The sequence below is a fragment of the Streptomyces sp. NRRL S-31 genome (assembly GCF_000718775.1).
In the GTDB taxonomy this organism is placed as follows: Bacteria; Actinomycetota; Actinomycetes; order Streptomycetales; family Streptomycetaceae; genus Streptomyces.
In genome coordinates this window covers 1-46,996 of record NZ_JOCB01000067.1, presented here as the reverse complement: position 1 = coordinate 46,996, position 46,996 = coordinate 1, and the positions used below count along the sequence as shown (strand labels likewise).

Genomic DNA, 46,996 nt, shown 5'->3' with positions numbered 1-46,996 from the left:
CCGCCGGCACCGTCCCCCGCGCCCCCCGCCGCCCTCGCCGCACCGGCCCGCCGCCTCCTCGTGGGCCTGCTGCTCGCCGCCGTGGCCGCCGGGGCGCTCGGCGTGGGGCACCGGATACGGCCCGCCCCCTACGGGGACCGGCTGCTGCCCGGGATGCCGGGGGAGTGGGCGGTGCGGGTGCGGGACGCGGCCGTGACCGGCTACGACCGCCGTACCGGCGCGCCGCGGTGGCGCTACGCGCGCGCGGGACACCGCCCCGTCGCCGTGCTGCCCGCGCGCGGGGAGGCGATCGCGCTCTGGGACGACGGGCTGCTCACCGACACCGACGGCCGTTCCGTGCGCTGGCACCGCGCGCTGCCCGACGCGGCCGAGTGGCTCCCGGACCACGGCGGCGCCGGCGTCCTGCGCCCCCTCGGCCGCGGCATCCTCGCCGTCGTCAGCCCGCGCCGCGTCACCGCCTACCGCACCGCCGACGGCGATCTGCGCTGGGTGCTGCCCGCCCGGCCGGGCTGCGCGTTCCGGCCCGAGGGCGCGGTACGGCGGGGCACGGCCCTGCTCCTCGCCCAGCCGTGCGCGGACGCCGCCTGGACCGGCCAGCTCGTGGCCCTGGACCACCTGGGCCGGATCGCACCCGGCCGCACCCCGCTGGGCAACGACCCGCCCCGCCCGCGCACCGTCCGCCTGGACGCCGGAAAAGCGCTTGCCCCGCCCCGTTAGACTGGTTCCCATGGCCATTCTCCTCGCGCATTAGACGGCGGGAACGCCCTCAGCCGCCCACCCGCCAATCCCTGTACGCCCTGGAGTCTGTCCGTGATCTCCGCCTCCGGTATCGAGCTGCGCGCCGGTGCGCGCGTCCTCATCGAGAACGCCACCTTCCGTGTCGCCAAGGGCGACCGCATCGGCCTCGTCGGCCGCAACGGCGCCGGCAAGACCACCCTCACCAAGTGCCTGGCCGGCGAAGGCATCCCGGCCTCCGGCACGATCACCCGCTCCGGCGAGGTCGGCTATCTGCCGCAGGACCCCCGCACCGGCGACCTGGACGTGCTCGCCCGCGACCGCGTCCTCTCCGCGCGCGGCCTCGACGTACTGATCCGCAAGATGCGCGAGAACGAGCAGCGCATCGCCAACGGCAAGGGCAGCACCCGCGAGAAGGCGCTGAAGCAGTACGAGCGCCAGGAGACGGAGTTCCTCACCAAGGGCGGGTACGCCGCCGAGGCCGAGGCCGCCACCATCGCCGCCGCCCTGAACCTGCCCGACCGGGTGCTCGGCCAGCCGCTGCACACGCTCTCCGGCGGTCAGCGCCGCCGTATCGAGCTGGCCCGGATCCTCTTCTCGGACGCCGACACCCTGCTGCTCGACGAGCCCACCAACCACCTCGACGCGGACTCGATCACCTGGCTGCGGGACTACCTGAAGTCCTACCGCGGCGGCTTCATCGTGATCTCCCACGACGTCGACCTCGTCGACACCGTGGTCAACAAGGTGTTCTACCTGGACGCCAACCGGTCCGCGATCGACGTCTACAACATGGGCTGGAAGCTGTACCAGCAGCAGCGCGAGGCCGACGAGAAGCGCCGCAAGCACGAGCGCGCCAACGCGGAGAAGAAGGCCGCCGCGCTCAACGCCCAGGCCGACAAGATGCGCGCCAAGGCCACCAAGACGGTCGCCGCGCAGAACATGGCCCGCCGGGCCGAAAAGCTGCTCTCCGGCCTCGACGAGGTCCGGATGTCCGACAAGGTCGCCAAGCTCCGCTTCCCGGAGCCCGCGCCCTGCGGCAAGACCCCGCTGATGGCCGAGGGCCTGTCGAAGTCGTACGGCTCGCTGGAGATCTTCACCGACGTCGACCTCGCCATCGACAAGGGCTCCCGGGTCGTCATCCTCGGCCTCAACGGCGCCGGCAAGACCACCCTGCTCCGTCTCCTCGGGGGCGTGGAGACGCCGGACACCGGCCGGGTCGTCCCCGGTCACGGCCTCAAGCTCGGCTACTACGCGCAGGAGCACGAGACCCTGGACCCGGACCGCACGGTCCTGGAGAACATGCGCTCGGCCGCCCCCGACATGGACCTGGTCGAGGTGCGCAAGGTGCTCGGCTCGTTCCTCTTCTCCGGCGACGACGTCGACAAGCCCGCCCGGGTCCTCTCCGGCGGCGAGAAGACCCGTCTCGCCCTGGCCACGCTCGTCGTCTCCTCGGCGAACGTGCTGCTCCTGGACGAGCCGACGAACAACCTGGACCCGGCCAGCCGCGAGGAGATCCTCGGAGCCCTGCGCACCTACAAGGGCGCGGTCGTCCTCGTCACCCACGACGAGGGCGCCGTCGAGGCGCTCCAGCCGGAGCGGATCATCCTGCTCCCGGACGGCGTCGAGGACCTGTGGGGCTCGGACTACGCGGATCTCGTCGCCCTGGCGTGATCGAATGTCTGATCCACTGAGTATGGATCATTCGGCCCATCGGTGATCCCTCATCTGTGTGAGATCTCCTCGTATCGAGGTGTGTCGTACACGGATTTTCCGGCCGACCCCCCAGTACCGGGGGGTCGGCCGCTTCGCGTTCCTGACCTGGTACTTCGCGAATCCACCCGTACGGACCCCCGTGTCCCACCCGCTGGAATCATCCATTCCGCATGTGGGGAACCACTCCTGTCGTCACAACGATGTCTCACCGACCTTGCCGAATGGGTGGCCATCGCGCCCGGGAGGGGTGATCATGAGGAGACCAGAGCGCACTTCCCATGAGGAGGCACGGGTGGCCGAGACTCTGAAGAAGGGCAGCCGGGTGACCGGCGCCGCGCGCGACAAGCTCGCGGCAGACCTGAAGAAGAAGTACGACTCCGGTGCGAGCATCCGGGCGCTGGCCGAGGAGACCGGCCGCTCGTATGGCTTCGTGCACCGGATGCTCAGCGAGTCGGGCGTCACGCTCCGTGGGCGTGGCGGAGCGACCCGCGGCAAGAAGGCCGCTTCGTCCTGACTCCGGGCGGCCATCGGCTTCGATGGTGGCCACCCGGCCGGCAGCGTGATCGGCCGGGTGGTTACTGTGCAGTCACTTAGCATGTCGTACGGCACTGCGTGATGACCGCACCCATCGGAGGCGCCCCATGGCTTCGCCCGACCAGGACCTCGTTCCCGCACTCGACAAGGACGGCGTACGGCTCACCGTCGACGACACGCTCGCCACGGTGACGCTGACCCACCCGGCCAAGCGCAACGCGCAGAGCCCCGCCATGTGGCGGGCGCTCGCCGAGGCCGGGCGGCTGCTGCCGGGCTCCGTCCGCGTCGTGGTGCTGCGCGGCGAGGGCAAGTCCTTCTCCGCCGGGCTGGACCGCCGGATGTTCACCCCGGAGGGGATCGAGGGCGAGCCGACCTTCATCGATCTCGCGCGCCGTGACGACGCCGGGATCGACGCGATCATCGCCGAATACCAGGAGGCGTTCACCTGGTGGCGGCGGACCGACCTCGTGTCCATCGCCGCAGTCCAGGGGCATGCCATCGGGGCCGGCTTCCAGCTCGCGCTCGGCTGCGACCTGCGGATCGTGGCCGACGACGTCCAGTTCGCCATGCGCGAGACCAGCCTCGGTCTCGTCCCCGACCTGACCGGCACCCATCCGCTGGTCGGCCTCGTCGGGTACGCCCGCGCGCTGGAGATCTGCGCGACCGGGCGGTTCGTCGGGGCGGCGGAGGCGGTGTCGAGCGGGCTGGCCAACCTCGCCGTGCCCGCGGCAGAACTCGACGGCGCGGCGCGGGACCTGGCCGCGGCGCTGCTGGCCGCGCCGCGGGACGCGGTCGTGGAGACCAAGGCGCTGCTGCGCGGTGCCGTGGACCGTACGTTCGAGGAGCAGCGCGCCGCCGAACGCGCCGCCCAGACCCGTCGGCTGCGGGACCTGGCCGGCCTCGGCGAGTGACGCCACGCGCCCGCCGCCCCGGCCGTCCACCGGCCGGGGCGGCGGGACGTCGTCAGAAACCGTGCCGCATCCCGCCGTCGACGGGCACCATGATGCCGGTCAGATAGGACGCGGCCGGGGACAGCAGGAACGCGGCGACCTTCCCGAACTCCTCCGGCGACCCGTACCGGCGCAACGGGATCCGCGACTCGTGCGCGGCACGGGTGGCCTCCGGGTCGGCGGACAGCCCGTCCAGCTCGCGGACCCGGTCGGTGTCGATCCGGGACGGCAGCAGCCCGACCACCCGGATCCCGCGCGGCCCCAGCTCGTCGGCGATCGACTTGGCGAACCCGGCGAGACCCGGCCGCAGCCCGTTGGACACGGTCAGCCCCGGAATCGGCTCGTGCACCGACCCGGACAGCACGAACCCGATGACACCGCCCTCCGCCAGCTCGGCCGCCGCCGCGCGGGCCAGCCGTACCGCGCCGAGGAAGACGGACTCGAAGGCGTCCCGCCACTGCTCGTCGGTGTTGTCGGCGACGAACCCGGGCGCCGGCCCGCCCACGCTCACCAGCACGCCGTGGAAGCCCCCGAAGTTCTCCCGGGCGGCCGCGATCAGCCGCTCGGGAGCCTCCGCGTCGGCGTTGTCCACGGCCACGCCCACCGCGTTCGGGCCCAGCTCGGCGGCGGCGCCGGCGACCCGCTCCGCGTCCCGGCCGGTGAGGACCACCTTCGCGCCGTCGGCGACGAGTTCCCGCGCGGCGGCGTTGCCCAGTCCCCGGGTGGCTCCGGTGACGACGTACACCCGGTCCTTCAGTCCAAGATCCATGGCCCTATCCTGCCCCGTCCCGACCGAACAGTGTCAGCGCGGTGTTCACCAGTCCGATGTGACTGAACGCCTGCGGGAAGTTGCCCAGCTGGCAGCCGTCCACCGGGTCGTACTCCTCGGCCAGCAGGCCCACGTCGTTGCACAGGCCCACCAGCCGCTCGAACAGCTCCCGCGCCTCCTCGCGCCGGCCGGTCAGATGGAGCGCGTCGGCGAGCCAGAACGAGCAGGCCAGGAAGGCGCCCTCACCGCTGGGCAGCCCGTCGATCACCGAGTCCTCGGTGTCGTAGCGGCGCAGGAAGCCGCCGTGCCCCAGCTCGTCGCGGATCGCGTCGACCGTGCCGACCACCCGCGGGTCGTCCGCCGGCAGGAAACCCACGCGCGGGATGAGCAGCAGCGCGGCGTCGAGTTCCCGGGAGCCGTAGTACTGCGTGAACGTGTTGCGCCGGGCGTCGAAGCCCCTCTCGCACACCTCCCGGTGGACCTCGTCGCGCAGCCGCCGCCAGCCCGCCAGGTCCCCGTCCAGGTCCGGGTGGTCCTCAAGGGTCCGCACGGCCCGGTCCGCGGCCACCCACACCATCACCTTGGAGTGCACGAACTGGCGCCGGCCGCCGCGCACCTCCCACAGGCCCTCGTCCGGCTGCCGCCACGCCGACTCCAGGAACGTCATCAGCGAGCGCTGGAGGGCCCACATGTGCGGCCGGGTGGGCAGGCCCGCGGTGCGGGCCAGCGACAGCGAGTCCATCACCTCGCCGTACACGTCCAGCTGGAGCTGCTCGACGGCGCCGTTGCCGACGCGGACGGGGGAGGAGCCGGCGAAGCCGGGCAGCCACGGCAGTTCCGTCTCCGGCAGCCGCCGCTCACCGGCGACGCCGTACATGATCTGGAGGTCGGCCGGGTTGCCGGCGACCGCCCGCAGCAGCCAGTTCCGCCAGGCCTCGGCCTCCTCGTGGAAGCCCGCGGTGAGCAGCACGCCGAGGGTGAGGGTGGAGTCGCGCAGCCAGCAGTACCGGTAGTCCCAGTTGCGCACGCCGCCCGGTTGCTCGGGCAGCGAGGTGGTCGCCGCGGCCACGATCCCGCCGGTCGGGGCGTAGGTGAGGGCCTTGAGGGTGATGAGGGAGCGGACGACCGCGTCCCGATGGGGGCCGTCGTAGCGGCACCGCAGGACCCAGCGCCGCCAGTCCGAGACGCTGCTCTCCAGCGCCTCGTACGGGTCGACCAGCGGCGGGCGTTTCTCGTGCGAGGGGTGCCAGGTGAGCACGAACGCGACCCGCTCGCCCTCGGCGACGGTGAACTCGGCGTGGGTGCCGTAGTCCTCGCCCCAGGTGCGCACGTCCGGCTCGGCGCGCAGCCAGGCGGAGTCCGGCCCGGCGATGGCCACCCGGTGGCCGTCGGCGCGGCGCACCCACGGGGTGATCGAGCCGTAGTCGAAGCGCAGCCGCAGCGTGCTGCGGACGGTGACCCGGCCGCTGACGCCCTCCACGATCCGTACGACGTCGGGGGCGCGGTCGCGCTGGGGCATCAGGTCGGTGACGCGCACCGTGCCGTCGGCGGTCTCCCACTCGGTGTCCAGGACCAGGGTGTCCGGCCGGTAGGCGCGGCGGGCGCAGGTGTCCGCCCCCTCGGGGGCGATGCGCCAGTAGCCGTGGTCCTCGTCGCCCAGCAGCCGGGCGAAGCAGGCGCCGGAGTCGAAGCGGGGCAGGCACAGCCAGTCGATCGAGCCGTCCTTGCCGACCAGGGCCGCGGTCTGCGTGTCCCCGATGACGGCGTAGTCGTCGATGCGCGCGTTCACCCGATGCGGTTTCCCGCCGGGACAGGGGGCCAATCAGACGGCCCGCCGGGGGAGTGAGCCCCGGGCGGGGGAGCGCTCAGACCGCGGCGGGTTCGCCCGCCTCCGGCTGCGGCTGCGCCGCGGCCTCCTCCCGGTCGCGGACCTCCCGCCGGACCAGGAACCACCAGCCGACCGGCACGGCCGCCGCGAACAGCCACCACTGGATCATGTAGGCGTAGTTCAGCGGGGCGTCCTCGCTGCCCGGGTCGGAGATCTGCTCCGGGGACCCGCCCTTGGGCTGGGGCGCGGTCTGCTGGATGTAGCCGCCGAGCACCTGGGCGCCGAGCCGCCGCGCCTCCCGCGCGCTGTCGATCAGCATGATCTGCCGGTCGGGGAGGCCCGCGACGTTCTTGATGCCGCTCGCGGCGGTCGTCTCGTCGGTCATCAGCCGTCCGCTGACGGTGGTCCGGCCGGCCGGCGGCGCGGGGATCTTCGGGAAGGCGGTCTGCGCGCCGTTCGCCGGGATCCAGCCGCGGTTGACCAGCAGCACCTTGCCGTCCGTGAGCACGAAGGGGGTCAGGACGTGGAAGCCGACCTCGCCGTCGGAGCTGGTGCGGCGGCGGACCACGACCTCCTTGGCGGTGTCGAAGGTGCCGGTCGCGGTGACCGTGCGGTACTTCTCGGCGCGGGTCACGGCGTGCCCGGGGGAGGTCAGCCGCTCGACCGGGACCGGGTCGGCGTGCAGCGCGGCGGAGACCAGGTCGTTGCGGGCGGTGCGCTCCTCGTACCGGTGCTGCTGCCAGAAACCCAGCTTGATCATCGTCGGGATCAGCGCGATCGAGACGAGTGTGAGGATCACCCACTGGCGGGACGACAGGAAGCGGTAGCGGTGCACCCCACGACGGTACCTCCGAGCCGTGGGGTGCGTTCGGGCGGGTACCGGGTCATACCCGGTCCACGATGCCGACCCTCCCCTCGGCGCGGGCGCAGTGCGCGCCGCAGAACCAGTGCCCCTCCACCTCCACGCCCTGGCCGATGATCTGCACCCGGCAGTGCTCGCAGATCGGGGCCATGCGGTGGATCGCGCAGGAGAAGCAGTCGAAGACGTGCACCGAGCCCTGCGCGTGCACCTCGAAGGTCATTCCGTAGTCGTTGCCGCAGACTTCGCATGTCGCCATGGGCCACAGGGTGGGCCGTCGCCGATGGCCGGGCGAGCGGGGGACGGGTGAGTCGTGTGGCAACCACCCGTTCGTACGATCACTCGACCGTGGTGTTCCGGATCACCCGTCGTACGCCTGTCCGGCCATCGGCCCGCCTACCCGTCCGCGGGCTCCACGTCCCTGAGCAACTGCCCGAACGCGGCCTCGTCGACGACCGGGGTGCCGTACTGCCGTGCCTTGGCGGTCTTCGACGTCCCCGAGTCCGGATCGTTGGTCACGAGCAGGCTGGTGAGCCGGGAGATGCTGGTGGCGACGTGCAGTCCGGCCTCGACGGCCCGGTCCTCCAGCAGTTCGCGCTCGGTCGAGGTGTCGCCGGAGAAGGCCACCCGCATGCCCTGTTTGAGTCGTTTGCCGTCTTCATAGCGGCCTGGGTTGGGATAGGGGCATGCGGGCCTTTTGCGGGTGGGGCGCCAACCCCCGGACCGGTAGCCGCCGTAACCGCCCGACGACTGCCGGGGCACCGGCCGGTCCGACCACTCCGTCAGCGGCCGGCACTCCAGCAGCGGCAGCCGTACGCCGCCCGCCGCCGCGGCCCGCAGACTGGGCCGGAACGCCTCCGCCAGCACCCGCGCGTCGTCCAGCGCGTGGTGCGCCCGCTGCTGCACGACGCCGAAGTGCGCCGCCAGCGACTCCAGCTTGAAGTTGGGCAGCGGCAGCCCCAGCTCCTTCGACAGCGCGATGGTGCACAGCCGTTGCCGTACCGGCGCCTCGCGCTGGACCCGCGCGTACTCCCGGGCGATCATCTGCCAGTCGAAGACGGCGTTGTGCGCGACGAGCACCCGGCCGTCCAGCCGGGCGGCGAACTCCTCGGCGACGTCCGCGAACAGCGGCGCGCCCTCGAGTACCTCGCTCGTCAGTCCGTGTATCCACACGGGTCCCGGATCGCGCTCGGGGTTGACCAGGGTGTACCAGTGGTCCTCGACCTCGCCGCGCGCGTCCAGCCGGTAGACGGCCGCCGAGATGATCCGGTCGTCCCGGGCCAGGCCGGTGGTCTCCACGTCAACGACCGCGTATCCCTGGGGATACGCGGTCGGCCACCGGGTGGCGGAGGACACTGCGGTCGCACGGTCTTCGAGCATGGTCACTGAGGATACGGGCCGCGACTGACAGCACGGTCCCTCAGGTCCCGCCCGAACGCCGCGGAACCCTCCCGCCGGCCGGCCACCGGGCAGCCGCCCGCATGCACCCACGGGGTCCGCCCACCCGGCGCCACACCGGCGCGGCCACCAAGTCCCCGACCGTCGGCGGAGCCGCCCCGCGACGCGGCCCCGCTGTGCACCGGCGCCGCGAACACCGGTCGTCCTGCCGCTGCTTCGCCTTCACGTACGGTGGCCCGTCGTGCGTCCGCCACGGGCTCGCGCCGGTCCGGCGCCGCAAGGACCTGCGGCCGGAGGGCGACGCGGTGCCCGGCTCCCCCTCCCGCTGCCGGTTTCGCCCCGCTGTGCACCAGTTCCGCCAACATCGGTCGTCCTGTCACCGCTTCGCCTTCACGTACGGTGGCCCGTCATGCGTCCGCCACGGGCTCGCGGCGGTCCGGCGCCGCAAGGACCCGCGGCCGGTGGGCGAACGCGGTAGTCCGGGGCCCCGCTCGTCGGCGGTGCGGCGGCGGACGGTGCCGCGAGCCCGGCGACCCCCGACCCCGGTACCGCCGGGTCGAACCGGGACCTCGTCGGCCGGGCGGCGCAGTGCCTCGGCCGCCGGCGGCGCGCACGCGCGTGTGGTGACCGCTTCCGCCCGCGCCCGCCCGGCGCCGCAGAGCGTCGGTACGGCGGCCGGGACCCCGGGGGTGGGATCCTCCCTGCTGTGATGGAACCCACCCACGACGAGCCCCACGGCGGTGCGCTCGGCACCCGGCTGAACTGGCTCCGGGCGGCCGTGCTGGGCGCGAACGACGGCATCGTCTCCACCGCCGGACTGGTCGTCGGCGTGGCCGGCGCGACCGGGAGCCGGGCCGCCCTGCTCACCGCCGGACTGGCCGGGCTGCTCGCCGGCTCGATGTCCATGGCGGCCGGCGAGTACGTCTCCGTCTCCACCCAGCGCGACTCCGAGATGGCCGCGCTCGCTGTGGAGAAACGGGAACTGCGCGAGCGACCCGAGGCCGAACTGCGGGAGCTGACCGACCTGCTGGCGCGGCGTGGGCTGTCCCGGGAGGTGGCCCGCGAGGCCGCCGAACAGCTGACCGCGCGGGACGCGCTGAAGGCCCACGCGCGCGTGGAGCTGGGCATCGACCCCGACCAGCTGACCAATCCCTGGCACGCGGCCTGGGCGAGCTTCCTGGCCTTCACCGTCGGCGCGCTGCTGCCCCTGCTGGCCATCGTGCTGCCCCCGCCCGGCCTGCGCCTGCCCGTCACCGTCGTCTCGGTCCTGGCCGCCCTCACCCTCACCGGCTGGAGCAGCGCCCGCCTCGGCGCGGCGGCCCCGGCACGGGCGGTGCTGCGCAACGCGGCGGGCGGGGCACTGGCGATGGCGGTGACATACGCGGCGGGGAGCCTGCTGGGGGCGGCGGGGGTGTGAGGGGAGCGGTCAGTTGATGATCAGTCGCTCACGGGAAAAGAGGTCTGTGCCGATGACCTGCTCACAGCTGTAGAGCTCGATCTCTACGTCATCCAGGGAAGCAAGGGGCGTCAGGTCCAGCGGACCGCACTCCGAGAACGTGACGGACCGTAGTTTCGGGCATTCTTCGAGGGCTGCAATGTGCTCCATTTGTGTGATTTTGCGTAGATAGATGCTGTTGAGGTTCTGATGGGGTACGAGGTCTTCGAGGTCGAGGTGGGGGACGTCCAGAATGCTGAGTGACTCCAAGGGAGAGAACACTCCGGCGGAGAGGAAGTCGCGCCACTGCCGCTCCTCGTTCAGCGTGAGCCAGGTCAGTGAACCGAGGGCCTCAAGCTCGGTCAGCCGCATGCCACAGGCACGGTGGAAGAAGGCGACGCTCGTGAGCCGGGGGGCGAAGGGCAGCTCCGCGAGGCTCGACTCGGCGGCGGGGAAGTTGAATGCCAGGTGCCGCAACTCGGGCAGGTCCGCCAGCGGCGCCAGCGAGAAACCGTCGGGGAAGCCGGTCAGATAGATCCTGGTCAGAGGCAGGCCGGACAGCGGACGCAGGTCGCTGACGGACGGGCAGTGGTCGATGGACAGCTCACGCAGTCGTGGCACCCCCCTCAACGGTAAGAGGTCACTGACCACCTCGTTTCGGGAGAGCCCCAGGAAGGTGAGGTTCGCGTGGGAGAGGGCTTCCGGGGGAAGACCGTGGTCTCCGATCAGGTTCAGCCCGTCGAGCAGGGGGAGACGGGGCACCAGCGCCAACTCCTCGGCGGCTCGTACGTTCAGCACGTGCCCCGCACCCGAGGTCTCCTCCAACACCGCTTCGAAGTATGTCTGGGTGTCGAACGCCGCCCAGGCGGCATCCAGTTCGCCCCGCACCGCCCCGCGCCGGTCCGCCCGGAACCGCGAGATGACCCGTAGCGCCGCGTCACCTCTGATCAGGCGAGCGGTGCGCACCACTGCGGCGGCCTCACGCCCTGTCAGCCCCTCGGGCCCCGGCAGCAGCTCGCAGACCAACTCGCCGACCCGGGCCAGCGCCTCCGCCTGTTTGTACGTGGACGGTGGCATCAGCTCGCCGGCCCGTTGCTCCACCTCCCCACGCACCGCCGGGTCCAGTTCGGGCGCGTGTTCCAGGCTGGCCGCCGCCAGCAGGACCAGCCGCTCTCGGTGGCGCGGTACCTTGTCCGCACGCCGGAGCAGCTGCCGCAGCAGCCGGCCGCGTTCCTCCACGCGCGCGTGCCCCACCGCCATCCGCACGACGTCGTCCCATTGGTCGTCATGGGCGTTGCGGACCAGTACTCCGAAGTCACGCGCCTCCACAGCGGCTTTGGCACCCAGGTAGTCCTGGAAGGTGCGGTGGACGAAGTCGACGGAGCCGGGAACCGGCTCACGCAGCAGCCCACTTCGGTTGAGTAGATGAGCGAAGACTTGTTCGGAGTCTCCTTGAGCCCGGACTTGTGGCATCACCGTCAGCCACTCGTCCAACAGCCCGATGACCTCTTGCCGGGTCGCCTCCGCCTGCTCGTTGCGGATGAGCCAGTAGGCGAGCCGCTGGAGCAGCGCACCCTGCTCCTCCCGGGACATCCGCATCCCCTCGACGGAAGTGATCTCCCGCTCCGTGTCCCGCCGTACCAACAGCATGTCGAGTGCGGCGTCGTACAGTTCCTTGCGCGCCCGGGGCAGATGCATACGGCGGTCACGGTTCAGGGCACAGAGCAGGGCACACATCAGCGGGTTAGTCGCCAACCGCGCAAAGTCGCGGCGGGTGCTCACGGCCTCGTCCAGACTCAGCTCGTAACGGTCCAGCAGCTCGCGTTCGCCGTCCGACCGGCACTCGCTGCGAGCCGCCTCGTGCCAGTGCCGGACGAAAGCCCTGATGTCGTCCCTCTCCATCGGCAACAGCGTGCGCGCGGTGAAACCCTGCGCCGCCAGCCAGCCTTCCGGCACCGCTGCGGGCCGGGTGGTCACCACGTACCGTGCCTTCGGGAAGGCGGTGACCAGCGATCGCAGCCAGTTCTCCACACGACTCCGCAGTCGCTGCGACACCTCGTCCACACCGTCCACGAGGACCAGCGCCCGGCCGGCGGAGAGGAGTTCCTCGATCCACCCGTCCGGCGCTCGGAGTGGCACCCCGGCGGCCGACAGGAAGTCCTGCGGCATGGGCAGCCCGTCCGGACCGCTGAACGCCCTCAGCCGCAGGACGAAGGGCACGCAGCGGTTCCAGTCCGCCAGTTCGGGGCCGAAGCTCTGCCGGGCCGCGTTCAGCGCCAGCCATTGCAGGAGGGTCGACTTGCCGGACCCGGCCTGCCCGCGCAGCACCAGCCGGTCCGAGCCAGCCAGCGCCTGTTCGGCCTTTGTGGGGGTGGGGTCCGCGATGCCCTCGGGATGGGGCTCGTACCGGTTCTGTTCCCCGGTGACTGCCAGGGACAGGTACGCGGTCTCCAGCGGCCACTCGGTGCGGTGCCGGTCGCCCAGTGTCACCCCGTACAGTTCCATCCGGGAGTGCGTCGCCGCCACGAAGTCCGCGTAGCGCTGTTCGAAAGCGAGGGCACCGGCCGGGCCGCCCTCAGCTTCCCTCCACAGCAGTGCACCGGACCGCCGTGTCTGTTCCACCGCCGCCCGCGCCAGGAATGACGGGTCTGCCGTGAGCTGATCGACGAGGTGCGCACAGCAGAGCCGCAGCAGCTCGCCGTAGAGAGCGAGGGCACGTTCCGCCAGTCCGGCCGATGGGCTCTGTAGTTCCACCGCCAGCCGCTCGGGATTTAGGTCCGCTGCGAGCAGTCGGCCGGCTTCCAGGCCACCCGCCGCCCTGAAAGTGTCCTGTACGGCGGTCACGGCCGCGAGTCGCTCGTGCTCCGGCAGTGTCTCGTACCGGTCCAGGATCCGCCGCGACAGCACTCGTGCCAGCTTCTCCGCGGAGGCCGGCTTGGGTATCGGGCGAACCGGATCCGGCACCAGGCCGGCACCCGGTTTCGTGTTGAACAGTGACTTTGCGGCCGCTGACGCCACGGTTGTCGCAAGTCGGAGCAGCAGCGTCTCGAGTCCGTGCATCGCCCGGCCCTCCCCGTTCTCCGCCCCGGCATCGTAGAACCGGGGCCCTGTCCCGGGCTACGCCGCCTCGCCGCGCGGTCCGGATCGCGGGCGACGTACGGTGAAGTGCGCTCGCCACCCCCGAGCGCGTCGGCCGACCTCGCACGACCCCAGCACGAGAAGGAACCCGCCATGCGCGCCACCACCATCCACGCCCCGTACGACATGCGCGTGGAGGACGTGCCCGAGCCCGTGGTGCAGCTGCCCACCGACGCCGTCGTGCGCGTGCTGCGGGCCTGCATCTGCGGCAGCGACCTGTGGGCCTACCGCGGCGAGGCCGCCCGGGAGCCGGGGCAGCGGATCGGGCACGAGTTCCTCGGTGTGGTGGAGGAGACCGGCTCCGAGGTGGGCACGGTCCGGCGCGGTGACCTGGTGGTCGCGCCCTTCATGTGGTCCGACGGCGTCTGCGACTACTGCCGCGAGGGCCTGACCACGTCCTGCGAGCACGGCGGCTTCTGGGGCTCCGTCGGCCACGACGGCGGCCAGGGGGAGGCCGTCCGCGTGCCGTTCGCCGACGGTACCCTGGTGCGGCTGCCCAGGGAAGCGGTCTCCGACGAGCGGCTGCTGTCCGCCCTGCTGACCCTCTCCGACGTCCTCGGCACCGGCCACCACGCCGCGCTCGGCGCGGGCGCCCGGCCCGGCGCCACGGTCGCGGTGGTCGGTGACGGCGCGGTCGGCCTGTGCGCCGTCCTGGCCGCCAAGCGGCTCGGCGCCGAGCGGATCATCGCCCTGGGCCGGCACGAGGTGCGGACCGGCATCGCGCGCCGCTTCGGCGCCACCGACGTCGTCGCCGAGCGCGGGGAGGCGGCCGTGGAGGCCGTCCGCGAGCTGACCCGGGGCCAGGGCGCGCACGCCGTGGTGGAGGCGGTCGGCACCGAGCAGTCCATGCGGACGGCCGTCGGCATCGCCCGCGACGGCGGCGCCATCGGCTTCGTCGGCGTGCCCCACGGCAGTGGCACCGGCCTGGACCTCGGCGTGATGTTCGACCGGAACATCGCCCTGCGCGGCGGTGTCGCCCCGGTCCGCGCCTACATACCGGACCTGCTGCCCGACGTCCTCGACGGCACGATCGACCCCTCGCCGGTGTTCGACATGACCGTCGACATCGAGGGCGTGCCCGCCGGCTACCGGGCCATGGACGAGCGCACGGCCCTCAAGGTGCTGGTCACCAACGGCACCCGCGGCTGACCCGCGGCCGTCACCGCCACGTCGCCGGGTCCGAGCCCCAGGGCGCCGGGGGCCGGGCCCAGCCGGTGGGGCCGCCGGTGAAGGACACCGGCGGCCGGGCGTGCCGCAGGCGGCCCAGGGCGCTGTCCGTCCCGGCCGACCAGGCGTCCGGACCCGGGTCGGGCGCCCCCTCGGGCGGGCCCGGCCGGACCTCTGCCGTCAGCCAGTGGGCGGTCCGGGCCAGCGCCAGCCGGACCAGCCGGCTGCCGCCGTCGTACGACTGCTCGGTCAGCGCCCGCAGCACGGCCGCCGCCAGCAGGTAGCCGGTGCCGTGGTCCAGGGCCTGCGCGGGCAGCACCCCCGGCTCCCCGGCCGAGCCCTCGGTCACCGCGATGCCGGTGGCGACCTGCACCAGGCTGTCGAAGCCGCGCCGGCCGCGCCAGGGCCCGTACGCGCCCCACGCCGACACCTGCGCCACCACCAGACCGGGGCGGCGGGCGATCAGCGCCTCGGGGGAGAGCCCGAACCGGTCCAGGGCACCCGGCCGGTACCCGGTGACCACGACGTCGGCCGTGCTCAGCAGCTCCTCCAAGGTGTCCCGGCCGGTGCCCAGGTCGAGCGTGGCGGTCCGCTTGCCGAAGCCGGTGTCGGCGTGCAGGTCCGGCAGTTCCGGCAGCCACGGGGCGTCCACCCGCAGCACGTCCGCGCCGAGCAGGGCGAGGGTGCGGGTGGCGACCGGTCCGGCCAGCACCCGGGTCAGGTCCAGGACGCGCAGCCCGGCGGCCGGCAGCAGACGGGCGGCGCCCGGATCGAGCGGCGGGAGCACGCGCGCGGGTGCCGCGTCGGGGCGCTCGCGTTCGACGAGCGGGCGCGCGGCCACCTCGGCGCCCTGCGCGTGCGCCTGCCACTCCGCGGGCGTCCGCAGGGCCACGGCGAGACCGCCGGCGCCCGTGACGGTCTCCTCCGCCTCCAGGGCGGAGCGTCCCGCGAGCCGGGCGGCGACCCGCTCGGCCGAGGCGTCGTCCGGCAGCCCCAGCGCGCCGAGCAACCGGGCCCGGTGGTGCGGGTAGTTGGCGTGGGTGCGCAGCCGGCCGTCGGCCGTCCGCCAGAACCGGGACAGGGGCGCGAAGGCGACCGGCGTCCGGCCGTCGACCCGGAGCAGGCGCTCGCTGTGGAAGGCCGCCGCGACCGCGCCGTCGTCGACCCGGACGCCGGGCGCCTCGCCGTGCCCGGTCCGGCGCTCCGCCAGCTCCGCCGCGGCCAGCGCGCACGCGCCGACACAGGCCCGGGCCAGCTCCCGCACGGGAAGGCGCGCGTCGAGCGTGCCTTCCCGCGGGACGGTGGTGAGGCGGGAGAGCCGGGCGGGATCGCCGCCCAGCGCGGACCACGCGTACAGGAGTGCAGTCATGACTGCACTATGCATTATTGACTGAATCAATATGGTGAGGAGTCCGGGGCCTCGCGACCCCGGCCCGTGGGCCTACTTGGTCACCGCGGCCAGTGCGTCCGCCACGCCCCGGCCGTAGAAGCCGTTGCGGTTCTTGGTGCCCTCGCAGACCGCGTCCACCTTGCCGTCCCCGTTGATGTCGTACGGGTCGACGCACGCCGTGGGGGTGGCCTCCGCGTACAGCAGCGCCTTGACCGCCGCCGCGGGGGCGTGCGGGTGGGTTGACTTGATCAATGCGGCAACACCGGCGACGTGCGGGGTCGCCATGGAGGTGCCGGCCATGTAGCCCCACTTGCCGCCCGGCAGCGGGCCGAGGATCAGACCGCTGGTGGCCGGCGGCTGCGGCGCCTGGTAGGCCGTGTTGTCACCACCGGGCGCGGCGATGTCGATCACACCGAGACCGTAGTTGGAGAAGGACGACTTCAGCCCCTTGGCGCCCGTCGACGCGACCGTCACGACGCCCGGCAGCTGGGTCGGTATGTCGTAGCACTGGCGCGGGTCGATCACCCGGTCCGACGGCGTGCCGTCGTTCGGCGAGGACGGGTCGGTGATCGAGCGGGACGCGAGGTCGTACTTCTCGTTGCCCGCCGCCGCGACGTTGACCGTGCCCCGCTTCTCCGCGTACCGCGAGGCCCGCGTGATGGCGTCCACGAGCGCCTTCTGATCGGGGTCGGTGGTGCAGTTGAAGTACCACGGGTCCGTGTAATAGCTGTTGTTGGTCACGTCGACGTGGTGCTCCGCCGCCCATACGAAGCCGCAGACCACGGCCTCGGTGTAGAAGAAGCCGGCCGGGGTGGCCACCTTGATGCCGGCCACCCGCACCCCCGGCGCGACACCCGTCACGCCCACACCGTTCTTCGCCGCCGCGATCTCGCCCGCGACGTGCGTGCCGTGCGGGCTCTCCGACGCGCTCGGCCGCCAGGCGCCGCCCGTCGTGTCCGGCTTGCCCGACACGCAGTTGACGGACGCCTCGCGGTCGAAGTTGGGCGCGATGTCCGGGTGGGTGTCGTCGACGCCGGTGTCGATGACGGCGACCGTCACGTCCCGGCTGCCCAGGGTCTTCTCGTGCGCCTTGTCCGCCTTGATGGCGGGCAGGTCCCACTGGAGCGGCTCCAGTGGGTCCTGGCCGTCGGCCGCCCGCACCCCGGCCAGTTCCCCGGCGCTCAACGCCTTCGGCGTGCCCATGTCGGTCGTGGACTGGGCGGGCAGCGGCGCGTTGCGCGTGGCGCCCGCCGAGTCGACCCCGCGCACCGCGCGGATCTCCTGGGCGAAGCCGGGGTTCGCGGAGTGTGCGACGATCACGCCGATCCGGTCGTAACTCGTCACGACGGTCCCGCCGCTGCGCGCGATCGCCCGCCGCACCGACTCGATCGTGTGGCGGTCCGTCCCCGTGTTGACCACGTACGACAGGCTGGGGCCGTCCGCCGCCCGCGCCACCGGATCCGCCGCGACCGCCGAGGGTGCCGCCGAGGCCGCCGACGGGACGAAACCGAGCGTGGCGGTCAGCGACAGCACGGCCGGCACGGCGAGCGCCAGCCGGCGTCTGGAGCGCGAATGAGCCATGGGATCTCCACATCATCCGGATACCGAACCGCCCGAGACGCGGATGATCGCTCGGGCAGGTACATGACGGGTGGTGCAGGGTGAAGCTATCTCCCGGAACTGATCTCCGAAAGAGCCAGGCTGACTTGAACCACCCCACGCGCGGCGCCGTGACCGTGGACGGAGGGCCCGACGGCCCCCACGGGAATCACGCCGGGGAGTCCGTCAGTGACTCGCTGTAATGTGATCCCGTCCTGTGAGGTCAGCAAGCGCACGTCCGTGACGCGAGGAGACTCCGTGGCTACCGAGACACCGCCGCCCGCGAAATCCCCAGCCCGCCTTCCCTCCACCGAGGAGTTCACCGAGGTGCAGCAGAGCGCGGAGTTCGGCGAACTGCGCCGCGCCCACCGCTCCTTCGCCTTCCCGCTGACGATCGCCTTCACCGCCTGGTACCTGCTGTACGTCCTGCTCTCCAACTACGCGGGCGGCTTCATGGGCACCAAGGTCGCCGGCAACGTCAACGTGGCCCTCGTCCTGGGCCTCGCCCAGTTCCTCACCACGTTCCTCATCGCCTGGTGGTACGCGCGGCGCGCGGCCGCCAGGCTCGACCCCAAGGCCGAGGCCATCAAGTCCTGGATGGAGGGCGGCGCATGAGCCCCGTTCAGCACACCCTGCTGGCCGCCGGCGAGGCGAGCGAGCACCGGACACTGATCGTCACCCTGTTCGCGGTGTTCGTCGCCGCGACCCTCGTCATCACCGTCTGGGCGGGCCGCCAGACCAAGGACGCCGCCGACTTCTACGCGGGCGGACGACAGTTCACCGGCTTCCAGAACGGCCTCGCCGTCTCCGGCGACTACATGTCCGCCGCGTCCTTCCTCGGCATCGCCGGCGCCATCGCCCTCTTCGGCTACGACGGCTTCCTGTACTCCATCGGCTTCCTCGTCGCCTGGCTCGTCGCCCTGCTCCTGGTCGCCGAACCACTGCGCAACTCCGGCCGCTACACGATGGGCGACGTGCTGGCCTACCGGATGCGCCAGCGCCCCGTGCGCACCGCGGCCGGCACCTCCACGATCGTCGTGTCCATCTTCTACCTGCTGGCCCAGATGGCGGGCGCCGGCGTCCTCGTCTCCCTGCTCCTCGGCATCACCAGCGACGGCGGCAAGATCGGCATCGTCGCCCTGGTCGGCGTCCTGATGATCGTGTACGTCACCATCGGCGGCATGAAGGGCACCACCTGGGTGCAGATGGTCAAGGCGGTGCTCCTGATCATCGGCGCCCTGCTGCTGACCTTCCTGGTCCTGCTGAAGTTCGACTTCAACGTCTCGGACCTGCTCGGCCAGGCCGCCGGCAACAGCGGCAAGGGCAGCGCCTTCCTGGAACCCGGCCTGAAGTACGGCGCCACCGGCACCACCAAGCTGGACTTCCTCTCGCTCGGCATCGCCCTGGTCCTGGGCACCGCCGGCCTGCCGCACATCCTGATCCGCTTCTACACCGTGCCCACCGCCAAGGCCGCCCGCAAGTCCGTCATCTGGGCCATCGGCCTGATCGGCGCCTTCTATCTGATGACCCTCGCCCTGGGCTTCGGCGCCGCCGCGCTGATCAAGCCGGACGAGATCATCGCCTCCAACAAGGCGGGCAACACGGCGGCACCGCTGCTGGCGCTGCACCTGGGCGGTGTGGACTCCGACTGGGGCGCCGTCCTGCTCGCCACCATCTCCGCGGTCGCCTTCGCCACCATCCTCGCCGTCGTCGCGGGCCTGACCCTGGCCTCCTCGTCCTCGTTCGCCCACGACATCTACGCCAACGTCATCAAGAGGGGGCGGGCCACCGAGAAGCAGGAGATCGGCGCGGCCCGCTGGGCGACCGTCGGCATCGGCGCGGTCTCGATCGTCCTCGGCGCCCTGGCCCGCGACCTGAACGTGGCCGGCCTGGTCGCCCTCGCCTTCGCGGTCGCCGCCTCCGCCAACCTGCCGACCATCCTCTACAGCCTGTTCTGGAAGCGGTTCACCACCGCGGGCGCCCTGTGGTCCATCTACGGCGGCCTGGTCACCGCGGTCGGCCTGGTGCTGTTCTCCCCGGTGGTCTCCGGCAAGCCGACCTCGATGTTCCCCCACGTCGACTTCCACTGGTTCCCGCTGGAGAACCCCGGCCTCATCTCCATCCCGGTCGGGTTCCTGCTCGGTGTGGTGGGCACCCTGCTGTCGAAGGAGACGCCGGACGCCGGCAAGTACGCGGAGCTGGAGGTGCGGTCCCTGACCGGCACCGGAGCCCACTGAGGCCGTCGCGCACGGGCGACCGCGCCGACGGGACTGTACGGTCCTACGACGCGGTCGCGCCGCAGCTCGTGGGATCGGGACGCTGTCGACGCCGACGCGATCACGTAGGCTCGCAGATGACGGAGGACACACGCCTGACCGGACCTGAGTGACCGGGAGAGGGAGGGGGCCCACGTGCTCATCGACACCTACGGCCGGGTAGCCACCGACCTACGGGTCTCGCTGACCGACCGGTGCAATCTGCGCTGCACCTACTGCATGCCCGAGGAGGGCCTGAGCTGGCTGGCCAAGCCCGACCTGCTCACGGACGACGAGATCGTCCGCCTCGTCGGCATCGCGGTCCACCTGCTCGGCGTCCGGGAGGTCCGCTTCACCGGCGGCGAACCCCTGCTGCGGCCCGGGCTGGCCGGCATCGTGGAGCGCGTCTCGGCCCTCGCCCCGCGCCCGCAGACCTCCCTCACCACCAACGGCATCGGCCTGCGGCGCACCGCCGCCGCGCTGAAGGCCGCGGGTCTGGACCGGGTCAACGTCTCCCTGGACACGCTCCGCCCGGACGTCTTCAAGACCCTGACCCGCCGGGACCGCCACCACGACGTCCTGGAGGGACTTGAGGCCGCCCGCGAGGCCGGACTGACCCCCGTCAAGGTCAACTCGGTCCTGATGCCGGGCGTGAACGACGACGAGGCCCCGGACCTGCTCGCCTGGGCGGTGGAGCACGACTACGAGCTGCGCTTCATCGAGCAGATGCCGCTGGACGCCCAACACGGCTGGAAGCGCGAGGGCATGGTCACCGCCGGGGACATCCTCGCCTCCCTGCGCACCCGCTTCGACCTCACCCCCGAGGGCACCGACGAGCGCGGCTCGGCACCGGCGGAGCGCTGGCTGGTGGACGGCGGCCCGCACCGCGTCGGTGTCATCGCCTCGGTGACCCGGCCGTTCTGCGCGGCCTGCGACCGCACCCGCCTCACCGCCGACGGTCAGATACGGACCTGCCTGTTCGCCACCGAGGAGACCGACCTGCGCGCGGCCCTGCGCTCCGGCGCCGCGGACGAGGAGATCGCCCGGATCTGGAAGGTGGCGATGTGGGGCAAGAAGGCGGGAGCGGGCCTGGACGACCCGTCCTTCGTCCAGCCGGACCGGCCGATGTCGGCGATCGGCGGCTGAGGGGCTGCGTCGGCCGCTCCGGGCGCATCCCCTAGCTCCCTTCGGCAGCTCCCTGGCCCCCTTCGGCGGCACGCCACTCCCCGAACCTCACCACGTCCTTCAGGAAGCCCCGCACCCCGAGGAACTGCGCCAGGTGCTCGCGGTGCTCGTCGCAGGCCAGCCAGGTCTTGCGCCGCTCCGGCGCGTGGATCTTCGGGTTGTTCCAGGCCAGCACCCACACGGCGTCGGCACGGCAGCCCTTGGCTGAGCAGATCGGGGTCTCGTCACTCACGGCTTCGTCTCGGGTTCTTCTCGCGAAGGGGTGGAAACATGGCGACGCCGGGCAGCCACGGGGGGAGCTGCCCGGCGTCGGTCCGTCGCTCCGACGGGGGATGCGGAGCGCTTACGCAGTATGTCACGGGTACCCCATCACCCGGCACTGGAACAGCAGGATTGATCTGAGGTTTTCTTGAGGCTTGCGCGGGGCCGCGTTCCGCTTCCGCGCCCCGGCTCAGACCGGCTCGGGACGCTCGTGGCGCGCTCCGGCCGCCGGGCTTCCCGGCACGTCCTCCGACCCGGGTTCCCGCCCGGATTCCCGTCCGGGCTCCCGCACCGAGTCCCGCCCCGGTTCGGTCCGTTCGTCCTCGGGCCGCGACTGCGTGATCATCGGACGCATCGGCGCGGTGACGAACGTGGACGGGAGCGACGGCGGACGCTCGCGGCCCGCGTTGGCGATCACCACGGCGACATAGGGCAGCACCGCGCCGAGCACCAGCGCGACGACGGCGACGTACCGCTCGACGTTCCACAGCGAGGCCGCGAGGATCACCGACACGGTACGGACCGACATCGAGATCACATACCGCCGCTGCCGTCCCCGGACGTCCTCGGCGAGTCCGGTCCGGGCACCGGTGATCCGGAACACCTGGGCGCCGCCACCGTGCTGTCTCCGCATCACAATCCACCATCCGCCCGCATCGGACTCTCCCCGGCCCGCCACCTGGTCCGCCCCCGGCGGGGTACCGGCCCGGGACACCTCCCACGGTACGCCGCGCCCGCGCCGCCCTCGAGACCGGGGCGCCCGCCGCCTGCGACGACGCGCCCGGCACCGCCGCGTACGGGGGAAGCCGACGTGCGCCGTACGGCTGACCGCACGACACTGGCCGTACTGCTCACGTCGAGCCGTACGAGGAGGCAGCCATGGGCTGGTTGTGGGCGATCATCGTGGGATTCGTGCTGGGGATCATCGCCAAGGCGGTCATCCCGGGCAAGCAGCACAGCCCCCTGTGGCTGACCACCATCTGCGGCATCCTGGGCGCCATCGTGGGCAACGCGGTCGCCCGTGCCCTCGGCGTGGCGGAGACCCGCGGCATCGACTGGAGCCGGCACATCTTCCAGCTGGTGGCGGCCATCATCATCGTCGCGGCCGTCGACGCCCTCTACATGGCGACCCTGGGCAAGAAGAAGCACCAGCGGGCCTGAGCGCCGGCCGGGTCACGCGGGTGCGGGCGGTCCGGCGGACGCGCCGCCCGACCACCCGCGCCCCAGGACCCAGGACGCCTCAGGCGCCCGTGACCTCCACGGCGGCGAGGTTCCTCTTGCCCCGCCGCAGCACCAGCCACCGTCCGTGCAGCAGCTCCCCGGCCTCCGGGACGGCGTCCTCGGCGGTGACCTTCACGTTGTTCACGTAGGCCCCGCCCTCCTTCACCGTCCGCCGGGCCGCGGACTTGCTGGCCACCAGACCGACCTCGGCGAACAGGTCGACCACCGGGGCCAGCTCGGCGACCCGGACGTGCGGCACCTCGGACAGCGCCGCGGCCAGCGTCTTGTCGTCCAGCTCCGCCAGCTCGCCCTGGCCGAACAGCGCCTTGGACGCGGCGATCACCGCGGCCGTCTGCCCGGCGCCGTGCACCAGCGTCGTCAGCTCCTCGGCGAGCGCCCGCTGCGCCGCCCGGGCCTGCGGACGCTCCTGCGTCTGCCGCTCCAGCTCCTCGATCTCCTCGCGGGAGCGGAAGCTGAAGATGCGCAGGAACTTGGAGACGTCCCGGTCGTCGGCGTTGACCCAGAACTGGTAAAACGCGTACGGCGTGGTCATCTCGGGGTCGAGCCACACGGTGCCGGACTCGGTCTTGCCGAACTTGGTGCCGTCCGCCTTGGTGATCAGCGGGGTGCCCAGCGCGTGCACCACGGCCTCCGGCTCGACCCGGTGGATCAGGTCCGTGCCCGAGGTGAGGTTGCCCCACTGGTCGCTGCCGCCGGTCTGGAGCGTGCAGCCGTGCCGCCGGTACAGCTCCAGGAAGTCCATGCCCTGGAGGATCTGGTAGCTGAACTCGGTGTAGCTGATGCCCGCGTCGGAGTTGAGCCGCCGGGCGACGGCCTCCTTGGCGATCATCTTGTTGACCCGGAAGTACTTGCCGATGTCCCGCAGGAACTCGATGGCCGACAGGCCCTGGGTCCAGTCCAGGTTGTTGACCATCACGGCGGCGTTCGGCCCGTCGAAGTGGAGCAGCGGCTCGATCTGCGCGCGCAGCCGCTCCACCCAGGCGGCCACCACCTCCGGCGCGTTCAGCGTGCGCTCGGCCGTGGGCTTCGGGTCACCGATGAGACCCGTGGCACCGCCGACCAGCGCCAGCGGACGGTTGCCCGCCTCCTGGATGCGGCGCATCGTCAGGATCTGCACCAGGTTGCCGAGGTGCAGGCTGGGCGCGGTCGGGTCGAAGCCGCAATAGAACGTGACGGGGCCGTCAGCGAACGCCTTGCGCAGTGCGTCCTCGTCCGTGGAGAGGGCGATGAGCCCCCGCCACTTCAGCTCGTCGACGATGTCCGTCACGGTTCTCGTGTCTCCTTGGTGATCTTCGGGCGGCCGGGTGACACCCGACCACGAACGCCTACGAGGTTATACGCCCTGGCTGACAGAGCTCATATTGAAATCGGGGATCCGCAGCGTGGGCATCGCGGCCCGGGTGAACCAGTCGCTCCACTCGCGCGGCAGCGTCTTCTCCGTCCGACCGGCCTCCGTGGCCCGGCCCAGCAGGTCCACCGGCGACTCGTTGAACCGGAAATTGTTCACCTGCCCGGTCACCTCCCCGTTCTCCACAAGGTAGACGCCGTCCCGGGTGAGGCCCGTCAGCAGCAGGGTCGCCGGGTCCACCTCCCGGATGTACCACAGACAGGTCAGCAGCAGCCCCCGTCCGGTGTCCGCGACCATCTCCTCCAGGGAGCGGTCCCGCCCGCCGTCCAGGACGAGGTTGCCGAGCGCGGGGGCGACCGGGAGCCCGGTCAGGCCCGCGCCGTGCCGGGTCGTCGTCAGGTGCCTGAGCACGCCCTGCCCGATCCACTCGGTGGCGTGCGTCGGCAGCCCGTTGTCGAACACGGACTCGTCACTGCCGGAGGAGTGCGCGATCACGAAGGGCGGGCACTCCAGTCCCGGCTCGTCCGGGTCGCTGCGCAGCGTCAGCGGCAGCTCGGACAGCCTCTCGCCGAGGCGGGTGCCGCCGCCCGGCTTGGAGAACACCGTGCGCCCCTCGGCCGCGTCCCGCCCGGAGGCGGACCACAGCTGGTAGATCAGCAGGTCCGCGACCGCGGTCGGCGGCAGCAGCGTCTCGTACCGCCCGGCGGGCAGCTCCACGCGCCGCTCCGCCCAGCCGAGCCGTACGGCCAGCTCGGCGTCGAGCGCGCCCGGGTCGACGTCCTTGAAGTCCCGGGTGGACCGGCCGGCCCACGCCGAACGCGTACGGTCCGGTGACTTGGCGTTCAGCTCCATCGTCCCGGTGGGCTGGTCGTGCCTCAGGCGCAGCCCGGTCGAGGTGCCCATGTACGTCGAGACCAGCTCGTGGTTGGCGAAACCGTACAGCTCCCGGCCGCCCGCACGCGCGCGGGCGAAGGCCTCGCCGAGCGCCGGGGCGAAGTCGGCGAACACGGCGGAGGAGGTCTCGGCGGGCGCGTCCGTGAAGTCCGGTGCCTCCGGCACCCCGCTGACCAGCGGCTGCGCGTCCTCCGCCGGTCCGGCGCCGCGCGCGGCGGACTCGGCGGCGCGCACCAGCGGCTCCAGCTCCTCCGCGGTGACCGCGGACCGGGAGACGACACCGGAGGCGGTGCCCTCCGCGCCGTCCACGGTCGCGATCACGGTGAGCGTACGGCCGCGCGTCACCCCGTTGGTGGTGAGCGCGTTGCCCGCCCAGCGCAGGTTGGCGGTGGAGTGCTCGTCCGCGATGACGACACAGCCGTCGGCGCGGGACAGCGCAAGGGCCTGCTCGACGATCTCGTGCGGCTTGTGGGTGCGGGCGCTCATCGACCGGCCTCCTGCGTGGTGTTGAGGATGTTGACGCCCTTGAAGAGGGCGGACGGGCACCCGTGGGACACGGCGGCGACCTGGCCCGGCTGGGCCTTGCCGCAGTTGAAGGCGCCGCCGAGGACATAGGTCTGCGGACCGCCGACGGCGGCCATCGAACCCCAGAAGTCGGTGGTCGTGGCCTGGTAGGCGACGTCCTTGAGCTGTCCGGTGATCCGCCCGTTCTCGATCCTGAAGAAGCGCTGGCCGGTGAACTGGAAGTTGTACCGCTGCATGTCGATCGACCAGGACCGGTCGCCGACCACGTAGATGCCCCGGTCGACGCCCCCGATCAGGTCCTCCGTCGACAGCCCGGCGGGGTCCGGCCGCAGGGACACGTTGGCCATGCGCTGCACCGGCACATGGCCGGGGGAGTCGGCGTACGCGCACCCGTTGGACCGGTCGAAGCCGGTCAGCCGGGCGATGCGCCGGTCCAGCTGGTAGCCGACCAGCGTGCCGTCCTTCACCAGGTCCCAGGACTGCGCCTGGACGCCTTCGTCGTCGTAGCCGATGGTCGCGAGGCCGTGCTCGGCGGTGCGGTCACCGGTGACGTTCATCAGCTCGGAGCCGTAGCGCAGCTTGCCCAGCTGGTCGAAGGTGGCGAAGGAGGTGCCGGCGTAGGCGGCCTCGTAGCCGAGGGCGCGGTCCAGCTCGGTGGCGTGGCCGATGGACTCGTGGATGGTCAGCCACAGGTTGGACGGGTCGACCACCAGGTCGTACAGGCCCGGCTCCACGCTCGGTGCCCGCATCTTCTCGGCGAGCAGTTCCGGGATCCGTTGCAGCTCGGCGTCCCAGTCCCAGCCGGTCCCGGTCAGGTACTCCCAGCCGCGGCCCACCGGCGGCGCGAGGGTGCGCATGGAGTCGAACTCACCGCTCGACTCGTCGACCGAGACGGCCGTCAGCTCCGGGTGCAGCCGTACCCGCTGCTGGGTGGTCACGGTCCCGGCGGTGTCCGCGTAGAACTTGTTCTCGTGGACGGTGAGCAGCGAGGCGTCCACGTGGTTGACGCCGTTCGCCGCCAGCAGCCGCGCGCTCCACTCCGCGAGCAGCGCGGCCTTCTCCTCACCGGGCACCGAGAACGGATCGGTCTCGTACGACGAGACCCACGTCCGGTCGGTGTGCACCGGCTCGTCGGCCAGCTCCACGCGTTCGGCGGACCCGGCGGCCCTGATCACCTGGGCGGACAGCTTGGCCATCGCCACCGCCTGGGAGGCGACCCGGGCGGCGGCGTCCATGGTCAGGTCGACCCCGGAGGCGAAGCCCCACGTACCGCCGTGCACGACCCGGACCGCGTACCCGAGGTCGGTGGTGTCCGACGATCCGGCGGGCTTGGCGTCCCGCAGCCGCACGGAGGCGCTGCGCACCCGCTCGAAGCGGAAGTCCGCGTGCTCGGCCCCCAGCGCCCGCGCCCGTGCGAGCGCGGCGTCGGCGAGGGCCCGTAGGGGGAGTGCCAGAAACGCCTGGTCGATTTCATGGGGCACGGTGGGGTCCCTTCCGACTGCTCGCCTGTGATGACCGTCGCGAGCAGTGAATCACGGCTCACCGAGCGCTCTCCCCGGGAATACCGTGCGGACCGGAGGGGACCGGCTCAGCTGTCGGTGCGGGTCGGAGCGCATGTACAGGAAGTGCTGCGGAAACCCGCGCTTGTGTGGACGCGTCAAGCTCACGGCGGCGACCGCGGCCGGCCTCGCGGGGAACGACACGGCGGCCGACTGTAGAAACCCGACAGCGACACCCCCGCGCCACTGTGGGTGCCCGCTTCTCCTCGCAGGTGGCGGTACCGATAGGTTTTCGATGAAGCCGCCTGTCGTCCAGGAGTCCGGGCGGATGTGTCAGACCGCTATCGAAAGGGTGATCCGTTGAGCCGCTCGGTTCTCGTCACCGGAGGCAACCGGGGCATCGGCCTCGCCATCGCCCGCGCTTTCGCCGACGCCGGCGACAAGGTCGCGATCACGTACCGCTCGGGTGAGCCGCCGGCCGGCTTCCTGGCCGTCAAGTGCGACATCACCGACCCGGAGCAGGTGGAGCAGGCCTACAAGGAGATCGAGGACAAGCACGGCCCGGTCGAGGTCCTGATCGCCAACGCCGGCGTCACCAAGGACCAGCTGCTGATGCGCATGTCCGAGGAGGACTTCACCTCGGTCATCGACACCAACCTCACCGGCACCTTCCGGGTCGTCAAGCGTGCCAACCGCGGCATGCTGCGCGCCAAGAAGGGCCGCGTCGTCCTCATCTCGTCCGTGGTCGGCCTGCTCGGCTCGGCGGGACAGGCGAACTACGCCGCCTCCAAGGCCGCGCTGGTCGGCTTCGCGCGTTCCCTCGCCCGGGAGCTGGGCTCGCGCAACATCACCTTCAACGTCGTCGCGCCCGGCTTCGTCGACACCGACATGACCAAGGTGCTCAGCGACGAGCAGCGCCAGAACATCGTGTCGCAGGTGCCGCTCGGCCGGTACGCGCGGCCGGAGGAGATCGCCGCGACGGTGCGGTTCCTCGCGTCGGACGACGCCTCGTACATCACTGGAGCCGTCATCCCGGTTGACGGCGGACTGGGAATGGGTCACTGATCACCATGAGCGGAATTCTCGAGGGCAAGCGCATCCTGGTCACGGGTGTGCTGATGGAGTCCTCCATCGCCTTCCACGTCGCCAAGCTCGCCCAGGAGCAGGGCGCCGAGATCATCCTGACCGCGTTCCCGCGGCCGACGCTGACCGAGCGCATCGCCAAGAAGCTGCCGAAGCCGACCAAGGTCATCGAGCTGGACGTCACCAACGACGAGCACCTCGGCCGGCTGGCCGACGTCGTCGGCGAGGAGCTGGGCGGCCTGGACGGCATCGTCCACTCCATCGGTTTCGCCCCGCAGGACGCGCTCGGCGGCAACTTCCTGAACACGCCGTTCGAGTCGGTGGCCACGGCCATGCACGTCTCGGCGTTCTCCCTGAAGTCGCTGACCATGGCCTGCCTGCCGCTGATGCAGAACGGCGGCTCGGTCGTCGGCCTCACGTTCGACGCCCAGTACGCCTGGCCGCAGTACGACTGGATGGGCCCGGCCAAGGCCGCCCTGGAGGCCACCAACCGCTACATGGCGCGTGACCTGGGCAAGCAGAACATCCGCTGCAACCTCATCTCCGCGGGCCCGATCGGCTCCATGGCCGCCAAGTCCATCCCGGGCTTCGGCGAGCTGGCCTCCGTGTGGGACAGCCGTTCGCCGCTGGAGTGGGACCTGAAGGACCCGGAGCCGGCCGGCCGCGGCGTCGTCGCCCTGCTGAGCGACTGGTTCCCGAAGACCACGGGCGAGATCATCCACGTCGACGGCGGTCTGCACGCCATCGGCGCCTGATCCTCCGCGGGACCGCACCGACGCCCCGTTCCCTGCCACGCGCGGGGAGCGGGGCGTCGTCCGTTCGGCGGACGTCACCCGTTCGGCCCACCGGCCGGGCCGCCCTCATGACCGCGGCGCACCCTGGATTACGCCCTCCCTCGCACGTCCCGCAGCCCGGCCGAGGAGGTCCCCTTGTGCGCCTGTCCCGCAGCCTGGCCCCGGTGACCGTGGCCCTGGCCCTCGTCCTGTCGCTGCCGTACGACGCGCTGCCCCACGCGCGCGTGCACGGCGGCAAGCCGTCCGCGCCGAGCCGGTTCGGCGCCTCGTGCCGCACGGCCGTCCACGGCTCCCAGGCCGTGGCCTACTGCCACAACCCCTATGTCGACATCGATCGGGTGCGGCTGCACATCGAGTGCGCCCGCTGGTGGGACATCGACACCGACTCGGCCCCGGTGGACGCCGGGCCCGCCATGACCGTACGGCTCACCGGCCGGTGCTGGAAGGAGATACGTTCGGTCTGGATCAGCCACCAGAAAGCGCGGTGAACCGGCCCGGATTGCACAGGAACGGATAGCTCCCGGCCTCCAGGGCCGCCGCCTCCGCGTCCCCCGCGCGGATCGCGTCCACCAGGCGCCTGTGGTCCATGTACGTCTCGGGGGTCAGTCCGGCCCCGACATCCGCCCGCAGCCAGTCCCGCAGCACCTCGCCCAGATCGGCGTACATCGCCGTCATCACGTCGTTGTGGGACGCGGCGACCACGGCCAGGTGGAGGGTGGCGTCGGCCGTCACGAAGGCCTCCGGCTCCCCCGCCTTCCAGGCTTCCTCGCGCCGGGCCAGCAGCGTGTCCAGCTGCTTGAGGTCCCGCTCGGTGCGCCGCTCGGCGGCCAGCTTCGCCGCGGCCGACTCCAGCGTGGAACGCAGCTCGGCGATGTGCCGCGGGTCGGCGTCGGCGAAGCGGCGTTGCATCACGCCGGCCAGCTCGCTCGTGGCCACGACGTACGTGCCCGAACCCTGGCGGATGTCCAGCAGACCGTTGTGCGCGAGCGCCCGGACGGCCTCGCGGACGGTGTTGCGGGCGACACCGAGCTGCTCCACCAGCTCCGGTTCGGTGGGAATCCGCGCGCCGACCGGCCATTCGCCGGAGGCGATCTGGTTGCGCAGTTCGGCGATGACCTGCTCGGACAGCGCCGAACGGCGCGGGTGGCTCAAAGGCATGGCACACCTTCGCACGGGAGACCCGGGGCGGGCCGCCCCGGGGATGGACAGGCAATCATCCTATGATTCTATGATGGGCCTCATGGCTAGTGAGGAAACCCGGACGGCGGACACCCGTACGGCGATGACACCGACCGAACGCGGTACGTCCGCGCGTACCTCCGACACGACCCCCGGAGCGGGCCGCTCGCGCGCGTGGGCGACCCGACTGGTGGTCGTCGGCATCGTGCTGTCCGCGCTGAACCTCCGCCCGGCGATCACGAGCCTCGGCGCGCTCCTGGAGGAGGTCCGCGACGGGCTCGGCATGAGCGGCAGCGTCGCCGGAGTGCTCACCTCCGTGCCCCCGCTGTGCTTCGCCGTCTTCGGGGTCACCGCACCCCGCCTGGCCCGCCGCTTCGGACCGGCCGCCGTGGTGTGCGCCGGCATGGCCGCCATCACCGCCGGACTGATCATCCGGCCGTACGTCGGCAGCACGGCCGGCTTCCTGGCAGCCAGCGCGCTCGCCCTGATGGGCATCGCCGTCAGCAACGTCCTGATGCCGGTCATCGTCAAGCGCTGGTTCCCCGACCGGGTCGGCTCCATGACCGGCCTGTACTCGATGGCCCTCGCCGTCGGCACCTCCCTCGCCGCCGCCGTGACCGTCCCCCTGACCGACGCCATGGGCGGCGACTGGCAGGCCGGCCTCGCCGTGTGGGCGACCATCGCCGCCGCCGCCGTCCTGCCCTGGCTGCCCCTGCTCCGGGACCGCGGCACCACCGCCGCCCGGCCGCAGGAGCCGGCGCCCGGGACGGCGGAGCCGGCCGCCCCGCTGCGCATCGCCCGCAGCCGCACCGCCTGGGCGCTCGCCGTCTTCTTCGGCCTCCAGGCCACCGCCGCCTACATCACCATGGGCTGGATGCCGCAGATCTTCCGGGACGCCGGTGTCCCGGCCGGCACCGCGGGCGTGCTGCTCGCCGTCACCATGGTGATGGGCGTACCGCTCGCCTTCGTCATCCCGCGGGTCGCCACGCGACTGCCCCACCAGGGACCCATCGTCCTGGTGCTGGGCGTGTGCGGACTCGCCGGATACGCCGGCCTGTACCTCGCCCCGGCCGGCGGCGCCTGGGCCTGGGCCCTGCTGCTCGGCGTCTCCAACTGCGCCTTCCCGCTCGCCCTGACCATGGTCGGCATGCGCGCCCGCAGCGGCCCCGGTGTGGCCCAGCTGTCCGCGTTCGCCCAGAGCACCGGCTATCTGATCTCCATACCCGGCCCGCTGCTGATCGGCGTGCTCTACCAGCAGAGCGGCGGCTGGGGGCTGCCGATCGCCCTGATGGCGGCCCTGATGGTGCCGCAGATGGCGGTGGGCTTCCTGGCCGGCCGCGACCGCACGGTGGAGGAGGAGGCGACGCGCTGACCGGGCCGGGCGCCCCGGCGCGGCCGAGCGGGGGGCGGAGTGCGAGACTGGGCGCATGCAGCCTGTGCTCGACCCGAACCCGCAGAACGGCCAGAAGAAGATGCTGATCGTCTTCGGCGCGTTCCTCGCCATCTTCGTGATCATCGCCATCGTGGCGACCATCGCGTCCCCCTGACGGCCGCCGCTCCCGGCCCCGGCGGCCGGTGCTCCTGTCCCCCACCAGGGGTGGGGCTGGCCCCACCCTCCCCTAGGGGGCCAGGGTCAGGGTCAACTGGGTGGAGTTCCGGATGGGTTGGCGGCCCGGGATTCCGTAGTTTCGAGGAGTGCCCGCGGCAAGCGGTCACGGACCCGCTCGGAGACCCACGGAGGCGACCATGCCGACCCGCACCCACCCCCGCCCCCACCCGGCGACCACGGGCGGCGTCGGCACCCGGCTGCCCTGGTGGGCGCTGGCCCTGCCCGCCCTCGCCTTCATCGCGCTGCTCACGCTGATACCGAACCCCTCGGAGGCCCGGGCGGCGAGCGGCGACCCGGCGCTCGCACGGCTGCTGGAACACGCCCAGCAGCTCCTCACCCGCTGACCGCCTCCCTCCCCGTGCGATGAATCCCCATGTCAACTCCCTGCGCCGGGCGGCCTGTCTCATGCGAAGCTGGATCTCATGAGCGTCGCAGAACCCCGCAGGATCGTCCTCTTCCGGCATGCGAAAGCCGACTGGCCCCAGGTTCCCGACCATGAGCGCCCGCTCGCCGAGCGGGGCCGTGCGGACGCGGCGGTCGCCGGACGCAGGCTGGCCGACACCGGCATCACCTTCGGCCTGGCCCTGTGCTCCACGGCGACCCGCACCCGCGAGACCTGGAAGCTCGCCGTCCACGAGCTGGCGCACCGCCCGAAGACCGTCTACGAGGAGCGGATCTACGAGGCATCGCCCGGCGAGCTGATCGCCGTGCTGAACGAGCTGCCCGACGACGTGCGGAACGTGATCCTGATCGGCCACAACCCGGGCGTGCACGGCCTGGCCGACATCCTGGCAGGCTCGGCCGAGGGCGACGCGCGTGACCGGATGAACCGCCGTGGCTTCCCCGCCGCCGGCTTCGCCCTGCTGACCCACGACGGCCCCTGGAAGGGCGTGGAACCCGGCGTGGCCACGCTCGCCGACTACTGGGCGCCCTCCGAGTGACCTGACACAGACGCCGGCCCCGGCCCGGCACGCCGGGAAGCGCGGGGCCCGGCACCCCACCGGATGCCGGGCCCCGCGGCGGCTGACGCGGATCGGCCCGCTCAGCCCTCGTCGTGCGTGTCGGCCGCCTCGACCTCTTCCCGGGTGATGCCGAGGAGGTAGAGGACGGTGTCGAGGAAGGGGAAGTTCACCGCCGTGTGCGCCGCCTCCCGCACCACCGGCTTGGCGTTGAAGGCCACCCCCAGGCCCGCCGCGTTCAGCATGTCCAGGTCGTTGGCGCCGTCGCCGATCGCCACCGTCTGCGCCAGCGGCACCCCGGCCTCCGCGGCGAACCGGCGCAGCAGCCGCGCCTTGCCCGCCCGGTCCACGATCTCGCCGGTGACCCGCCCGGTCAGCTTGCCGTCCACGATCTCCAGCGTGTTGGCCTGCGCGAAGTCCAGCCCCAGCCGCTCCCTCAGATCATCGGTGACCTGGGTGAACCCACCGGAGACGACTCCCACCTGGTAGCCGAGCCGCTTCAGGGTGCGGATCAGGGTGCGCGCGCCCGGCGTCAGCCGGACCTGCTCCCGCACCTTCTCCACCACCGACGCGTCCAGCCCCTTCAGCAGCGCCACGCGCGCGTGCAGCGACTGCTCGAAGTCCAGCTCCCCACGCATCGCCGCCGCCGTCACCTCGGCGACCTGGTCCTCGCAGCCGGCGTGCGCGGCGAACAGCTCGATGACCTCGTCCTGGATCAGGGTCGAGTCCACGTCCATGACCACCAGCCGCTGGGCACGCCGGTGCAGTCCCGCCGAGACCACCGCGACATCGACACCCAGTGCCGCGGCTTCGGAGGCCAGGGCGGTGCGCAGCGGCTCGGTCTCCACGCCGGACACCGCGAACTCGACGGCCGTCACCGGATACTTGGCGAGCCGGAAGATACGGTCGATGTTGCCGCCGGTCTTGGCGATCCGGGCGGCGATCGCGGCCGTCGACTCGGCGGTGAGCGGATGACCCAGCACGGTCACCAGGGAGCGTCCGAGGCCGCGCGGACGGTTGTCGCCGTGTCCGGAGATGATCTCGGCCTGCATCTTCATCGACTCGGCCCAGCTGTGCACGGTGGCCCGCAGATCGCCCTCCAGGCCGGCCGGCGGCTGGGTCACCAGCACACACAGCACCAGGCGGCCCCGGGTGACGACCTGCTCGATGTCGACCACGTCGACCAGGTAGGCGGCGAGGGTGTCGAAGAGGCCCGCCGTGATGCCCGGCCCGTCCTTGCCGAAGATCTTGACGAGGAGGGTGGGGACCTCGGAGGTCTGCGAAGCGGTCTGCGAAGCGCTCATGGTGTCACCACCGTAACCGGCACCCAGTGCCTCCCGCCGCCGAGGTCCGCCTGACGGACACGGAACAATGAGTGGCGGTCCGGTGTCGGCGACCTCGCCACCCGGAACCGGCGCCGGCCCGCCCGCGGGGAGACCGCGCCGGCCCTCTCGAGAGTGCCACGGCGGCCCGGGGACGGCGACGGCGGCTTGGACCGTGACGGCGGTCCGGGCGGCGCCGATGCCCCGGGCGGCTGAGGCGGCTGAGGCGGCTGAGGTGACTGTGGCGGCTCCGGGCGGGCGTGGTGATGTCCGCCTCCAGGGCCGTGGGAGAGGAGAAGCCAAGCGGTCCGGCGACGGTATCGGCTCCCGCACGCCGTGCCCGGCCCGGGCGGGACCGCCCGGCATCGCACCGAAGGGCACGACCACCATGTGGGAAAGTGCCGGGAGTCAGCCAGGAGCGGCCCCAACTCCGGCCGGGGGAAGGGGCCGTGGGGAGACGCGCACACCGGCGGTGAACAGGGCGAGTGAACAGGGCGGGCCGGCACGCGCGGCGGAGCGCTTGGCAAGGCCCGGATTTCGGTCGGGGGACGGAGCCTGGAATAGTTCCCCACGATGTTCGACATCCCTAGACTCCCCGCTTCGGGGGCAATTCGGGGGACAACTCAGGTGGGGCATGGAGTGCCGGAACTCGTACTCGAAACAAACGGACACAGCTGGACGCTCGATCCGTCCAGGGCGTACAGCCTGGGGCGTGATCCGCAGGGGGACATCGTCTTCGACGACGCCAGGGTGTCCTGGCGGCACGCCACGGTCAGCTTCAACGGCCGCGGCTGGGTCATCGAGGACCACGGCAGCACCAACGGCACGTACGTGCAGGGCCGGCGGATCCAGCACCTGGAGATCGGCCCCGGCTCTTCGCTGCACCTCGGCAACGCGACCGACGGACCGCGGCTGAACCTGTCGGCGACCGCGGCGGCGGCCGTGACCCCGGGTGGGGTCCCGGCAGGCGGCCCGGACCAGCAGCAGCCGGCGTCGTACGCGGCCCAGGGCGCCGCCGCGCCCGGCTGGGCCCAGCAGTCCGCCGCACCGCAGGCGCCCGTGCACCAGCAGGCGCCCGTCCACCAGGCGCCGGCGCACCAGCAGGCGCCGCAGGCGGGCTGGCAGCAGGCACAGCAGCCCCAGCAGCCCCAGCAGCCCGCGTTCCCGCAGCAGGGCGGGCCCGCCGAGCAGTACGCGCAGCACACGCCCGGTGGCGGCGCGGGGGCGCCGCCGGTCCACGGCGACCGCAGCCCGACCACGTTCCACCAGTTCGCGCTCGGCCGCGTGATGCGCATCGGCCGTGCCCTGGAGAACGACCTGGTCGTCTCCGACCTCCAGGTCTCCCGGAACCACGCCGAGTTCCACGCCACCCCCGACGGCCGCTTCGAGATCCGCGACCTCGGCTCGCACAACGGCACCTACGTCAACGGCCAGCCGATCGCGAAGGGCGGCTCGGCGCTGCTCGGCCCGAGCGACATCGTCGGCGTCGGCCACTCCACGTTCCGGATCGTCGGCGACCGCCTCGAGGAGTTCGTCGACACCGGTGAGGTCTCCTTCTCGGCCCGCCACCTGACCGTCACGGTCGACGGCGGCAAGCAGATCCTGAAGGACGTCTCCTTCGGCGTGCCCGAGAAGTCGCTGATCGCCGTGATCGGCCCGTCTGGCTCCGGCAAGTCGACCCTGCTCAAGGCGCTCACCGGCTACCGGCCCGCCAACCAGGGCGACGTGCTGTACGACAACCGGAACCTGTACAAGCAGTTCGCCCAGCTCCGCCAGCGCATCGGCCTGGTCCCGCAGGACGACATCCTGCACAAGGAGCTGACCGTCAAGAAGGCCCTGAAGTACGCGGCCAAGCTGCGCTTCCCGGCCGACACCACGGCGCAGGAGCGTTACGCCCGCATCGACGAGGTGTTGCGCGAGCTGAAGCTCGACATCCACAAGGACAAGAAGGTCACCTCGCTCTCCGGCGGCCAGCGCAAGCGCGTGTCGGTGGCCCTGGAACTGCTCACCAAGCCGTCGCTGATCTTCCTGGACGAGCCGACCTCCGGCCTCGACCCGGGCATGGACCGGGACGTCATGCAGTTGCTGCGCGGTCTCGCCGACGACGGCCGCACGGTCCTCGTCGTCACCCACTCGGTGGCCGAGCTGGCACTGTGCGACAAGCTGCTGGTGATGGCGCCGGGCGGCGCGGTCGCCTACTTCGGCCCGCCGGAGGAGGCGCTGAACTTCTTCGGGTACGACAGCTGGGCCGATGTCTTCTCCGCCTTCGAGAACTACCGCGACTACGACTGGGCGGGCCGCTGGAAGGGCTCGCAGCACTACCAGATGTACGCGGCGGAGATCGACGCGACCGCCCCGCAGTCCGCACCCGCGCCGACGCCGCAGGCGCTGAGGCCGCCCAAGCCGCAGAGCTGGGGTTCGCAGCTGGTCACCTTGGTCCGGCGCTATGTCGCGGTCATCGCCTCCGACAAGGGCTTCCTGGCGCTGACGGTGATCCTGCCCGCGGTCCTCGGCGCGGTCAGCCTGCTGATCCAGCACGACCACGGTCTGCTGGTGAACCGGCCCGACCCCAAGACCGGACTGTCCGCACCGAACGGCACGGCCACCACCGTCCTGCTGATCCTCGCCGTCGGCGCGTGCTTCGCGGGTGCCGCCAACTCGGTCCGCGAGCTGATCAAGGAGCGGGTGATCTACGAGCGGGAGCGCGCGACCGGCCTGTCCCGCTCGGCGTACCTGATGTCCAAGGTGGTCGTGCTAGGCACCGTCACGGTGCTCCAGGGCCTGCTGATCGGCCTGATCGGCTTCTCCAGCCGTGACATCCCCGAGAAGGGGCTGGTGCTCGGCGGTTCCACGCTGCTGGAGCTGTGCCTGCCGGTCATGGCGCTCGGCTTCACCGCGATGATGGTCGGCCTGGTCATCTCCTCGCTGGTGAAGACCGCGGAGAAGACCATGCCGCTGCTGGTGATGTTCGCGATCATCCAGGTCGTCTTCACCGGCTGCCTCTTCACCCTGCACGGCACGCCCGGCGTCAACGAATTCTCGTACCTGATGCCGTCGCGCTGGGCGGTCGCCGCGGCCGGCACCACGCTGGACTTCAACCGGATCGCCCCGAACACCGACGACCCGACCAGCACCGACCCGCTGTGGGACCACACGGCCTCGGCCTGGGGCCTGGACATGTTCGTGCTGATCCTGCTCGGTGTGGTCTGCGGCTTCTTCGTCTCCCGCTTCCTGCGCCGCCACGAGCCGGAGGTCATGCGCAAGTAACCGCGCCCGTACGACGCCGAAGGGCGGCACCCCGGTCATGGGTGCCGCCCTTCGGCGTGCGTGACGTCGCTGAGGTCCGCGCCAGGTCTCAGTACGCGCTGTTGACGTTGTCGATGGAGCCGTACCGGTGGGCCGCGTAGTTGGCGGCGGCGGTGATGTTGGCGACCGGGTTGTAGATGTTCCAGGACGTGCCGGGGACGTGGTACGCGTTGAAGGTCGGCGGGATGACCTGGAGCAGGCCCTTGGACGGGATGCCGTTGACGGCGTTGATGTCCCAGTTGTTGATGGCCATCGGGTTGCCGGAGGACTCCCGCATGATGTTCCGGTGCAGGCCGTTGTAGCTGCCCGGGATGCCCTTGGCCCGCATGATGTCCAGCGACTGCCGGATCCAGCCGTCGAGGTTGTTGGCGTACGTCTTGGCGGCCACCGGCTGGATGTCCAGACGCTGCGTGGAGCGGGTGGCGGCCCGTACGACGGCGGGCTTGGCGGCGGCGGCCTCGGCGGCCTTCCTGGCGACGGCCGCGTCGGCGGCCTTCTTCTGGGCCGCGAGGGTGTCGAGCTTGACGTTCGCGGTGGCGAACTGGTCGGTGACCGTCCCCTTGACGTTCTTCAGGGCCGTGCCGGAGGCGGCCTGCGCGGTGGTGGCCGGGGCACCCGTCGCGATGGTGCCGGTGGCGCCGGGGGCGGCCGAGACCGCGACGGCGGCGGCGCCGAGCGCGGCCACACCGGCGACGGCGATCTTGTGCGGCTTGGTCAGCGTACGACTGGCACGACTATGAGCACGGCTGAGGATGTTCTTGGGCATGGCTGATGGACCTCTTCGAGTAGCGCGGAGGTCGCTCCTGCGTCCGCCGGGGGAATCAGCTCCCTCCCGCACGAACGCCGCGGTCCAGGACTGCGGCGCTGAGCGACGGAAGCCATTCTTAGCGGGCGCAAAATGCCCAGGCAAAGGTGTGATGTACGAACCCCGATAGTGGATCAGGGAAGGGCAAAATAGGACAGACGGGACCGTCTGTCCCGTTCATGCGGGAGGGGCCGTCTCCTAAGCCCCTTCGTATGTGATGTGGGCCTTATGCGCGGCGTCACACACAACGCCATGCCGTCTCGCCCTCCGTGGCCGCGACGAAGCGAAGCGTGAGGAACCTCCCCCGGAGGATGCCGGCGGACGAGACGCGCGTCGCCGGACTCGTGCCACGCACGCGGCCGGCCGCCACGCGCACCCGGGCGACGACGCCACTCTTCCCGTCCGTACGCGAGGCGCACGCGAGCCCGCACGCGCGCATAGCACCGCGCCCGCTCGGCCACGACGCCCCCGCGCCCCCGTCCCGGACCCCGGTCCCGCCCGCGGGCCTACACCGCCGGTCCTACGCCCAGCGGACCGGGGCGCCGCCGGCACGGGGCCGATCCGGGCTGTCACACCCCGCCGGTACCGTGAGGACATGAGTCAAGGCCCCCGGTCCGGCCTCGCCGCGGTGAGTTCCGCGCTGCTGGCCATGAGCAGGCACCTGGAGGTGCGCGACGTCCTCAAGACGATCGTCGCCTCCGCCCGTGAACTGCTCGACGCGCAGTACGCCGCCCTGGGCGTCCCCGACGACCACGGCGGCTTCGCCCAGTTCGTCGTGGACGGGGTCAGCGAGGAGCAGTGGCGTGCCATCGGCCCGCTCCCGCGGCAGCACGGCATCCTCGCCGCGATGCTGCACGAGGCGCGGGCCGAGCGCCTCGCCGACGTACGAGAGGACCCCCGCTTCGAGGGCTGGCCGGCCGCCCACCCCGAGCTGGCCGACTTCCTCGGCCTGCCGGTCAAGGACGGCGAGGAGGTGATCGCGGCGCTCTTCCTCGCCAACAAACGCTGCCCCAGGCCGGAGGGCGGCTGCGGCTTCACCGAAGAGGACGAGGAGCTGCTCGGCATCCTCGCCCAGCACGCCGCCATCGCCCTCACCAACGCCCGCCTCTACGAGCGCAGCCGCGAACTGACCATCGCCGAGGAACGCTCCCGCCTCGCCCACGAGCTGCACGACGCGGTCAGCCAGAAGCTGTTCTCCCTGCGGCTGACCGCCCAGGCGGCGGCCAGACTCGTGGACCGCGACCCCGCCCGCGCCAAGGGCGAGCTGCACCAGGTGGCCTCGCTCGCCGCCGAGGCCGCCGACGAACTGCGCGCCGCCGTCGTGGAGCTGCGGCCCGCCGCGCTGGACGAGGACGGCCTGATCGCCACCCTGCGCACCCAGACCCAGGTCCTCGACCGCGCCCACACCGCCCGCGTGACCTTCACCGGCAACGGATTCCGCGCCCTGCCCGCCGCCCAGGAGGAGGCCCTGCTCAGGGTCGCCCAGGAGGCACTGCACAACGCCCTGCGGCACTCCGGCGCGGCCCATGTCCACGTGAGCGTGGGGCGGCGCGGCAACGGCGCCGTCCTGCGCGTCACCGACGACGGCGGCGGCTTCGACCCCACCGCGGTCCGCCGCGCCGGCCGTCACCTCGGTCTGGTCTCGATGCGGGACCGGGCCGACGGGGTCGGCGGCTCGCTGAGCGTGGAATCGGCGCCGGGCAAGGGCACCACGATCGAGATGGAGGTCCCCGGTGGCTGAGCCGATCAAGGTGCTGCTGGTCGACGACCACCAGGTCGTCCGCCGGGGCCTGCGCACCTTCCTGGAGGTGCAGGACGACATAGAGGTCGTCGGCGAGGCCGCCGACGGCGCCGAAGGGGTCGCCCGCGCCGAGGAACTGCGGCCCGACGTCGTCCTCATGGACATCAAGATGCCGGGCACGGACGGGATCGACGCGCTGCGCGGACTGCGCGAGCTCGGCAACCGCGCGCGCGTGCTGATCGTCACGAGCTTCACCGAGCAGCGCACCGTCGTGCCGGCCCTGCGCGCCGGCGCCGCGGGGTACGTCTACAAGGACGTGGACCCCGACGCCCTCGCCGGCGCCATCCGCTCCGTGCACGCCGGGCACATCCTGCTCCAGCCCGAGGTCGCCGACGCCCTGCTCTCCCAGGAGGAGTCGGGCGGCGGACACGGCCGGGGAAGTGCGCTCACCGAGCGGGAGCGCGAGGTGCTCGGCCTGATCGCGGACGGCCGCTCCAACCGGGAGATAGCCCGCGCCCTCGTCCTCTCCGAGAAGACCGTCAAGACGCACGTCTCCAACATCCTGATGAAACTCGACCTCTCCGACCGCACCCAGGCCGCGCTGTGGGCCGTACGCCACGGCATGGCCGGCTGACACACGCGGTCCCGGCCGGACGCCCCGCCCGCGCCGGCACGGAGGGTCACGGCTCGGCCGGGATTCCGGACGGGCGCCCCCGGCGTCCGCTGTGCCGCGCCCCCGCCAGGACAGGAGCGGCCCGAGCCCCGGCACGTCACCGAGGGCGAGCCGTCCGGCGGGGGCGCCGACAGTCAGCCGACTCGGACGCCCGCCGGTGCCGGCGCCCGTGGAGCGGCCTACCGCGCCCCCCGCTCCCGCTCCTCCACGAACGCGTTGTACGCCGCCACCTGCGCCCGCCGCGCCGTCCGCTCCACCGGCCGCAGCGCCGCCCCCCGCGCCGCCATCTCCGAGGCGCTCACCGCGCCCCCGTGCCCGTTGTCGTACGCCAGCGACACCAGCAGCCCCACCCGCTGCGCCATCTCCAGCACCCGCACCGCACGCGGCGGGTACCCCGGCGCCAGCACCTCGCGCCCCCGCGCGGCCCGCGCCCGGTACGCGTCGATCGCCGCCTCCGCCACCGGCCCCGACCCGGCGACGTCCAGCCTCGACAGCACCTCGGTCGCCTCCCGCAGCGCCTCCGCCAGCTCCCGCTCGGCCTCGCCCAGCGACGGCACGTCCGCGGGCGGCGCCTCCCGCACCGGCAGCACGTGCCAGACCACCTCGGCATGGACGTCACCCTCGGGCCCGGCCTCGTACACCTCCGGCACCAGCCCGAGCGCGGCGCCGTGGCAGACCACCGCCTGCTCGGCCTCCAGCGCCCGGGCGTTGAACTCCGGCGGCCCGCTCAGCCCCAGCGGATGGCCCGGCGCGGGCAGCGCCACCCGCAGCCCGGTCACCCCGAGCGTGCGCAGCCGCCCCAGGGCGAGCGTCAACCCGACCTGCGCGGACTCCCCGGGCAGCCCCTCCACCCGGTGCACCGCGTCCTCGCCCACGATGGCGAGCACGGCGTCATCCGGAGAGACAAGTCCGGCCAAAAGGGCGTTTCCCCAAGCGGCAAGGCGTCCTGAACGCGGTTCCGAGAGCATGCCCCCACCCTAAGGACCGGACCGATGGAATGGAGCGGGGCACTCGTGGCGTAGATTTCATATGGGCTGCGCCCGCGGGCGCAGCGGACCCGAGCCACAGGCGTACGCGACAGCCGAGACCGGCCACACTGCAAGGGGAGACAACGCGCTCATGAGCGATGTTCTGGAGCTTCAGGACGTATCCGTGGTCCGTGAGGGCCGGGCTCTGGTGGACCAGGTCTCCTGGTCGGTGAAGGAGGGCGAGCGCTGGGTCATCCTCGGTCCCAACGGCGCCGGCAAGACCACCCTCCTCAACGTCGCCTCCAGCTACCTCTACCCCAGCAAGGGCACCGCCACCATCCTCGGCGAGACCCTCGGCAAGCCCGGCACCGACGTCTTCGAGCTGCGCCCCCGCATCGGCATGGCCGGCATCGCCATGGCGGAGAAGCTCCCCAAGCGCCAGACCGTCCTCCAGACCGTCCTCACCGCCGCCTACGGCATGACCGCCGGCTGGCAGGAGGAGTACGAGGACGTCGACGAGCAGCGCGCCCGCGCCTTCCTCGACCGCCTCGGCATGACCGACTACCTGGACCGCAGGTTCGGCACCCTCTCCGAGGGCGAGCGCAAGCGCACCCTGATCGCCCGCGCCCTGATGACCGACCCCGAGCTGCTCCTGCTGGACGAGCCCGCGGCCGGTCTCGACCTCGGCGGACGCGAGGACCTGGTCCGCCGCCTCGGCCGGCTCGCCCGCGACCCCATCGCCCCCTCGATGATCATGGTCACGCACCACGTCGAGGAGATCGCCCCCGGCTTCACCCACGTCCTCATGATCCGCCAGGGCAAGGTGCTCGCCGCCGGACCCATCGAGCTGGAGCTGACCTCCCGCAACCTCTCCCTCTGCTTCGGCCTCCCGCTCGTCGTCGAGCAGTTCGGCGACCGCTGGACCGCGCAGGGCCTGCCCCTGTCCTGACCCCGTCGCCCTCCTCGCCGCTCTCCCGGCGGCCCTCGGCGCCGCACTCCCCTTCGCGCCCTGTCCGCCGCCCGACCACGGCCCTACCATGACCATGTGAACGACATCGACGCATGGGTGTGGTGGCTCGTCGGCGCGGCGGCGCTCGGAATCCCGCTCGTGGTCACCGCGATGCCGGAGTTCGGCATGCTCGCGGTGGGCGCCGTCGCGGCGGCCGCCGTGTCCGCCCTCGGCTTCGACGCGGTCATCCAGGTCCTCGCGTTCGTCGTCGTCTCCGTCGCCCTCATCGCCGTCGTCCGGCCCATCGCGGCCCGGCACGGCAGACAGCGCCCCCAACTCGCCACCGGCGTCGACGCGCTGAAGGGCAGACAGGCCGTCGTACTGGAACGGGTCGACGCCTCCGGCGGCCGTATCAAGCTCGCCGGAGAGGTCTGGTCGGCCCGCGCCCTCGACACCGGCCGCGCCTACGAGGTGGGCCAGGAGGTGGACGTCGTGGACATCGAAGGAGCCACCGCGATCATCCTGTGAAGACAACTCACCGAGAACGACACACGAGTTGGGCGGCAGTCTGTCAGACTCGACCAGCAAGATCCTCAACAGTCACGTGATCTGCCGTAGAGCCGAGGCGGAGAAGGGTACGGGGAACCGACGATGGAACCGGTCATCATCGTCTTGATCATCCTGGTGGTGTTGGTCTTCATCGCCCTGATCAAGACCATCCAAGTCATCCCACAGGCCAGCGCCGCCATCGTCGAGCGCTTCGGCCGTTACACACGGACACTGAACGCGGGCCTGAACATCGTGGTCCCGTTCATAGACACCATCCGCAACCGCATCGACCTGCGCGAACAGGTCGTTCCGTTCCCGCCGCAGCCGGTGATCACCCAGGACAACCTGGTCGTGAACATCGACACGGTCATCTACTACCAGGTCACCGACGCCCGGGCCGCCACCTACGAGGTCGCCAGCTACATCCAGGCGATCGAGCAGCTGACGGTCACCACCCTCCGGAACATCATCGGCGGCATGGACCTCGAGCGGACCCTGACCTCCCGCGAGGAGATCAACGCGGCCCTGCGCGGTGTCCTGGACGAGGCCACCGGCAAGTGGGGCATCCGCGTCAACCGCGTCGAGCTGAAGGCCATCGAGCCGCCCACCTCCATCCAGGACTCGATGGAGAAGCAGATGCGGGCCGACCGCGACAAGCGCGCCGCGATCCTCCAGGCCGAGGGTGTCCGGCAGTCCGAGATCCTGCGCGCCGAGGGCGAGAAGCAGTCCCAGATCCTGCGCGCCGAAGGTGAGTCCAAGGCGGCCGCGCTGCGCGCCGAGGGCGAGGCCCAGGCCGTCCGCACGGTCTTCGAGGCCATCCACGCCGGCGACCCGGACCAGAAGCTGCTCTCCTACCAGTACCTGCAAATGCTCCCGAAGATCGCCGAGGGCGACGCCAACAAGCTCTGGATCGTGCCCAGCGAAATCGGTGACGCCCTCAAGGGACTCTCCGGAGCGGTGGGCAACTTCGGTCCCCTGAGCGGCGGTTCGGGCGGCAACGGCTCGTCCGGCAACGGGGGCGGTACGGGCGCGGAGCGCCGCGAGAAGCCGAACATCGACTAGCGGTCCCGCACGACACCGGTTGCCCGCGTCCCTCCCGGGGGCGCGGGCAACCGCGCGAGCGCCCCGTGACGGCCCGCGGCCACGACCGCACCCGGCGAGAGATCCGCCGGATGGAACTTCCTAGGCCGCGTCCCTGGCGAGCCAGTCGGGAAGCGCGGCCAAGTCCTCCTGCCCCAGCGCGAGCAGCATCGCATCGGCCGGCGTCGGCTCGAACGGCGCCCGCAGCAGAGCCATACCGGCCTCCTCCGGAGTCCGGTTCGCCTTGCGGTGATTGTCCTCCGCGCACGCGGCCACCGTGTTCAGCCATGTGTCCTGCCCGCCCTGCGCCCGTGGCAGCACATGGTCGACGGTCGTCGCCCGGCGCCCGCAGTACGCGCACCGGTGCCGGTCCCGGACCAGCACCCCCCGCCGCGACCACGGGGCTCGTCTTCGGAACGGCACCCGTACGTACCGGCACAGCCGGATCACCCGGGGCGCGGGTATGTCCACATCGGCACCGCGCATGCGCAGTTCGGGATGGGCCTGCTCGACCACGGCCTTGTCCTGGAGCACCAGGACCACGGCTCGGTTCAGGGTCACCGTCGACAGCGGCTCGAAGCTCGCGTTCAGGACCAACGTGTCACGCATCCAGCCCACCTCCCGTGTGCGCCTGCCCACCCCCCGGCGGGCTCGGGTCAACTCTGGACGGGCGCGCCGAGATGGACAACGCAATAAAAAATGCCCGCCTCCGATCACTTCCAAGTGCGGAGGCGGGCAAACGTTCAATGAACGCTCGGCTGGAACGCGTCGGTGCGGTCAGCCCTGCGCGGGGTTCTCGTACTCACCGATCAGCTGGGCGCGCGCGATGGTGTGGAACCGCAGGTTGAAGCCGACCACGGCCGGGGAGACGTCCGAGTCCGGACCCAGCTTCTCCTGGTCCACCGCGTACACCGTGAACACGTACCGGTGCGGGCCGTCCCCGGGCGGCGGAGCGGCACCGCCGAAGTCCTTCGACCCGTAGTCGTTGCGCACGTGCACGGCGCCCGCGGGCAGCCCCTCGAACGCGCCGCCGCCCGCACCCGCCGGCAGCTCGGTCACCGAGGCCGGGATGTCGAACAGGACCCAGTGCCAGAACCCGCTGCCGGTCGGCGCGTCGGGGTCGTAGCAGGTCACGGCGAAGCTCTTGGTCTCCGGCGGGAAGCCCTCCCAGCGCAACTGCGGAGAGGTGTCGCCCTCCGCCTGCACCTGGGCGCTCTTGAGCGTCCCGCCGTCCTCGATGTCCTCGCTCGTCACCGTGAACGACGGCACGGGCGGATGGAAATCGTGGGGAAGCGGCCGCCGCTTGGGCTCGGTCACCTCGGTACCTCCTGATCGAAGATCTGGAACCAACGCTTCCCGAGCCTAGAACCAGTTGCGCTTGCTGCCGACCTCGGACAGCCACTGGTTGAGGTAAGCCGCCCAGTCGGTCCCCTGCCAGTCGTCCAGACCCACCTGGAAGGACCGGTAGGTGTCGCTGCCCTCGCTGAACAGACCCGGCTTCTTGTCCATCTCCAGCACCACGTCCATCGCGTGCTCGTCCGCCACGAAGCTCAGCTCCACCTGGTTCAGGCCCCGGTACTGCGACGGCGGGAAGAACTCGATCTCCTGGTAGAACGGCAGCTTCTGCCGCGTCCCCCGGATGTGGCCGCGCTCCATGTCCGCGCTCTTGAAACGGAAGCCGAGCTGGATGAACGCGTCCAGGATCGCCTTCTGCGCCGGCAGCGGGTGCACGTTGATCGGGTCCAGGTCGCCGGAGTCCACGGCCCGCGCGATCGCCAGCTCGGTCGTCACACCGATGTGCATCCCGCGCAGCGCCTGGCCGTCGATCATCGTGACCGGCGTCTCCCAGGGGATCTCCAGCCCGAACGGCACCGCGTGCACGGCACCCGCCTGGAGCTCGAAGGCGCCGCCGAGCCGCACCTTCGTGAACTCGATGTCCTGCTTGTACTCCTGGTCGCCGCTCTCCACCTCGACCTTGGCCTGGAGCCCCACGGACAGCCCCTCGACGGCCTGGTTCACGGAACCGCCCTGGATCCGCACCTCACCCTGCACGACCCCGCCCGGTACGACGTTGACCTCGGTCAGCACCGTCTCGACCGACGCCCCGCCGGCCCCCAGGCTCGCGAGCAGCTTCTTGAACGCCATGGCACTCCCTCTACGAATGAACCCTCGACCCGTACATACGCGATCCGCCCGCGACCGGTTCCGCCGGCGCGCGGCCCCCTCTGGACTACCCTCGGAGGGCATGATCGCGCCCCCGGACCGTACGCCACTGCCCCGCTCCTTCTTCGACCGCCCGGTGCTGGAGGTCGCACCCGACCTCCTCGGGCGCATCCTGGTCCGGACGACCCCCGCCGGCCCGATCGCCCTCCGGCTCACGGAGGTCGAGGCATACGACGGCCCGAACGACCCCGGTTCGCACGCCTACCGCGGTCGCACGGCCCGCAACGCGGTCATGTTCGGACCGCCCGGACACGTGTACGTCTACTTCACCTACGGCATGTGGCACTGCATGAACCTCGTCTGCGGGCCCGAGGGCCGGGCGTGCGCCGTGCTGTTGCGTGCCGGCGAGGTGGTGGAGGGCGTCGAGCCGGCCCGCAAGCGACGACTTTCGGCCCGGAACGACAGGGAACTGGCCAAGGGCCCGGCCCGGCTGGCCACGGCGCTGGGGGTCGACCGGGCACTCGACGGCACGGACGCGTGCGCCACCGGCGAGACGCCCCTGAGGATGCTGACCGGCACGCCCGTCCCCTCCCACCAGGTACGCAGCGGTCCCCGCACCGGGGTCGCCGGCGAGGGCGGGAACGGCGACCTCCACCCGTGGCGGTACTGGGTGGCGGACGACCCGACCGTCAGTCCCTACCGGGCTCATGTGCCGAGGCGCCGTCGGAGTTGACGCGGCTCGTGGAGGTGCGTAATGTATCGGGAGCCGCTGAACCGGGTACGGCGATCGCCAGCAGCCGGAGCGGCCAAACCACCACTCAGCTCCAACCCCTCAGCGGGGTCGTTTCCAGCGCGCCCGCGCGCCCGGAATTCGAACTCGCCGGGCTCGATTATGAGTCGTCGAGGGAATCGGCTAACGTAGTGGATGTCGAAAGGCCGGAGGCGAAAGCCGAAAAGCCCGCAGACAAAACCCGCCGACCGGGAATCGGAGCCGAAAGGATCTGATAGAGTCGGAACCGCCGGAAAGGGAAACGCGAAAGCGAAGACCTGGAAAGCACCGAGGAAATCGGATCGAGAAAAGATCTGATA

44 protein-coding genes are annotated in these 46,996 nt (G+C 71.9%); 24 read left to right on the top strand and 20 right to left on the bottom strand.

The window, feature by feature from the left end; genetic code table 11:
- Nucleotides 1–60 precede the first annotated feature (60 nt).
- From IF37_RS0124760 to IF37_RS0124745, 4 genes are all read left to right on the top strand, one after another.
- The gene (locus IF37_RS0124760; protein WP_030746554.1) at nt 61–717 is read left to right on the top strand and encodes a hypothetical protein; all 657 of its coding nucleotides are present in this window, start codon (nt 61–63) and stop codon (nt 715–717) included.
- Between the two features lie 93 nt (nt 718–810).
- Nucleotides 811–2,409, top strand: a complete 1,599-nt coding sequence (locus tag IF37_RS0124755) for an ABC-F family ATP-binding cassette domain-containing protein (protein WP_030746551.1) — start codon at nt 811–813, stop codon at nt 2,407–2,409.
- 334 nt (nt 2,410–2,743) lie between these two features.
- Nucleotides 2,744–2,965 carry a helix-turn-helix domain-containing protein gene (locus IF37_RS0124750; RefSeq protein WP_004002281.1) on the top strand — a complete coding sequence of 74 codons (222 nt, stop codon included), beginning with the start codon at nt 2,744–2,746 and terminating at the stop codon, nt 2,963–2,965.
- A 127-nt stretch (nt 2,966–3,092) separates the two neighbouring features.
- On the top strand, nt 3,093–3,896 hold the full coding sequence (locus tag IF37_RS0124745) for an enoyl-CoA hydratase/isomerase family protein (protein ID WP_030746546.1): 804 nt from the start codon (nt 3,093–3,095) through the stop codon (nt 3,894–3,896).
- Between the two features lie 52 nt (nt 3,897–3,948).
- On the opposite strand, the gene IF37_RS0124740 is transcribed toward IF37_RS0124745, so the two are convergent.
- The 5 genes from IF37_RS0124740 to IF37_RS0124720 all read right to left on the bottom strand — a co-directional run bounded on the left by IF37_RS0124740 (nt 3,949) and on the right by IF37_RS0124720 (nt 8,771).
- Nucleotides 3,949–4,704 carry an SDR family oxidoreductase gene (locus IF37_RS0124740; RefSeq protein WP_030746543.1) on the bottom strand — a complete coding sequence of 252 codons (756 nt, stop codon included), beginning with the start codon at nt 4,702–4,704 and terminating at the stop codon, nt 3,949–3,951.
- Between the two features lie 4 nt (nt 4,705–4,708).
- Complete coding sequence (locus IF37_RS0124735; RefSeq protein WP_030746540.1) at nt 4,709–6,493, bottom strand: glycoside hydrolase family 15 protein; 1,785 nt, start codon at nt 6,491–6,493, stop codon at nt 4,709–4,711.
- A 76-nt stretch (nt 6,494–6,569) separates the two neighbouring features.
- Nucleotides 6,570–7,367, bottom strand: coding sequence for an SURF1 family protein (locus IF37_RS0124730; protein ID WP_030746535.1), 798 nt, complete (start codon nt 7,365–7,367; stop codon nt 6,570–6,572).
- 49 nt (nt 7,368–7,416) lie between these two features.
- Nucleotides 7,417–7,650 carry a hypothetical protein gene (locus IF37_RS0124725; protein ID WP_079165867.1) on the bottom strand — a complete coding sequence of 78 codons (234 nt, stop codon included), beginning with the start codon at nt 7,648–7,650 and terminating at the stop codon, nt 7,417–7,419.
- Nucleotides 7,651–7,787: 137 nt separating this feature from the next.
- Nucleotides 7,788–8,771: a DEDDh family exonuclease gene (locus IF37_RS0124720; protein ID WP_030746529.1), complete on the bottom strand. Its 984-nt coding sequence runs from the start codon at nt 8,769–8,771 to the stop codon at nt 7,788–7,790.
- A gap of 724 nt (nt 8,772–9,495) precedes the next feature.
- Between IF37_RS0124720 and IF37_RS0124715 the strand changes: the two genes are divergently transcribed.
- A complete protein-coding gene (locus IF37_RS0124715) occupies nt 9,496–10,206 on the top strand; it encodes a VIT family protein (protein WP_030746527.1) in 711 nt (236 codons plus the stop codon).
- Nucleotides 10,207–10,215: 9 nt separating this feature from the next.
- Here the strand turns inward: IF37_RS0124715 and IF37_RS0124710 are convergent, their stop codons facing one another.
- Complete coding sequence (locus IF37_RS0124710) at nt 10,216–13,188, bottom strand: NACHT domain-containing NTPase (RefSeq protein ID WP_367647120.1); 2,973 nt, start codon at nt 13,186–13,188, stop codon at nt 10,216–10,218.
- A gap of 267 nt (nt 13,189–13,455) precedes the next feature.
- Between IF37_RS0124710 and IF37_RS0124705 the strand changes: the two genes are divergently transcribed.
- Nucleotides 13,456–14,511, top strand: a complete 1,056-nt coding sequence (locus tag IF37_RS0124705; protein ID WP_030746523.1) for a zinc-dependent alcohol dehydrogenase family protein — start codon at nt 13,456–13,458, stop codon at nt 14,509–14,511.
- Nucleotides 14,512–14,521: 10 nt separating this feature from the next.
- Here IF37_RS0124705 and IF37_RS0124700 read toward each other — a convergent pair whose 3' ends face one another.
- Nucleotides 14,522–15,898, bottom strand: a complete 1,377-nt coding sequence (locus IF37_RS0124700) for a CoA transferase (RefSeq protein WP_030746520.1) — start codon at nt 15,896–15,898, stop codon at nt 14,522–14,524.
- A 72-nt stretch (nt 15,899–15,970) separates the two neighbouring features.
- The gene (locus tag IF37_RS0124695; protein WP_030746518.1) at nt 15,971–17,500 is read right to left on the bottom strand and encodes a S8 family serine peptidase; all 1,530 of its coding nucleotides are present in this window, start codon (nt 17,498–17,500) and stop codon (nt 15,971–15,973) included.
- Nucleotides 17,501–17,776: 276 nt separating this feature from the next.
- On the opposite strand from IF37_RS0124695, the gene IF37_RS0124690 reads away from it, so the two are divergent.
- The 3 genes from IF37_RS0124690 (at nt 17,777) to moaA (ending at nt 20,919) form a co-directional block, all read left to right on the top strand.
- On the top strand, nt 17,777–18,133 hold the full coding sequence (locus IF37_RS0124690) for a DUF485 domain-containing protein (RefSeq protein WP_030746514.1): 357 nt from the start codon (nt 17,777–17,779) through the stop codon (nt 18,131–18,133).
- Entirely contained in the window at nt 18,130–19,755 is a 1,626-nt protein-coding gene (locus tag IF37_RS0124685; RefSeq protein ID WP_030746511.1) for a cation acetate symporter, read from the top strand. The genes IF37_RS0124690 and IF37_RS0124685 overlap by 4 nt, the downstream gene beginning before the upstream one ends.
- Nucleotides 19,756–19,929: 174 nt before the next feature.
- The gene (gene moaA, locus IF37_RS0124680; RefSeq protein ID WP_030746508.1) at nt 19,930–20,919 is read left to right on the top strand and encodes a GTP 3',8-cyclase MoaA; all 990 of its coding nucleotides are present in this window, start codon (nt 19,930–19,932) and stop codon (nt 20,917–20,919) included.
- Nucleotides 20,920–20,950: 31 nt separating this feature from the next.
- Here the strand turns inward: moaA and IF37_RS0124675 are convergent, their stop codons facing one another.
- Together IF37_RS0124675 and IF37_RS0124670 are read right to left on the bottom strand one after the other, a co-directional pair.
- Complete coding sequence (locus tag IF37_RS0124675; protein WP_030746505.1) at nt 20,951–21,190, bottom strand: hypothetical protein; 240 nt, start codon at nt 21,188–21,190, stop codon at nt 20,951–20,953.
- A gap of 219 nt (nt 21,191–21,409) precedes the next feature.
- The gene (locus IF37_RS0124670) at nt 21,410–21,853 is read right to left on the bottom strand and encodes a DUF3099 domain-containing protein (RefSeq protein ID WP_030746501.1); all 444 of its coding nucleotides are present in this window, start codon (nt 21,851–21,853) and stop codon (nt 21,410–21,412) included.
- A gap of 245 nt (nt 21,854–22,098) precedes the next feature.
- Between IF37_RS0124670 and IF37_RS0124665 the strand changes: the two genes are divergently transcribed.
- On the top strand, nt 22,099–22,380 hold the full coding sequence (locus IF37_RS0124665) for a GlsB/YeaQ/YmgE family stress response membrane protein (protein WP_030746497.1): 282 nt from the start codon (nt 22,099–22,101) through the stop codon (nt 22,378–22,380).
- A gap of 79 nt (nt 22,381–22,459) precedes the next feature.
- On the opposite strand, the gene tyrS is transcribed toward IF37_RS0124665, so the two are convergent.
- The 3 genes from tyrS to IF37_RS0124650 form a co-directional block, all read right to left on the bottom strand.
- Complete coding sequence (gene tyrS, locus IF37_RS0124660) at nt 22,460–23,728, bottom strand: tyrosine--tRNA ligase (protein ID WP_030746494.1); 1,269 nt, start codon at nt 23,726–23,728, stop codon at nt 22,460–22,462.
- A 66-nt stretch (nt 23,729–23,794) separates the two neighbouring features.
- Nucleotides 23,795–25,189, bottom strand: a complete 1,395-nt coding sequence (locus IF37_RS0124655) for a TldD/PmbA family protein (protein WP_030746491.1) — start codon at nt 25,187–25,189, stop codon at nt 23,795–23,797.
- A complete protein-coding gene (locus tag IF37_RS0124650; protein WP_030746488.1) occupies nt 25,186–26,709 on the bottom strand; it encodes a TldD/PmbA family protein in 1,524 nt (507 codons plus the stop codon). The genes IF37_RS0124655 and IF37_RS0124650 overlap by 4 nt, the downstream gene beginning before the upstream one ends.
- 378 nt (nt 26,710–27,087) lie before the next feature.
- Here IF37_RS0124650 and fabG point away from each other — a divergent pair, with 378 nt between their 5' ends.
- The 3 genes from fabG (at nt 27,088) to IF37_RS0124635 (ending at nt 29,092) form a co-directional block, all read left to right on the top strand.
- On the top strand, nt 27,088–27,792 hold the full coding sequence (gene fabG, locus IF37_RS0124645; protein WP_030746485.1) for a 3-oxoacyl-[acyl-carrier-protein] reductase: 705 nt from the start codon (nt 27,088–27,090) through the stop codon (nt 27,790–27,792).
- Between the two features lie 5 nt (nt 27,793–27,797).
- Nucleotides 27,798–28,565 (top strand): enoyl-ACP reductase FabI, encoded by a 768-nt coding sequence (gene fabI / locus IF37_RS0124640; RefSeq protein WP_030746482.1) that lies wholly within the window; start codon nt 27,798–27,800, stop codon nt 28,563–28,565.
- 176 nt (nt 28,566–28,741) lie between these two features.
- On the top strand, nt 28,742–29,092 hold the full coding sequence (locus tag IF37_RS0124635; protein ID WP_030746479.1) for a hypothetical protein: 351 nt from the start codon (nt 28,742–28,744) through the stop codon (nt 29,090–29,092).
- Here IF37_RS0124635 and IF37_RS0124630 read toward each other — a convergent pair.
- Nucleotides 29,070–29,762 (bottom strand): FadR/GntR family transcriptional regulator, encoded by a 693-nt coding sequence (locus IF37_RS0124630; RefSeq protein ID WP_030746476.1) that lies wholly within the window; start codon nt 29,760–29,762, stop codon nt 29,070–29,072. The genes IF37_RS0124635 and IF37_RS0124630 overlap by 23 nt on opposite strands.
- A 70-nt stretch (nt 29,763–29,832) precedes the next feature.
- Between IF37_RS0124630 and IF37_RS0124625 the strand changes: the two genes are divergently transcribed.
- The 4 genes from IF37_RS0124625 to IF37_RS0124610 all read left to right on the top strand — a co-directional run bounded on the left by IF37_RS0124625 (nt 29,833) and on the right by IF37_RS0124610 (nt 32,333).
- Nucleotides 29,833–31,155: a CynX/NimT family MFS transporter gene (locus IF37_RS0124625; protein WP_173456982.1), complete on the top strand. Its 1,323-nt coding sequence runs from the start codon at nt 29,833–29,835 to the stop codon at nt 31,153–31,155.
- A gap of 55 nt (nt 31,156–31,210) precedes the next feature.
- Nucleotides 31,211–31,330 carry an SGM_5486 family transporter-associated protein gene (locus tag IF37_RS45925; RefSeq protein ID WP_106981845.1) on the top strand — a complete coding sequence of 40 codons (120 nt, stop codon included), beginning with the start codon at nt 31,211–31,213 and terminating at the stop codon, nt 31,328–31,330.
- Nucleotides 31,331–31,529: 199 nt separating this feature from the next.
- On the top strand, nt 31,530–31,736 hold the full coding sequence (locus IF37_RS0124615) for a hypothetical protein (RefSeq protein ID WP_030746470.1): 207 nt from the start codon (nt 31,530–31,532) through the stop codon (nt 31,734–31,736).
- Between the two features lie 78 nt (nt 31,737–31,814).
- Nucleotides 31,815–32,333 carry a histidine phosphatase family protein gene (locus tag IF37_RS0124610; protein WP_030746459.1) on the top strand — a complete coding sequence of 173 codons (519 nt, stop codon included), beginning with the start codon at nt 31,815–31,817 and terminating at the stop codon, nt 32,331–32,333.
- Nucleotides 32,334–32,434: 101 nt separating this feature from the next.
- Here IF37_RS0124610 and serB read toward each other — a convergent pair whose 3' ends face one another.
- The gene (serB, locus tag IF37_RS0124605) at nt 32,435–33,655 is read right to left on the bottom strand and encodes a phosphoserine phosphatase SerB (protein ID WP_030746456.1); all 1,221 of its coding nucleotides are present in this window, start codon (nt 33,653–33,655) and stop codon (nt 32,435–32,437) included.
- A 657-nt stretch (nt 33,656–34,312) separates the two neighbouring features.
- Between serB and IF37_RS0124600 the strand changes: the two genes are divergently transcribed.
- The gene (locus IF37_RS0124600; RefSeq protein ID WP_030746453.1) at nt 34,313–36,940 is read left to right on the top strand and encodes an FHA domain-containing protein; all 2,628 of its coding nucleotides are present in this window, start codon (nt 34,313–34,315) and stop codon (nt 36,938–36,940) included.
- Between the two features lie 88 nt (nt 36,941–37,028).
- On the opposite strand, the gene IF37_RS0124595 is transcribed toward IF37_RS0124600, so the two are convergent.
- Complete coding sequence (locus tag IF37_RS0124595; RefSeq protein ID WP_030746450.1) at nt 37,029–37,745, bottom strand: transglycosylase SLT domain-containing protein; 717 nt, start codon at nt 37,743–37,745, stop codon at nt 37,029–37,031.
- 634 nt (nt 37,746–38,379) lie between these two features.
- Between IF37_RS0124595 and IF37_RS0124585 the strand changes: the two genes are divergently transcribed.
- The gene (locus IF37_RS0124585) at nt 38,380–39,525 is read left to right on the top strand and encodes a GAF domain-containing sensor histidine kinase (RefSeq protein WP_030746444.1); all 1,146 of its coding nucleotides are present in this window, start codon (nt 38,380–38,382) and stop codon (nt 39,523–39,525) included.
- Nucleotides 39,518–40,159 (top strand): response regulator transcription factor, encoded by a 642-nt coding sequence (locus IF37_RS0124580; protein ID WP_030746442.1) that lies wholly within the window; start codon nt 39,518–39,520, stop codon nt 40,157–40,159. The genes IF37_RS0124585 and IF37_RS0124580 overlap by 8 nt, the downstream gene beginning before the upstream one ends.
- A gap of 218 nt (nt 40,160–40,377) precedes the next feature.
- Here IF37_RS0124580 and IF37_RS0124575 read toward each other — a convergent pair whose 3' ends face one another.
- Nucleotides 40,378–41,166 carry a hypothetical protein gene (locus IF37_RS0124575; RefSeq protein WP_079165864.1) on the bottom strand — a complete coding sequence of 263 codons (789 nt, stop codon included), beginning with the start codon at nt 41,164–41,166 and terminating at the stop codon, nt 40,378–40,380.
- Between the two features lie 151 nt (nt 41,167–41,317).
- Between IF37_RS0124575 and IF37_RS0124570 the strand changes: the two genes are divergently transcribed.
- The 3 genes from IF37_RS0124570 to IF37_RS0124560 all read left to right on the top strand — a co-directional run bounded on the left by IF37_RS0124570 (nt 41,318) and on the right by IF37_RS0124560 (nt 43,726).
- Nucleotides 41,318–42,115, top strand: a complete 798-nt coding sequence (locus IF37_RS0124570) for an ABC transporter ATP-binding protein (protein ID WP_030746435.1) — start codon at nt 41,318–41,320, stop codon at nt 42,113–42,115.
- Nucleotides 42,116–42,211: 96 nt separating this feature from the next.
- Nucleotides 42,212–42,643, top strand: a complete 432-nt coding sequence (locus IF37_RS0124565; protein ID WP_030746431.1) for an NfeD family protein — start codon at nt 42,212–42,214, stop codon at nt 42,641–42,643.
- Nucleotides 42,644–42,766: 123 nt separating this feature from the next.
- Nucleotides 42,767–43,726, top strand: coding sequence for an SPFH domain-containing protein (locus IF37_RS0124560; RefSeq protein ID WP_030746428.1), 960 nt, complete (start codon nt 42,767–42,769; stop codon nt 43,724–43,726).
- A gap of 120 nt (nt 43,727–43,846) precedes the next feature.
- Here IF37_RS0124560 and IF37_RS0124555 read toward each other — a convergent pair whose 3' ends face one another.
- The 3 genes from IF37_RS0124555 to IF37_RS0124545 form a co-directional block, all read right to left on the bottom strand.
- A complete protein-coding gene (locus tag IF37_RS0124555; protein ID WP_030746425.1) occupies nt 43,847–44,353 on the bottom strand; it encodes an HNH endonuclease in 507 nt (168 codons plus the stop codon).
- 168 nt (nt 44,354–44,521) lie between these two features.
- The gene (locus IF37_RS0124550) at nt 44,522–45,061 is read right to left on the bottom strand and encodes a YbhB/YbcL family Raf kinase inhibitor-like protein (RefSeq protein WP_030746421.1); all 540 of its coding nucleotides are present in this window, start codon (nt 45,059–45,061) and stop codon (nt 44,522–44,524) included.
- Nucleotides 45,062–45,106: 45 nt separating this feature from the next.
- Nucleotides 45,107–45,889 carry a sporulation protein gene (locus IF37_RS0124545; RefSeq protein WP_030746419.1) on the bottom strand — a complete coding sequence of 261 codons (783 nt, stop codon included), beginning with the start codon at nt 45,887–45,889 and terminating at the stop codon, nt 45,107–45,109.
- A gap of 100 nt (nt 45,890–45,989) precedes the next feature.
- Here IF37_RS0124545 and IF37_RS0124540 point away from each other — a divergent pair, with 100 nt between their 5' ends.
- Complete coding sequence (locus IF37_RS0124540; RefSeq protein WP_030746416.1) at nt 45,990–46,640, top strand: DNA-3-methyladenine glycosylase; 651 nt, start codon at nt 45,990–45,992, stop codon at nt 46,638–46,640.
- Nucleotides 46,641–46,996: the final 356 nt, after the last annotated feature.

Coding starts and splice junctions, on each gene's coding strand:
- IF37_RS0124745 (WP_030746546.1), top strand. CDS start 3,093: ATGGCTTCGCCCGACCAGGACCTCGTTCCCGCACTCGACAAGGACGGC.
- IF37_RS0124740 (WP_030746543.1), bottom strand. CDS start 4,704: ATGGATCTTGGACTGAAGGACCGGGTGTACGTCGTCACCGGAGCCACC.
- IF37_RS0124725 (WP_079165867.1), bottom strand. CDS start 7,650: ATGGCGACATGCGAAGTCTGCGGCAACGACTACGGAATGACCTTCGAG.
- IF37_RS0124720 (WP_030746529.1), bottom strand. CDS start 8,771: ATGCTCGAAGACCGTGCGACCGCAGTGTCCTCCGCCACCCGGTGGCCG.
- IF37_RS0124705 (WP_030746523.1), top strand. CDS start 13,456: ATGCGCGCCACCACCATCCACGCCCCGTACGACATGCGCGTGGAGGAC.
- IF37_RS0124700 (WP_030746520.1), bottom strand. CDS start 15,898: ATGACTGCACTCCTGTACGCGTGGTCCGCGCTGGGCGGCGATCCCGCC.
- IF37_RS0124695 (WP_030746518.1), bottom strand. CDS start 17,500: ATGGCTCATTCGCGCTCCAGACGCCGGCTGGCGCTCGCCGTGCCGGCC.
- IF37_RS0124685 (WP_030746511.1), top strand. CDS start 18,130: ATGAGCCCCGTTCAGCACACCCTGCTGGCCGCCGGCGAGGCGAGCGAG.
- IF37_RS0124670 (WP_030746501.1), bottom strand. CDS start 21,853: ATGCGGAGACAGCACGGTGGCGGCGCCCAGGTGTTCCGGATCACCGGT.
- IF37_RS0124665 (WP_030746497.1), top strand. CDS start 22,099: ATGGGCTGGTTGTGGGCGATCATCGTGGGATTCGTGCTGGGGATCATC.
- IF37_RS0124655 (WP_030746491.1), bottom strand. CDS start 25,189: ATGAGCGCCCGCACCCACAAGCCGCACGAGATCGTCGAGCAGGCCCTT.
- fabI (WP_030746482.1), top strand. CDS start 27,798: ATGAGCGGAATTCTCGAGGGCAAGCGCATCCTGGTCACGGGTGTGCTG.
- IF37_RS0124630 (WP_030746476.1), bottom strand. CDS start 29,762: ATGCCTTTGAGCCACCCGCGCCGTTCGGCGCTGTCCGAGCAGGTCATC.
- IF37_RS0124625 (WP_173456982.1), top strand. CDS start 29,833: ATGATGGGCCTCATGGCTAGTGAGGAAACCCGGACGGCGGACACCCGT.
- IF37_RS45925 (WP_106981845.1), top strand. CDS start 31,211: ATGCAGCCTGTGCTCGACCCGAACCCGCAGAACGGCCAGAAGAAGATG.
- IF37_RS0124615 (WP_030746470.1), top strand. CDS start 31,530: ATGCCGACCCGCACCCACCCCCGCCCCCACCCGGCGACCACGGGCGGC.
- IF37_RS0124610 (WP_030746459.1), top strand. CDS start 31,815: ATGAGCGTCGCAGAACCCCGCAGGATCGTCCTCTTCCGGCATGCGAAA.
- serB (WP_030746456.1), bottom strand. CDS start 33,655: ATGAGCGCTTCGCAGACCGCTTCGCAGACCTCCGAGGTCCCCACCCTC.
- IF37_RS0124595 (WP_030746450.1), bottom strand. CDS start 37,745: ATGCCCAAGAACATCCTCAGCCGTGCTCATAGTCGTGCCAGTCGTACG.
- IF37_RS0124585 (WP_030746444.1), top strand. CDS start 38,380: ATGAGTCAAGGCCCCCGGTCCGGCCTCGCCGCGGTGAGTTCCGCGCTG.
- IF37_RS0124575 (WP_079165864.1), bottom strand. CDS start 41,166: ATGCTCTCGGAACCGCGTTCAGGACGCCTTGCCGCTTGGGGAAACGCC.
- IF37_RS0124570 (WP_030746435.1), top strand. CDS start 41,318: ATGAGCGATGTTCTGGAGCTTCAGGACGTATCCGTGGTCCGTGAGGGC.
- IF37_RS0124560 (WP_030746428.1), top strand. CDS start 42,767: ATGGAACCGGTCATCATCGTCTTGATCATCCTGGTGGTGTTGGTCTTC.
- IF37_RS0124555 (WP_030746425.1), bottom strand. CDS start 44,353: ATGCGTGACACGTTGGTCCTGAACGCGAGCTTCGAGCCGCTGTCGACG.
- IF37_RS0124545 (WP_030746419.1), bottom strand. CDS start 45,889: ATGGCGTTCAAGAAGCTGCTCGCGAGCCTGGGGGCCGGCGGGGCGTCG.
- IF37_RS0124540 (WP_030746416.1), top strand. CDS start 45,990: ATGATCGCGCCCCCGGACCGTACGCCACTGCCCCGCTCCTTCTTCGAC.